The sequence below is a fragment of the Bacteroides sp. 3_1_13 genome (genome assembly GCF_001185845.1).
Classification (GTDB): domain Bacteria; phylum Bacteroidota; class Bacteroidia; order Bacteroidales; family Bacteroidaceae; genus Bacteroides; species Bacteroides xylanisolvens.
The window spans coordinates 38,508-96,178 of record NZ_KQ236958.1; the positions used below are offsets into that span (position 1 = coordinate 38,508).

A 57,671-nucleotide genomic window follows, 5' to 3' on the forward strand; every position below is an offset into this window, starting at 1 on the left:
AGCTAAAGATATTAATGCTGCTTCTGTCATATTACAAAAGTAATCACTTTAAAGAAAGCTACAAATAGTTACCCCCAAGAAATTGCGGGTGAGCCATTAATCTGTGTAATCTGTGGTGAAGAAAGAGCAATAAAAAAAGGCTGCCTTCCATAGAAAGCAGCCTATACTCTTTTTGTAACTTGTATTATTCAGCCGGGTGAATTGCTTCAGACGGACAAACGTCTGCACAAGTACCACAGTCAGTACATACATCTGGGTTGATAGAATAGATATCACCTTCAGAGATAGCTTCTACCGGACACTCGTCAATGCAAGTTCCGCAAGCAATACAATCGTCACTAATTACGTATGCCATTTTTCTAAGATTTAAATTATTAGTACTAATTTCTCCGGCAAAAATAAGGCTTTTATTGATTGGTTGTTATGCTTCTATGTTTAAATTGACTTAATTTGTACGTCTTCTAAATAAGCTACCTCCCTATAATCTGCTATATTTTTCGTATTTTTGCACTCAAATTACTAATATATAGCGATTATGCCTTTAAATTTACCCGATAAACTACCTGCGATAGAGCTTTTGAAGGAAGAGAATATTTTTGTGATCGACACTTCCCGCGCTACGCAACAGGATATTCGTCCGCTACGGATTGTGATTCTGAATCTGATGCCGTTGAAAATTACAACGGAAACAGACTTGGTGCGTTTACTCTCCAATACACCTCTTCAGGTGGAGATTTCATTTATGAAGATCAAGAGCCACACGTCAAAGAATACGCCGATAGAACACATGAAAACGTTCTATACGGATTTCGACCAGATGCGTCACGAGAAGTATGATGGTATGATTATCACCGGAGCTCCTGTAGAACAGATGGACTTCGAGGAGGTGACCTATTGGGATGAGATTACGGAAATCTTTGATTGGGCACGTACGCATGTCACTTCTACCTTATATATATGCTGGGCTGCGCAGGCCGGATTGTATCATCATTATGGGGTTCCTAAATATCCGTTGAAAGAGAAGATGTTCGGTATCTTTGAACATCGGGTATTGGAACCTTTCCACTCCATCTTCCGTGGTTTTGATGATTGTTTCTATGTGCCGCATAGCCGTCATACAGAAGTACGCAGGGAAGACATTCTGAAAGTTCCGGAACTGACGTTGCTTTCCGAATCGGAAGATGCCGGTGTCTATATGGCAATGGCACGGGGCGGTCGTGAATTCTTTGTCACGGGACACTCCGAATATTCTCCGCTGACACTGGACACGGAATACCGTCGCGATCTAGATAAAGGCTTGCCGATAGAGATGCCCCGCAATTATTATATAGACAATGATCCTGAAAAAGGCCCGTTGGTACGTTGGCGTGCTCATGCCAATTTGTTGTTCTCCAATTGGCTGAACTACTTCGTTTATCAGGAAACACCTTACAACATCAACGATATTCAATGATAAAGCAGCGTAAAATAGAACTTCTCGCTCCGGCGAAAAACCTGGAATGTGGCATTGAAGCTATCAATCATGGGGCAGATGCAGTATATATCGGTGCTCCGAAGTTCGGTGCCCGTGCGGCGGCTGTGAACTCATTGGAAGATATTGAAGCATTGGTGCAGCATGCCCATTTGTATCATGCACGTATTTATGTCACGGTCAATACGATTCTGAAAGAAGAAGAGTTGAAAGAGACGGAGGAGATGATTCATGCACTTTATCGGATTGGCGTAGACGCGCTGATTGTGCAGGACATGGGGATCACGAAGTTGAATCTTCCTCCGATACCGCTTCATGCCAGTACACAGATGGACAACCGTACACCGGAAAAAGTAAAATTCCTTTGGGAGGCGGGTTTCCGGCAAGTAGTCCTGGCGCGGGAACTATCGTTGCGTGAAATAAAAAAGATACACGAAAATTGTCCGGAAGTGCCTTTAGAGGTATTCGTACATGGGGCACTTTGTGTCAGCTATAGCGGGCAGTGCTATGTCAGCCAAGCCTGTTTCGGTCGTAGTGCCAACCGGGGAGAATGTGCGCAATTCTGCCGGTTACCTTTTAGTCTGGTAGACGCGGACGGGAAAGTGATTGTCAAAGACAAACATCTGCTTTCCCTGAAAGATATGAATCAAAGTGACGAGCTGGAGCAATTGCTGGATGCCGGAGCTTCCTCGTTCAAGATAGAAGGGCGACTGAAAGACGTTTCTTACGTGAAGAATGTAACGGCCGCTTATCGTCAGAAGCTGGATGCCATCTTTGCCCGTCGTCCGGAATATGTAAGGGCTTCTTCGGGTACGTGCAATTTCGAGTTTAAGCCGCAACTGGATAAGAGTTTCAGCCGTGGATTCACACATTATTTCCTGCATGGACGTGACAAAGAGATTTTCTCTTTCGACACTCCCAAGTCGTTGGGCGAGGAGATGGGGACTGTGAAGGAGATTCGCGGCAATTATCTGACGGTTGCGGGACTTAAATCCTTTAACAATGGAGACGGTGTTTGTTATATCGACGAACAGGGACGTTTACAGGGATTCCGCATCAACCGGGTGGACAGCAACAAACTATATCCACAGGAAATGCCTCGCATCAAGCCTCGTACCACATTATATCGTAATTTCGACCAAGAATTTGAACGAGTGCTTTCCCGTAAGTCTGCCGAAAGGAAAATCGCAGTACGAATGTTGCTTGCCGACCATCATTCCGGTTTCTCTTTGACATTGACTGACGAAGATGATAATAGAGTCACAATCACCCTTCCACGTGAAAAAGAGCCGGCCCGGACTCCGCAGACGGACAACCTGAAAACGCAACTGTCCAAATTGGGGAATACGCCTTTCGAAGCAAAAGAAATAGAAATCTCTTTTACCGACAACTGGTTTCTGCCGGCTTCGGTATTAGCCGATTTCCGCCGGCAGGCAATCGACCGGTTAATAACTGCCCGTCGAATCAATTACCGTCAGGAATTGTCGGTATGGAAGTCAACCAATCATGCTTTTCCACAAACGACGCTAACCTATCTGGGAAATGTCATGAATACTCGTGCAGCCTCTTTCTATCAGGAGCATGGGGTTCAACAGGTAGCAGCGGCTTACGAAAAAGAAGCGGTGGAAGATGCGGTACTGATGTTCTGCAAACATTGTTTGCGTTACAGTATGGGATGGTGTCCCATCCATCAACGGGTACGTTCACCTTATAAAGAACCCTATTACCTGGTGTCAAATGACGGCAAACGTTTTCGTCTGGAATTTGATTGTAAGAATTGTCAAATGAAAGTAAAAGCGGCTCAATGAGAATCATTATTCACAATTTTCACCACAGTTTTCACCACAGAGGACGCAGAGGACACAGAGGATATAGTGGAGGTGACATCTTCACTCATTCTTCTGATACAGACTGTTTGAGTGTTTTTGGGAAAAAGTGTAGAAAGTTTTTCTCTTTACCCTCTTTCCCCTTTTTACCCTCTTTATCCTTTTTATCCTCTGTGTCCTCTGTGGTGAAAATAGTGATGAAAACAGTGATGAACCTCCTACTATGTTTACTTTTGCTCTCATCTTGTTATTATAAAGCACCGGCTTTGGATTCGGAAGAACTGTCGAAGAAGACGAAAGACTCGTTGACTTACTTGTACGAACGGCATTATACATGGAATACAAACTTGGAAGTAGTCGATGATTCCATCTCTTTGGAATGTCTTCCGATAAAAGATACTTTTATTCAGTTGAATAAAGGGGATAGGGTAGTGGTGGCAGAGTTTGCGGTTCACCCTGCCGATAGTGTAGACAGTGTTTGGGTGAAGCTGGCTCACACACAGGATGAACAGGGCTGGATACGTGAAAAAGAACTCAAGAAGTCATTTGTGCCGACTGATAGTATTTCGCAGGCCATTCATCTTTTCAGTGATACGCATGCTTCTTATTTCATTATCATCTTCGCTTTATTCGTCGGTGTATATCTGTTTCGCGCTTTTCGTCGAAAGCAGTTGCAGATGGTCTATTTTAATGATATAGATAGTGTTTATCCGTTATTTCTCTGTTTGTTGATGGCTTTCAGTGCAACGATTTACGAATCGATGCAGGTCTTTGTGCCGGAAACGTGGGAGCATTTTTATTTCAATCCTACTTTGTCGCCGTTCAAAGTTCCTTTTATTCTCTCTGTCTTCTTGTTGAGTATTTGGCTGTTTTTGATAGTCGCTTTGGCGGTGCTGGATGATTTGTTCCGACAGTTGACTCCCGCTGCAGCTATCTTTTATCTGCTGGGGTTGATGTCTTGTTGTATTTTCTGCTATTTCTTCTTTATCCTGATGACACATATTTATATCGGTTATCTGTTCCTTGCCTTTTTTATGCTGGTTTTTGCGAAGAAAGTCCATCGGAACATTGGGTATAAGTATCGTTGTGGGCGTTGTGGGGAAAAGTTGAAGCAAAAAGGTGTATGCCCCCATTGTGGAGCTATCAATGAGTAATTTTATTATCTGTTTTATTCTTGAATAACTTTTCAAATGATGGAAATCAGATCTACCGAAATAAAAGATCTCCCTTTAGTGATGGAGATTTATGACTATGCCCGTGCCTTTATGCGTGCAACCGGAAATACTACTCAATGGATTGACGGTTATCCTTCTGAAGTATTGATTCGTCAGGAAATTGAAGATGGACATAGCTTTGTCTGCATAGATGAACAGGGAGAAATTTTGGGGACTTTTTGTTTTATCTTGGGAGACGACCCTACTTATCAACAGATTTATGAAGGAACATGGCTCAATAATGAACCTTATGGAGTGATTCATCGGCTGGCAACGAACGGAAAACAGAAGGGGGTATCGGAAACCTGCTTGAACTGGTGTTTCGAACGTTGGCCCAATCTCCGGGTAGATACTCATCGGGACAATAAAGTCATGCAGCATATATTGACGAAGTATGGTTTTCAACGCTGTGGCATCATTTATGTAAAGAACGGTACAGAGCGTATCGCTTATCAGATGACGCGTGTATCTGATGGAACAGAGAAACTTGCTTAATCGTGGTGGAGTGTAGTTGAAGTGTATTAGATGTGGGCAAGATAATCTTAGATATAAGCAAACCAATAGGAAACTGTAGGTAAAGTAATGCCAGAGTACCGGTATAGTTCCGTTAAGATGCCGGTATAGTTGTGTGAAGGTACCGCTATCTTTACCTTCCCACGGCCGTGGTGACTTCTTCCCACAGCCGTGACGAGATCTCTCCACGGCCGTGAAGAGAAGCTACCACAGCCATGGAAAGGTAAAGATAGCGTAGGGTTAAGAGAACAATGCCTATTGGATTAATTAAGTATAACGGCTTTATAATGCATACTTCATAGAGGCATACGTTCTTCTATCACGTATTCCATGCCATCAATCTATAAGAGACAGGCTGACAATAAAAGTCCGAATCTTTTATTGTCAGCCTGTTTTTGGGTTATTGTCAGCACTTATTGTCAGGTGTCAATGACTTGATAATCATTGTTCTATATGGATAAAATCTTTAGCTGACAATAAAATGACTAAATAATATCTCTATGAGTGAAAATGATTAGAACCGGCAGCGGAGATCTACCCCAAATTGCATTGGGCGTCCTTTCTGCATAAAACCTTTGTTCATTGTTTCGAAATAGAAGGCGGCATATTCTTTATTCAAGAAGTTGCGTGCCCAGAAACTAATCATTGCGTCACCGATTTCCAGATTCGTTCTCCAGTTGAGTGTGCCATAGAAAGATTGGCTGACATCGTTTTGTTCAGTCCAGTAGATACGTCCGGCAGCGTTATAATTAGCTTGGAATACAACCCGGTCGAAGATAGAGCGCGGACTGCAGGTGATGGCGTATTCTCCTCCGATATTTAAGGTATGTTTGGGGACAAAGGGAACATATTTGCCATTATAATCTGCGGTTACTTTAAAAGTGCCGTCTTTTTGCTCTTCGGTGATTACATAATCCGTAAAGGTGGCATACGTATATCCGTAACTGACATTCAGGCTAAGTTCTTTTGTCACACTGGCACGAAGGGCTGCTTCTGCACCATAGCTACGGCTTTTTCCTGCATTGATCGTGATACGTCCCAGACCACTTTCTGCAAATTGGGAGAGTTGTTGGTCGCGGGTATCCATATAGAATGCTGCGACGTCAGCCCAAAGTCTTCCTTCCCATAGAGTAAGGTGACTACCTACTTCGTAGTTCCACGAATATTCGGGTTTGTAAGTGGTGGACGCTTTTACATCAATCTCTTTTGTAGGTACCATTTGGTTCATCATATTAATGATGGTTTTTCCCCAGGTGGCATCTTGCCCTATTGTCGGACTTTCTTTGATGGCATTCATCATCGAATTTTTCAATTCTGTTTGTGATAAGTCAGAGAACATTTGGATGTTATATCCTCCCGAACGATATCCCCGGGTGACGGTGGCATAAACGTTATTTTGATTCTTCCATTCATATTGAATAGCAAATTTGGGTAGGAGCTGTACATAATCAGTAGAGAGCTTGCCAACGAAAGAGGCAGGGGCTTTCATATTCTGATCAGACAAGTTTATTTGGTTGGGTCCCATAGCTAAGTGAAAATCAAAACCAAAGTCGATAGGAGTGCTAAGAGAATTATACTTCATACTGATTTTCTCGTAATCGAGCCGGAGGCCGGCTGTAACGGACAGTCCTTCTATGAACAAGTTGTTGAAAGTAGACTGATGATAAAGTGCACCGCTAAGAGTCGGGGTATCGAAAGTTCCTCCTACGCTTAATGACGGGTTATGTACGGTCATTCCCATGGTGGGAGCTCCGGGTTTGGCAGATACTTCTTCAAAAGCTGCATTGGCGTTGTTTTCAATGACCGACTTCACTCCTTCTTCTTTAAACAGAACAGGACCTGTAGTATGCAGCCATTGATAGAATCCGAAAGCTCCCGTAGCCCACTGCCATCTTTTTCCGGGTTTGGCTTTCAACACAATCTCTTCGGAAATGGTGTTTGCACGTTGCTTTTGCTCAATATTGAAAATATCTCTTTCTGTGAAATCCTGATCGAGAAACATGCGGTCGTTCAGGTTCTGATAACCTGTCACGGCACTTAATATAAAGTTGTTGGCTTGATATTCGATGTTAACACCGGAGTTGAGCAATCCACGGCGGTAACTGCTGCGGTCGTTATATGAAATCTTACCGATATAATCTGCCCGGTCTTCTGTCATTTCCTTACCATTTTCTTTCGCTTTAGCTATCGCACTGGGGGTAATCCCGGTATAGTAATACGGATATCCGCCCTGATCGCTATATTCATAGCTAAGGGCCATATCTATTTTCAGGTTCGAAGTAGGCAGGTAAATACCACGGAAACGTCCGCCACCGGCATTGCTCTTGTCTACCTTTTCGTTGTTTCTTGCCGAATTTTCAAAGAAGCCACCTGTGTGTTCGTAGAAACCTCCGGTAGAAAAGGCGAAGCGGTCGGATGTCCGGTGATAGTGGGTGAGTGACACATTATAATTATTGTAGGTCGCTGCTCCCATGCGGATATCAGTACCTTGATAAGTGAAAGGCGATTTTGTGTGCACTTTGATAAGTCCTCCCATCGTATTACGCCCGTAGAGAGTGCCTTGTGGTCCGCGGAGAATATCAATACGTTCGATATCAGCATAGTTGAAGTCGAAAGCGGATTTGTCGATATAAGGGATGTTGTCTACATAAAGTCCTACGGACGGAGTGTTGATACGTGAGCCGATTCCACGGATATAAATGGAAGTGGTCAGTTTGGAACCATAATCGGGGATAAACAGATTAGGGACGATGCCTGTCAGGTTTTTCACAGAGTTCACCTGATTGGCACGCATATTATCTTGTGATAAAACAGTGGCTGCCACCGGTAATTCACGCAACTTACGATTCTCTTTCGGAGTGGCAATCACTACCACTTCTTCGATGTCTACTATTTTTAGTGAGTCTTTCGGGAAATCTTCTGCCCATGCTGTACCAGTCGTCAGGAGCGTAAGGGCAATCATAAAATTCTTTCTCTTCATCTGCTGTTCATTTATCTGCTGCAAAGTAACGGCAAATATAGACAATGGTCAATCCTCATTTATTAGGATTTGTTTCACCACAGTTTTCACCACAATTTTCACCACAGAGGACGCAGAGGACACAGAGGGTATAGTGAAGGTAACATCTTCACTCATTCTCTGATACAGACTGTTTGAGTGTTTTTGGGAAAAAGTGTGGAAAGTTTTTCTCTTTACCTTCTTTATCCTTTTTATCCTCTGCGTCCTCTGTGGTGAATCAGATTCGGTCTGCTTCTATATACCCGTTCATTACCGCATAAATAGTCAGTCCGGAGACGGACTTGATACCTAATTTCTCTGTGATATTTTTCCGGTGAGTGATAACGGTGGTCAGGCTGATATTCAGTTTATCTGCTATTTCTTTGTTGATTAATCCTTTGGTTATCAGTACGAGCACTTCTATTTCACGGGAAGATAGAATTTCCTGATGAGGCTGCGCCGGAGGCATGGATGGCATATCTTTCACCGGATAACCGTTGTGGTGGGCGTGTTGATGGAGTTTCAATATATTTTTCACCAATTCTTCCTCGGATTCATGGATGTTGAGTACAGGCACGCCGGACAGTTGGAATTGCGGACTGTCGCTTGCCAATACAATTGTTTTTCGTTTCCGGGGGAGAAAGAAAGCATTGTGCTCCACATAAATCTGTGCGGAAATGAAATAATGGGCATACATATCCGGCGTATCGTCCATCAGTTCACTGAATTGATGGAAGGTACGTATGGTTGCCATAGGAATCATTTCCTCCAGAATTCCTTTCAGGCCGAGACTGGTTAGTGTGTTTGCTTCTACAATGGCTATTTCGGGTTGATGATTCATTTTCATGTAGTTTTAGTTAACGATTGAAATAATTGGCTACCGCTTCCGCACACCGTTCTCCATCCACTCCGGCAGAAACAATCCCTCCGGCATAGCCTGCACCTTCTCCACAAGGGAATAATCCGCGAACGGTTGTATGTTGCAATGTCTCTTTATCGCGTACGATGCGGACAGGCGAAGAAGTACGTGTCTCTACGCCGATCATCACCGCTTCATTAGTGAGGAAGCCATGACTGTAACGTCCGAATTGCTGGAAACCGAGAGATAATCTTTTGCTGATAAACTCCGGCATCCAGAAATGAAGCGGAGAAGAAATCAATCCCGGGCTGTAAGAAGATTCGGGTAAGTCGTAACTCAATTTTTTGCGGGTGAAGTCCTGCATACGCTGTGCCGGTGCTGTCTGCCTTCTGCCTCCTTGCAACCAGCATTGACGTTCCTGTTCTTCCTGAAAGTAAAGGGGAAGAAGTTGAGAATTGAGAGTTGAGAGTTGAGAGTTGTTTAGAGATGGGTTAAGAGCCAGTAGCTGTTCATTTCGTTGCGCAGCTAACTCTCCATTCTCCACTCTCCACTCTCCACTTATTAAATCCTCTGGTTGCACTTCCACCACCATGCCCGAATTGCTCCATCGCGAGCCACGATTAGAAGGAGACATTCCGTTCACTACCACTTGCTCCGGTCCGCTGGCAGCAGGAACAATGAAACCGCCGGGGCACATACAGAAGCTATACACTCCTCTGCCTTCAACCTGTGTGACGAAGCTATATTCTGCGGCAGGCAGATACTTGCCTCGTCCCTCCTTGTTATGATATTGTATCTGATCGATCAACATTGCCGGATGCTCCAAACGGACACCGACTGCAATGCCTTTCGCTTCAATCGCCACATGATTCGCAGCCAGCCAACGATATACATCTCTCGCCGAATGTCCGGTTGCCAGTATCACAGGTCCGAGAAAAGTCTTTCCTGTATTTGTTTCGATACCTTTTACTTCGTCATTCTCGATAATCAGTGCCTCCATTCGCGTCTGGAAATGTACTTCTCCGCCACACTCGATGATGGTATTCCGCATATTTTCAATGACACGTGGCAACTTGTCTGTCCCGATATGCGGATGCGCGTCTACTAATATCGCCGTAGAAGCCCCATGCTGGCAGAACACGTTCAATATCTTATCTATATTCCCTCTCTTTTTGCTCCGGGTGTAGAGTTTCCCATCCGAATAAGCTCCTGCACCGCCTTCGCCAAAACTGTAATTTGATTCCGGGTCAACCGTGTGTTCCCTGCTGATTTGTGCTAAATCTTTTTTCCGCTCGCGTACGTCTTTTCCGCGTTCGATAACAACGGGACGTAACCCCAGTTCGATGAGGCGCAGGGCTGCAAATAGTCCGCCGGGACCTGCGCCCACGACAATCACTTGCGGCTTTCCCTCTACCTTATTATATATAGTATGCTCGTATTCATCATCTTTAGGCATCTCACGGATATAAGCTCGTACCTTCAGATTGACAAAGATAGTCCGCTGCCGTGCATCGATGCTCCGTTTCAAGATTCGGGTAGCAGTGATGTCACGCAGGTTCAAACCTTTTTCTTTAGAAAGATATTCTTTTAGTTTCTGTTCGTTTGCTGCGATTTCGGGAAGGATGCGGAGTTGGTATTCTTGTATCATTTAGTTATTGTTGATATTATTTTTGACTATAAAATTGATAAAGCGGATCATTTATTTATCAGTGACTATTTATCAGTGCCCTATCCGAATAGAGCCCTGAACGCCTCTTCCACCTTTCTCACCGGAACTAACTCGATCTTCAGTTTCTTAGTGTCAATCCCTTGCAAATTATATTTTGGCAACAAGAACCGTTTAAAACCCAATTTCTCGGCTTCACCAATACGTTGCTCAATTCGATTCACAGGACGTATCTCTCCCGACAGTCCGATTTCTCCCGCCATGCAAACTTCCGGCTCAATGGCTGCGTCCATATTGGACGAAAGGATGGCACTGATAACCGGCAAGTCGATAGCCGGGTCATTCACCTTCAGTCCTCCGGCAATATTCAGGAACACATCTTTCTGTGCCAGCTTAAATCCGACACGTTTTTCGAGAACAGCCAGCAGCATATTCATTCTTCTTAAATCGAAACCGGTTGCCGAACGTTGAGGATTTCCATAAACAGCAGAACTGACCAAAGCCTGTGTCTCGATCAAGAACGGGCGGATTCCTTCGATAGCGGAAGCAATAGCCACTCCACTCATTCCCTCATGATCCTGACTAAGCAAAAGCTCGGAAGGATTATTCACCTGGCGCAACCCATCCTGACGCATTTCATAAATCCCTAACTCTGCCGTACTGCCGAAACGATTCTTGATGCTGCGCAGAATACGATACATATAATGCTGATCGCCTTCAAATTGAAGGACGGTATCGACGATATGTTCCAATACTTTAGGTCCTGCAATACTTCCTTCTTTATTAATATGACCGATCAGCAACACAGGGGTATGCGTTTCTTTCGCGAAACGAAGAATAGATGCCGAACACTCTCTGACTTGCGCAATACTTCCGGGAGATGATTCGATACTCTCGGTGGAAATAGTCTGTATAGAGTCAATAATCACTAAATCGGGATTCGTATTCTTGATATGCACGTAAATTTGTTCGAGCGAAGTCTCACAAACGATCAGGCAATCACTGGAAGCGTCAGAGAGACGATCGGCACGGAGTTTAAGCTGTCGTGCACTTTCTTCACCGGACACATAAAGGATTTTCTTTTCCGGCATGTGCAGTACGGTCTGCATGACGAGCGTGGATTTACCGATTCCCGGCTCACCGCCTATCAGGACAAGAGAACCTTGTACAAGTCCGCCACCCAATACGCGATTCAATTCATCATCGTGCATATTGATGCGTGGCTCGTCGTCCGCTTCAATATCGCTAAGTGCCAGTGGTTTGGGTTTCTGTGTTTCAATGCCCGACACCGGGCGGCGGTTGGTAGGTTCTTTCCGTACGATTTCTTCAACATACGTATTCCATTCTCCACACGACGGACATTTACCCACCCATTTCGGTGAATCCTGTCCGCAATTACTGCATACATATACGGTTTTCTCTTTTGCCATTTTATCTCTTATTCTAACTAAATAAGTCTCGTCAACTTGCTTTTGGAGCAAAAGTAACTATAAATAGCCCAAAGCACAAAACAAATCTCATTGATTTTAATTCAATTATGTAAGGCGAATCACAATAATAACTATCTTTGTTGTGATAATACACAAAATACCGTTCAATATGAATAGTTTGTATATAAAGAATTATAAGAACCTGGAGAGTTTACAAATCGATAAATTGGGACGTGTGAATTTGATAGCAGGTGAAAATAACGTAGGTAAATCTTCGCTATTAGAGGCTGTTTCCATACTTCAATCTGGTGGAAGTCTTGAATGGCTGATGCAATTATTGGAATTCCGTGGTGAGTCAACTGACCGATATGTAGAAAACCACCAACGAAAGGAGTTGGATAGTTTTTTGTCCTTTGTTCCTAATTACGATAATGAGCATAAATTTGAGCTTCCTATTATGCTATCAGATATGGAATGTAAGGTGGAAATACGATTTGTGTATTTTACGGAGATGCAGGTAACAGAAGGTGGTTTTGATAGAACAGTTCGTACTGTTGTAGAGAATTACGACCCAAGTAGTTATTATGAAAATATAGGACTTGGTTTGGAGATTACTCCTTCTCTCGGTCAAAAGATTCTTTATACGTTTAATGGTTCGGTTCCTCGTTCCCAAATGGATTTGTTGAATAAAGTTCAATATGTAAGAATGGGGGATATAAATACGATAAATAATCCTTCTTTGTTTGATAAACTAGCTCTAACTCCATTACAGAAAGAGGTTGTGAAGGCTCTGCAAATAATAGAGCAAAGAATAGTGGATTTGAACTTCTTGAAAGATGATAGACGCAGAAATAGACTTTCACGTGAGAGAAATGAGGATGAGCGTGTACCGTATGTTGTGTTTGAGGGAGAATCAAAGCCACGTAGATTAAGTTCTATGGGAGATGGAATAAACCGTATTTTGACTATTATTCTTGCAATGTTGAATACTAAGGAGGGTGTTTTGCTTATTGATGAATTTGAAAATGGGTTACACTATTCAGTTCAGCAGAAATTATGGAAAGTCATTTTTAGTTTGTCAAGGATGCTCAATATACAGGTTTTCGTAACAACTCATAGCCGTGATGCAATTCGCGCTTTTGTAGCAGAAAATATAGAAAATGACGGGACATTTATTCGTTTAGAGCGGCGTAAAAATAAAGTTGTAGCCGTTACTTACGATAATAAGGAAGACTTGGAGTTGGTATTGGAGCAGGATATTGAAATTAGATAAAACGATAAAATGGCTGATAAGCGGAGAGAAGAAGATTATGCATTCAAATTATTAGTAGAGGGACCGGATGATTTGTTTGTGATAGCGCATTTAAGGGAATTGAATCAATTAGAGGATAATATTTTTATTAAACCATGCGGTTCAGTAGAAAAAGCAATCGAATTATTTCGTATTCTGATAGATAAACAAACTGCCAATAATCGAATATTAGGGCTTGTGATTGATGCGGATTTGAATATAGCCGGGCGTTGGCAACGAATCTCTCAGATATTAGTTGAAAGCGGAAAGTATACAGTGCCTGATGTTCTTCCAAATGAAGGGCTGATTCTTTTCCCAAATGATTCTGACGATGTGAAGATTGGAGTTTGGGTGATGCCTGATAATCAATTGAGTGGAATGTTGGAGGATTTCCTGGCTAAGTTGGCTGTCAATGACAAAGACTTGTTAGATGAAGTAGATGCCGCTTTGGAAGTAATAGAACATAAAAAAGTGAATAAGTATAAAGCAATTCATAAATCCAAGGCTCGCATTCATACATTTCTGGCTTGGCAAGAGGAGCCCGGAGTTTCTATGGGAAGTGCAATTGCAAAAAGCTATTTGAGAGCAGACTCTGAACAGGCCATTTTATTTGTGAACTGGCTTAAGAATTTGTTTAGTTAAAACCCTATTTGTTCAACGCGCAAAACAAATTCAGATAAAATCTGTTCAATGCGTAAAACAAACAGGGAATTTACAGAGTTATCTCTCCTGCCATCGAACGGTTCATCCGGTCGCGCACCTCGTCCGCTGTATATCCATGTCCGAGTAAGAACATTAATTTCGTCACAGCAGACTCCGTCGTACTGTCGTATCCGGAGACAACACCTGCCTGCAACAACTGGTAGCCCGTTTCATAACGTTCCATCTCTACCATTCCTGCGCTGCATTGCGTCACGTTGACAATCACAATTCCACGTTCGCTGGCCTGACAAAGCCGACGTATGAACCATTCCTTCCGGGGAGCATTTCCCGAACCGTATGTTTCGAGCACGACAGCCTTCAATCCGTCAATCCCCAGAATGGCGGCAATCACATTTTCCTGGATGCCCGGGAAGAGTTTCAGTACCACAACATTGGTATCTAGCAGATAATGAGGCTTCAATTCCCGCTCTTCACCATTTACGTGAATCTGCACATTATTATATTTGATATGGATTCCGGCTTCCGCCAATACCGGGTAATTGAAAGAACGGAACGCGTTGAAGTTTTCCGCATTCATCTTGGTCGTGCGGTTTCCCCGCATCAGATGATTTTCAAAGAAGATGCACACTTCCGGTACGAGCGCCCTCCCTTCCTTGTTTTGTGCGACGGCAATCTCGATGCTGGTCATCAGGTTTTCCTTTCCGTCCGTGCGGAGTACACCTATGGGAAGTTGTGAACCTGTGAGGATAACAGGTTTATCGAGCCCTTCGAGCATAAAACTTAATGCGGAAGCAGTGTAAGCCATTGTATCCGTTCCGTGCAGGATGACGAAGCCGTGGTAGCGGTCGTAATTTTCATGAATGATGCGTACCAACTTCCGCCACATATCCGGTTCCATGTCCGACGAATCCATTGGAGGATCAAACTGATAGGTGTCAATCGGGAAGTTGAACTTTTGCAGTTCGGGGATATACTTTTGCAGTTGCTCGAAGTTAAAGTTCTCCAGAGCACCTGTCGCGGCATTCTCGATCATGCCAATTGTTCCACCGGTGTATATTAGCAATACGGAAGTATTTAATGGATTCATAAGCTGATTTTGTGCGATTGTTTTCGCAAATATAATAATATATTTGATATATAAGTAGCAAAATGTCATAAAAGTAAAGGCGGATGACAGGACGAATAGAAGACGGAAGATTCTTTTTATCAGAAAAAAACCGAAAAAAGTGATAGATTGAACGTTTTTATTATTACTTTTGCGACACTTATCAAAAACAAGAGTAGAAACAAGGACTATGATGAAGTACTATCCACATACAGTCACATCCATGTGTACCATGACCCTTAGGGGTTAATGGATAGTTTTTGTGTATCTACGTGATTCACGCTTGTATAAGCAGGCAAAATTCAATTTCAATTTTATTCGTAAACAACCAATCGTTCTGTAAAAAGTAAACTGCAGGACATTGCATTTAAATAAGTATCTTCATGAAAGTAATGAAATTCGGCGGGACGTCCGTAGGTTCCGTGAACAGCATTTTAAGCGTAAAGAGAATTGTAGAGTCGGCAAGTGAGCCGGTAATTGTAGTTGTTTCCGCATTGGGAGGCATCACTGACAAATTGATAAATACATCAAAGATGGCGGCAGTAGGAGATTCAGCATACGAGGGCGAGTTCCGCGAAATCGTTTACCGTCATGTGGAGATGATTAAGGAGGTGATTCCTGCCGGAGAAAAGCAAGTGTCGTTGCAACGTCAGATTGGCGAACTGCTGAACGAGTTGAAGGACATCTTCCAGGGAATTTATCTGATTAGAGACCTTTCCGCGAAGACTTCGGATACAATCGTCAGCTATGGTGAACGCCTTTCATCCATCATCGTTACCGAACTGATTGACGGAGCAAAATGGTTCGATTCGCGCACTTTTATCAAGACTGAAAGAAAACATAGTAAACACACGTTGGATACTGACCTGACTAATAAGTTGGTGAAAGAGGCTTTCCAGTCTATCCCTAAAGTGTCACTGGTGCCGGGATTCATCTCTTCGGATAAAATGACAGGAGATGTGACGAACCTCGGACGTGGTGGATCGGACTATACGGCTGCCATTATTGCTGCGGCTCTGGATGCGGCAAGTCTGGAAATCTGGACGGATGTAGACGGGTTTATGACGGCTGACCCGCGTGTCATTTCAACTGCTTATACCATTACGGAATTGAGTTATGTAGAAGCGACCGAACTTTGTAACTTCGGTGCAAAGGTGGTTTATCCGCCGACTATCTATCCTGTATGTCACAAGAATATTCCTATTATAATAAAGAATACCTTCAATCCGGACGGAGTGGGAACGGTTATTAAACAAGAAGTTTCCAACCCGCAGAGCAAGGCTATCAAAGGTATTTCCTCCATCAACGACACCAGCCTGATTACTGTTCAGGGACTCGGTATGGTAGGTGTGATCGGTGTAAACTACCGCATCTTTAAAGCATTGGCTAAGAACGGAATCAGCGTATTCCTCGTGTCGCAGGCTTCATCGGAAAACAGTACTTCTATCGGTGTGCGTAATGCCGATGCCGACCTGGCTTGTGAAGTGCTGAACGAGGAATTTGCGAAAGAAATAGAGATGGGCGAGATTTCTCCGATTCTTGCGGAAAGAGATTTAGCTACTGTTGCTATCGTAGGCGAGAATATGAAACATACCCCGGGTATCGCCGGTAAACTTTTCGGTACGCTGGGACGCAACGGTATCAACGTAATTGCCTGTGCACAGGGAGCTTCGGAAACAAACATCTCTTTTGTGGTCGATTCCAAATCTCTGCGTAAATCCCTGAACGTTATTCACGACTCTTTCTTCCTCTCCGAATATCAGGTACTGAACCTCTTTATCTGCGGTGTCGGTACGGTAGGCGGCAGCCTCGTAGAACAGATTCGTTGCCAACAGCAGAAACTCATGATGGAAAACGGATTGAAACTCCATGTGGTAGGTATCATTGATGCTGCCAAAGCAATGTTCAGCCGTGAAGGTTTCGACCTTTCTAATTTCCGTCAGGAACTGTTGGAAAAGGGTAAAGACAGTAGTCTGCAAACCATCCGCGACGAGATTATCGGAATGAACATCTTTAATTCCGTCTTTGTAGACTGTACGGCCAGTGCCGATATCGCATCGCTTTACAAAGATTTCCTGCAACACAATATCTCTGTGGTAGCAGCCAACAAGATTGCCGCTTCTTCCGCTTACGAAAACTATCGCGAACTGAAAACGATTGCCCGCCAACGTGGTGTGAAATATCTGTTCGAAACAAACGTAGGTGCAGGTCTTCCGATTATTAACACGATCAACGACCTGATTCATAGCGGCGACAAGATTCTGAAGATTGAAGCAGTGCTTTCAGGCACACTGAACTACATTTTTAATAAGATCAGTGCCGATATTCCTTTCAGCCGTACCATCAAAATGGCACAGGAAGAACGCTACTCCGAACCGGACCCGCGTATCGATTTGAGTGGAAAAGACGTCATCCGTAAACTGGTGATTCTGGCACGTGAAGCCGGATACCGTCTGGAACAGGAAGATGTTGAAAAGAACCTCTTTGTCCCCAATGACTTCTTTGAAGGTTCTCTGGAAGATTTCTGGAAACGTGTTCCAAGTCTCGACGCAGACTTTGAAGCCCGTCGCCAAGTATTGGAGAAAGAAAATAAACACTGGCGTTTCGTTGCCAAACTGGAGAACGGAAAAGCCTCTGTCGGCTTACAGGAAGTAGGCGCCAACCACCCGTTCTACGGCTTGGAAGGCAGCAACAACATTATCCTGCTTACTACAGAACGCTATAAAGAATATCCGATGATGATTCAGGGATACGGTGCCGGCGCCGGAGTTACCGCTGCCGGAGTATTTGCCGACATCATGAGCATCGCAAACGTTTAATTAAATGAAGAACTAAAAATGAAGAATGAAGAATTACTATGCAGCGTAATGGTGCAGCCAATTCTTCATTCATCATTCTTCATTCTTAATTTTCAAAAGAAATGAAGCATATCATTATATTGGGAGACGGAATGGCCGACTGGCCAGTGAAGTCATTAGGGGACAAGACGCTCCTGCAATATGCGAAGACGCCATATATGGATCAGTTAGCCCGAATGGGGCGTAACGGCCGCCTGATTACCGTGGCGGAAGGTTTCCATCCGGGTAGTGAAGTAGCCAACATGTCAGTGTTGGGATATAATCTTCCGAAAGTGTACGAAGGTCGTGGACCGCTGGAAGCTGCCAGTATCGGCGTGGATTTGAAGCCGGGCGAGATGGCAATGCGTTGTAATCTGATTTGTGTGGAAGGAGAAATTCTGAAGAATCACTCCTCCGGACACATATCTACAGAAGAAGCGGACGTATTGATTCAATACCTGCAAGAGAAACTGGGCAATGACCGCGTACGGTTCCACACAGGAGTCCAGTACCGTCATCTGTTGGTTATCAAGGGAGGAAATAAAGAACTGGACTGTACTCCTCCGCACGATGTTCCTTTGAAACCTTTCCGCTCATTGATGGTGAAACCATTGGCCCCGGAAGCACAAGAAACGGCAGACCTGATTAACGACCTGATTCTAAAATCACAGGAACTGTTGAAGAATCATCCGTTGAACCTGAAACGCATAGCTGAAGGCAAAGACCCCGCCAATAGTATTTGGCCTTGGAGCCCCGGTTATCGTCCGCAGATGACTACTTTCTCCCAAACTTTCCCGCAAGTGAAAAAAGGTGCGGTGATTTCGGCAGTCGATCTGATAAACGGAATCGGTTATTATGCCGGATTGCGTCGTATTGCGGTAGAAGGAGCAACTGGTCTGTATAATACGAATTATGAAAATAAAGTGGCTGCTGCATTGGAAGCCTTGAAAACCGATGACTTTGTCTATCTTCATATCGAAGCCAGTGATGAGGCCGGACACGAAGGAGACATCGACTTGAAACTTCTCACTATCGAGAATCTGGATAAACGTGCCGTAGGACCTATCTACGAAGCAGTGAAAGATTGGGATGAACCGGTAGCAATAGCCGTATTGCCTGACCATCCTACTCCCTGCGAACTTCGTACGCACACTTCCGATCCTATCCCGTTCCTTATCTGGTATCCGGGAATTGAGCCGGACGAGGTGCAAACTTACGACGAAGTATCTGCCTGCAACGGTAGTTACGGTGTGTTGAAAGAAGACGAGTTTATTAAAGAATTTATGAAATAATGTTCACCACAGATTACACAGATTCGCACAGATTTAAAGTGAAAAGAGACTTTTGTATTATGTAATAATAGAGAAAATATCTGTGTAAATCTGTGTAATCTGTGGTGAGCACTAAAAATATCATCCCATGAAATATTATAGTACGAATAAACAAGCGCCGATGGCTTCTCTACAGGAAGCAGTTGTAAAAGGTCTTGCAGCCGATAAAGGGTTGTTTATGCCTATGTCTATCAAGCCTCTTCCACAAGAGTTTTACGATACGATTGATACGTTGTCTTTTCAGGAAATAGCTTATCGTGTAGCCGATGCTTTTTTCGGTGAGGATATTCCTGCCGACACCCTGAAACAGATTGTATATGATACCTTAAGTTTTGATGTACCTTTGGTGAAAGTAGCGGATAACATCTACTCGCTCGAACTTTTCCACGGACCGACACTGGCCTTCAAAGATGTAGGCGGTCGTTTCATGGCGCGTCTGCTGGGATACTTCATTAAGAAGGAAGGACAAAAGAATGTAAATGTACTGGTAGCCACTTCCGGTGATACGGGAAGTGCTGTGGCTAACGGTTTTCTGGGTGTGGACGGTATTCATGTATATGTGCTCTATCCGAAAGGAAAAGTCAGCGAAATACAGGAAAAACAATTCACTACACTGGGACAGAACATCACTGCGCTCGAAGTGGACGGAACGTTTGATGACTGCCAGGCATTGGTAAAAGCTGCTTTCATGGATAAGGAACTGAATGAACATCTATCATTGACTTCTGCCAATTCCATCAATGTAGCCCGTTTCCTGCCGCAAGCATTTTATTATTTCTATGCATACGCTCAACTGAAGCGTGCCGGAAAAGCAGATAACGCCGTCATCTGCGTACCTAGCGGAAACTTCGGAAATATCACCGCAGGATTATTCGGAAAGAAAATGGGATTGCCTGTGAAGCGTTTCATTGCTGCCAACAACCGCAACGATATTTTCTATCAATATCTGCAAACAGGTAAATACAATCCCCGTCCGTCTATTGCAACAATTGCTAACGCCATGGACGTGGGAGATCCTAGCAACTTTGCCCGTGTACTTGATTTGTATAATGGTTCGCACGCTGCTATCTCTGCCGAAATTTCAGGAACAACTTATACCGACGAACAGATCCGTGAAACGGTGAAAGAAACTTGGAAAGAACATCACTACCTGCTCGATCCTCATGGAGCTTGCGGATACCGTGCGTTGGTAGAAGGCTTGAAGGAAGGCGAAACGGGTGTATTCCTTGAAACGGCTCATCCGGCCAAGTTCCTTGAAACAGTAGAAAGCATTATCGGTGAATCAGTAGAGATACCTGCCAAGTTGCAGGAATTTATGAAAGGCGAGAAGAAGAGTTTGCAAATGACGAAAGAGTTTGCAGATTTCAAGAGCTATTTACTTTCATTGTAGTCAGTCATAATAGACTGTAAAACAGTGGCCTATGAAGCGTTGTCAGTCTGTTGAAATGAAAGAAAGATTCTCACCGCAATGAGAAAAAGTTCTCATTACTATGAGTATTTTTTCTCATCGCAGTGAGAATTTTTTCTCATAGTGATGAGAATGTTTGAGAATTAATATCGGTTTACATAGAAGCTAGAAACACTAAATACTCTCCTGTGCATTGAATGGTAAAACGATTGCTTGTAGCTTCATTAAGAGTTCCTTGCCACCAATTCGTAAAGTCGCTAAGCGGATAAACCAATCCTTCCCCTTTCAATCCTTTCGCTCCGAAATTGATAATGGATACTTGCTGCCCGGTGTGGGAAACGAAAGTCTGCGTGCCATTTGCGGGAATAAATACCCCGTAATCCGTAACAGTTCGTACTTCCATACCGCTTTTCATATAGTCCAGCAATAAACTGATATTTCCTAATGTGTGGTCTTCCCGTTTTCCGGTAGCACCGACGATGGCTATTCTCCGGTAGCCTTTTTCTTGCAGGAAGTGGACAGCCTTGGTTTGGTCGTTTGTTTCCTGATCGGCTATATGGTGAATAATGTCCGAAAAGCGTGTTTTGTTTTCCGGCGAAAGAGAGTCTCCGTCGCCAATAATAATATCGGGAGTATGTCCACGTAAGATATATTCGTTGGCTGCTCCATCGCAACAAATCACGAATTGAGCCTCTTCCAGTATTTTCAGGGGAAGTGTATGCGTAGGATATTCGCCGTTGGCAAGTATGACGGCTTCGGGAGTATAGTGTTCACTTATCATTGTACGCTCATTAATTTTTTCCATTTAAAGTAGCCAAAGATAGCTATAATGGAGTAAAGTCCGTATAAAGCAGAAGTAAAATAAAGGTCTTTGTAGATATAAAGTCCGCAGCAGACAATATCCACAAGAATCCAGGCAAACCATTGCTCGACGTATTTACGTGCCAGCATCCACATGCCGACAATGCTCAATGCCGTGGTAAAACTATCCAGCCAGGGCACGTTACTGTCCGTATATTCGATCAGTATCCATGCAATGCCGATAAATGCAACAATAAATACCAGAAAAAGAGGTAAGTAACATTTCCATGGAGTATGCACGATAGGAAGGTCTTTGGGTTTGTCACCGGTTGAAGCATCTGCCGACTGTTGACCTTTCTTCTTTCTGTGTCCCCACATCCAGAAGAACCAACCGTAGATGGCAGCTATCAGATAGTAGATATTGATACCGAAATCGGCATACAGTCCTGCTTTGTAATATACGAAGATATAGATGGCAGGCATCACAATACCTGCTATCCAAAGGTAGATACTTGCCCGGTACTCCAACCAAAGGTAGACTAGCCCGACAATCGTACCGAATATTTCCAGAAAATTCAATTCCATAGCCCTGTGGTATTAAAAGCGGAAAGAAACATGTCCCATAACGTTTGTTCCTGCCTGCGCTGCATATCCGGCATAGTTTCCCCGATTCTCCACCGTATCGGTGTAGTCGCTCGAGGCCCAACCGTTGTTTTCATATTTTTCATTAAACAGATTGTACACAGTGAACCCTACCGTGACTTCTTTCAACACCTTCTTGGGACGGAAGGAGTACGCCAGATTGAGGTTACTGACAAAATATTTATCAAGAGTCAATGCTTCTACTTCCGCATTTGTCATATACTGCTTGCTTACGAACTGCGATTGCAGAGCCGCTTCGAATCCCTTATAATTGAATGAGAAACGGTTATTAAATAGAAAGTCAGGTGAGAAAGCGATGTGAGTGTCTTTATGCTTGATCTGAACAGTCGGGAGGGAAGTAGAACTGCCGTTTTCATTATAATGGTAGCCCGGCAGGCTTTCTACAAAATCCTGGATGCGGTTTTTGCTCCATGTAGCGTTTATATCCCATTGAAACCATTTACACGGTTTGATTCCCAGCATTAGCTCGACTCCCATACGATAACTGTCCGGCACGTTTTCGGTCAGTGCTTCACCGATGTCATTTAAAGCTCCGGTCAGAACCAGTTGGTCGGTATAATCCATGTAGTAGAAGTTTGCACCTGCTGTCAGCCATTGGTTGGCGAAAGTATATCCCGCTTCATAGTCGAGTAATTTTTCTGCTTTGGGATACGAATCCGGATCGCCATCCGTATAATTGTTTCTGGTCGGTTCCTTTTGAGCAACCGAGAAAGAGGCATAAACGCGATGGTTGGACGTGATGTTCCAGTTTAATCCTACTTTCGGGTTAAAGAAATCGAACTTCTTGTCTACTGCCAGTGGACGCAGGGCATTTTTGCTCCAGTCATATTTATCATTGTTGCCGTCGATGGTATAGTCGATGTGTCGATACTGAAGATCGGCATACGCGCTTAACCCGCTGGTGAGATCGTAGTTTGCTTTCAGATAAATATTACCATCGGTCTTTTGGGATTTATTGCGGTAATATTCATGGTCGGGAGATAGAGTGCCCACATAATTCTTCACCCAGGGAACTCTTCCGAAGTTATTGCCCCGGTATTGATTCAAACCACCTCCTAGAGACGCATTCAGCCTGTTGACTGTATAATTGAGAGAAAAAACGCCGCCACCGAATTTGTTGTCCATCTTCTTCTGACGGACTAAATCACTTTTGGTTATTTCGGTTCCATCAATTGTGAATGGTTTCAGGCCATATTCTATAAGGGATCTGCCGTCTTTGTACTCTTCGTAATAGCCGTCGCCTTTGGTATAATGCAAGGCAACATTCAGATTCCAGGCTGTTGAGAAAGTATGATTGAAGAGAAGTTGATAATTCTTTTGCAGATAATTATCAGTTTGGTCGTCATAAAAATGCTTGTTGCCGTTGGCGTCGGTGTACATCTCGCCACAGGGGTTGTAGCGTCTGCCGAAGTCCTCCATTTCCTTTTTGGTTGCGTATCCCCAGGCGTGATATGTCTTTTCTTTCCCGGCAAATGCAATCAGCTTCACGGATGTGTTTTCTGCAAAATAACCTCCTTGCAGATAGTAAGAATTTAGGTCTACCGAAGCGCGGTCTATGTATCCGTCCGTACCGATGTTGGAAAGACGAGCGTCAAACGTCCAATGATTATTGAGCAAACCGGTTCCCACTTTCACCGTTTCTTTGTGCGTGTTGAATGAACCGTATGAACCGTTGAATTCGGCATACGGCTTCATGGATGCACCTTCAGTCTGCATATTAACGCTGGCTCCGAAGGCACCTGCCCCGTTGGTAGACGTACCTGCGCCTCGTTGCACTTGCATATCTTTTACGGAGGAAGAAAAGTCGGGCATATTTACCCAGAACAGATTATGGCTTTCAGCATCGTTCATCGGTATGCCGTTTACCGTGATGTTGATGCGTGTGCCGTCGGTTCCGCGCACGCGAAGGGTCGTGTAGCCGATACCTGCTCCTGCATCCGATGTAGTCAGCGTAGAAGGAGTCATGCTTAACAGATAAGGGATGTCCTGTCCGAAGTTAACCTTCTTCAATTCCGCTTTGCCTATATTGGTGAATGCTACGGGAGTTTTGGCGGTGGCACGCGTGGATACTACCTGCACTTCTTGCAGGTTTACTACTCTCATACTATCCTTTACACTCGTCTGTGCATGAACAGTGATGCCTACGCCCGATAAGGCGATGGCCATCCATACAATTTTTTTCATCTTGCTTACTAATTAGTTCTCTACGCCGGCATTACCCGGATCAGATTCTATGGGTATGTTCTCAGCCCGTCATGTTAAGGCACCCCTACCAGTGAATCGGTTACAAAAATACTGCTTTTGCAGGAGGAAAGCAAAAAAAACTTTTAGATTCACTAAAAACAATATAACTTTGTAAATTGTTGAAATAACAAAACTGTATTTATTCACTTAATATATATATTTAATTATGCTACTATTATTGCAAGCAACACAAGCTGCGGATTCCGTGCAAGTGGCCGCAGATGAATTAATGAAAGAAGCGATTGCCAATGCCGACGGATTGGACAAACTCTCGCTGATTACTCAACAACTGATAGACTTCGGTATCCGTGCCGGCGAACGTATATTGATTGCGGTCCTTGTCTTTGTCGTCGGACGTTTCCTTATTTCGCTGCTCAACAAGTTTATCAGACGTCTGATGGATAAACGAAAAGTGGATGTAAGTATCAAAACTTTCGTTAAAAGTCTGGTCAATATTCTGTTGACAATCCTGTTAATCATTTCTGTCGTTGGCGCTCTGGGAGTTGAAACCACTTCGTTCGCAGCTTTATTGGCTTCTGCCGGTGTGGCTGTCGGTATGGCTTTATCCGGCAATCTGCAGAACTTTGCTGGGGGACTGGTTATTCTTTTGTTCAAACCTTATAAGGTCGGTGACTGGATAGAAACACAGCAAGGTTCAGCCGGTACAGTAAAAGAAATTCAGATATTCCATACCATCCTTACTACTGCGGATAATAAACTGATTTATATACCCAATGGTTCATTGAGCAGTGGGGTAGTTACCAACTACAGTCATCAGGAAACCCGCCGTGTAGAATGGATTATTGGTATAGATTATGGAGAAGATTATGAGAAAGTACAGAAAATCGTTTATGAAATTCTTGCTGCTGATAAACGCATCCTGAAAGAACCGGCTCCCTTTGTAGCTCTTCATGCGCTGGACGCCAGCAGTGTGAATGTAGTGGCACGTGTATGGGTAAATAGCGGAGATTACTGGGGTGTTTATTTCGATATAAATAAAGCGATTTACGAAACCTTCAATGAAAAAGGTATCAACTTCCCTTTCCCACAACTTACAGTACATCAGGGAAATTAATTATTATACGCTGATTATTCCAAAAAAAACGAGGGAGTTTCACATTGAGTGGAGCTCTCTCGTTTTTTGGAAAACTTGTCTGGTGTGATTGAATAAATTTCTTTCTTTTATTTAATGCCGAAATCTTCGGCTAGTTCATATCTATCTTCTTTGATTCCCAGTACATGATTGATCTTTCTTCTTTTCTCAAGATCTTTAAAGTAGTTTTCCACAACCTGATAGAGATCGAAATTAGTGGTTGAGCCTGCGGCTAAATCGAGTGATTCCACCATCTTTTCTACGGCTTGATGGATTTTCTCTGCGTCTATCAGATGCAGTTCGTTGCTGTGTATTAAATATTTTTCCATGACTGCAATGTTTTTAATGTTATATAGGTATAACATCTCGTAGTCATGGAAAGTTCAATGATTGAATGTTAGATTTTGGCAAGTGCCTGATCCAAATCAGCAATCAGGTCATCAATATGTTCTGTTCCAATGGATAGGCGTACGGTGCCCGGATAAATTTCCTGTTCGGCTAGCTCCTGTGCATTGAGTTGCGAATGGGTAGTGCTCGCCGGGTGGATCACCAATGATTTCACGTCGGCCACATTGGCCAGCAGGGAGAAAATCTCCAGACTGTCGATGAACCGGTGTGCCTCTTCTTGTCCGCCTTTTACCTCGAAAGTAAAGATAGAACCGGCACCGTTCGGGAAATAACGTTGATACAGTGCATGGTCGGGATGGTTGGATAATGACGGGTGATTCACTTTCTTCACTTTTGGATGATTGTTTAAGAAATTCACTACCTTCAATGCATTTTCTACATGACGCTCTACACGTAAGGAAAGAGTTTCTAGGCCTTGCAGCAGGATAAAAGCGTTGAATGGGCTGATGGTAGCTCCTGTGTCGCGCAGCAAAATGGCCCGGATGCGGATTGCATAGGCAGCCGGACCGGCTGCATCGACGAAGCGTACGCCATGATAGCATGGATCGGGTTCGGTCAGTTGTGGGAATTTGCCGGAAGCTACCCAGTCGAATTTACCTGAATCTACAATAACTCCTCCCAATGAAGAACCGTGTCCGCCAATGAACTTTGTTGCGGAATGTACTACGATATCTGCTCCGTGTTCGATGGGGCGGATTAAATACGGAGTTCCGAATGTGTTATCAATAATCAAAGGTATTTTGTGGCGGTGGGCAATTTCTGCCACTGCTTCTATATCAATGATATTTGAATTTGGATTTCCCAAAGTTTCGATAAATATGGCTTTTGTATTTTCCTGAATAGCTTTTTCGAAGTTCGACAAATCGCTTGGATCAACGAATGTTGTTGTGATACCATAGCTGGGCAAGGTATGAGCCAGTAGGTTATAACTTCCTCCGTAAATGGTTTTGGCTGCTACAATATGATCGCCTGCACGAGTGATATTCTCGAAAGCATAAGTAATGGCAGCGGCACCCGAAGCGACTGCCAGTCCTGCTACCCCTCCTTCAAGGGCGGCTACGCGTTGTTCAAAGACTCCTTGAGTGGAGTTGGTCAGACGGCCGTAGATGTTTCCCGGGTCCTGCAGGCCGAAGCGTGCGGCTGCATGGGCGGAGTTGTGAAATACATAAGAGGTGGTCTGGTAAATAGGTACTGCGCGGGCATCTGTTGCCGGGTCTGCTTGTTCTTGTCCTACATGAACCTGTAAAGTCTCGAAGTGTAATTTCTTTGTTGCCATAATCGTATGTTTTTTAAGTTTATATTCTTCCTTTATTTTCTTGCAAAGTTATGAGATGTAGATATATCGAACAAGATATAGGTGAAATATAGAAAATAATGCTATTTTTGTGTCGTTATATGGAATAATGTAACTGCGTTATTCCTGAAAATCACCTTTTAGAAGAATATTTTTCTTATGGATACTTTTGATAAGCTGGATAAAGTAGATTTGCAAATACTCCGTACTTTGCAAGAGAATGCCCGATTGACAACGAAAGAGTTGGCTGCGCGGGTGAGTCTTTCTTCAACTCCTGTTTTTGAACGCCTGAAACGGTTGGAGAATGGAGGTTATATAAAGAAGTATATTGCCGTATTGGATGCGGAGAAACTGAATCAGGGATTTGTCGTGTTCTGCAGTGTGAAGCTTAGACGTCTGAACAGGGATATAGCGGCAGAGTTTACACGGATCATACAGGATATTCCTGAAGTAACCGAATGTTATAACATATCGGGAAGTTATGATTATCTGTTGAAGATTCACGCTCCCAATATGAAATATTATCAGGAGTTTATTCTGAATGTGTTGGGGACGATTGATAGTTTGGGATCACTGGAAAGTACATTTGTGATGGCAGAAGTGAAGCATCAATATGGAATACATATTTAGTGGGAACATTTTAGCGTTAATTCCCATCTTTCATACAGGGATATGAAAATAATCTTGTACATTTGTCAGATAATGTTCAACCTAATGAAGAAGTAATGATCCTGAATACGAAGATATATCCGCGCAGTAATGACTATCAGACTGTTTACCTGAACGCTGTTGTCAGGAATCCTGCCATTGTTGTAGGCGACTATACGATATACAATGATTTTGTTAATGATCCGACTCAATTTGAGAAGAATAACGTTTTGTATCATTATCCTGTTAATGGAGACCGGTTAGTGATAGGAAAATTCTGTTCCATTGCTTGTGGGGCTAAGTTTCTTTTCAACAGTGCGAACCACACCTTGAATTCTTTATCAAATTATCCATTTCCCATCTTCTTTGAAGAATGGCAGCTGGACAAGAAAGACGTCGCTTCGGCTTGGGATAATAAAGGAGATATAGTGATTGGAAGCGATGTATGGATTGGTTATGAAGCTGTTATCATGGCAGGTGTACATGTTGGGGACGGAGCAATCATTGCGTCACGGGCGGTTGTTACAAAAGATGTTCCTCCTTATACGATAGTGGGAGGAATGCCCGCAAAGGAAATCCGGATGCGTTTTGATAAAGACACGGTTGATAGATTGCAGGAGTTGCAATGGTGGAACTGGAATATTGAGAAGATTACCCGATATTTGCCTCATATAATGAGTGGCAAAATCGACGAACTGATGAAATAAATCTAATTATAGGTGTTTGATCGAAATCAGACAAGTGGAGACTTCGGTTAATCTATTGAAATATTATATGAAGAAAGTTCATTTTATTTTATGGTTCATTCAGGCTGTCTTGTTTTCAACAGTGGTAGAAGCAGCTCCGATTGACCATAAGGAAGCTATTCGGATTGCTGACAAATTCATGTTCTCTAACCGGGAAAATATTCTTGATAAATGCGAACGTGCAATTTCGGAACTGAATCAATTATGTGTGGTCAATTACGTTTTTCAAAACCGGGCGGTAGGCTTTGTGATAGTAGGTTTGGATGATAGCTTGCCTTCTCCTATATTGGCGTTTTCTCCGTTCGGGAGAGTCAATTTGCAGAATGGTACTATGAAGAAACTGTTGGACAGTTACAGTCATGAGATTATAGAATGGCAGGAAGACAGAACGCGGTTTGCTGCGGGAGATACTATTATTTATTATCAGCGAAAGAACTCTGTTTGCCAGCCTTTGCTGCAAGGTATTTCGTGGGGGCAGGGGAGTCCCTATAATGACAGAATGCCGTTGGATGGCAATGGGAAGAAATATTTGGCAGGGTGTACCGCTGTCTCCGTAGGGCAAATTATGAAATACTATGAATACCCTTTGCGTGGAACGGGTAAAAGCTCTTATATCCAAACCGATGAAAGAGGGAAGAGTTATTCTCTCACTGCTGATTACGATTCATTACATATTGATTGGAATTCTATAAAGAATAAATACGATTTGCAAGAATCTACCGATGCTTCAGAGAGTGTCAGCCGGTTATTGTATTATTGTGCAGTTGCGGCAGCAGCCAAATTCTCGCCGGAGACAACCACCGGTTATGTGAAACCGATCACTATGGCACTTCATAAGAATTTTGGTTATCATCCTTCCATCCGGTATATACGAAAGAATGAATTGTCGGGAGTGGAACTACAACAACTCTTTTACCGGGAACTGGAGGCCAAACGTCCGGTGTTATGTTGCGGGTTGTCGCATTTTTTTGTTTGTGATGGGTTTGCCGACGATTATTTTCATATCAATTGGGGATGGAGAGGCGCTATGGATGGTTATTTCAAATTGTCTGTTTTCGGAGCTAAAGCAGATAAACTTCAAATATTCGATGATGTGATTGTAAACATACGTCCTTGCGGACTTCTGCAGGAGAAACATAAAACGGTCAATCTACAGCAACCGGGTGATTTGTGCCAATATATATCCGATGAAGAAGCCCGGACGCTGACCTCACTGACTGTTACCGGAAAATTGAATGGGAAAGACTTTTACCTGCTTCGGAAGATGGCAGGAGCTATTCGTTCTGTTTGGGAAGATGGTGGGGAACTCTGTAAACTGGATTTGTCGAAAACAGAAATTGTGGCAGATTCTGTGAATCCTTATTATAAGGAAAATCTCACTAAAATGAAGTTTGTAAAGAAGGTCAGCCGGCGAAATCCTTCCGGTATGCAGTCATGGACTTTTAAGTTCGAAACAATGGATGATAAAGAATGGGAATTGTTATGCCAGCTTAAAGGAGACAGGGATTATCGGAATCATTCATGGAAGTTTGTAAAGGATGGAAACGATTATTATATTCAATATTATCTTTCCGCTCATACCATAAGCACCCATCTTTTCAGGAATTGCATCCATCTGAAAGAATTAATTCTTCCCGATCAAACATTGGAGATTCAACCAGCAGCTTTTGCTGACTGTAAATCTCTGCGGCAGATGTCAATTCCTTCACAGACGAAAGTGCTTTACCCGAACGCATGGCAAGGATGTCTCTCTATTCAATCCGTATCAGTATCTCCTTCAAACTCCGAGTTTATGGCGAAAGAGGGGGTACTCTATTCTAAAGATTCGACTATGTTGGTTTATTATCCGGCTAATAAATCAGATTCCCTTTATATCATGCCCGGTAGTGTCAGTTATTTGCGGTCTTATGCTTTTAATGAAGCTCTCTTCTTGCGTGATGTCCGGTTGTCCGGTCAGCTAAAGAAAATTCCCCGATATGCTTTTTCCCAGTGTCCGTTGCTTCGATCGGTCAAGCTTCCTGAAAGTATTGTGGAAATAATCTCCAGGACTTTTGCAGGCTGCAATAGACTATCGACTGTTTTTCTTCCATCTAAATTACAAAAAGTAGAAGATGACGCATTTTTCCGGTGTGATAGCCTGACTGCTATTTATAGTTTGAATGTGACGCCTCCTCAAATAACTAGCCGGACATTCGGCCAATTGATAGAAAAAGGTAGTATTACGCTTTGGATACCAAAAGGATCTGTGCAATCTTATAAGCAGACACCTTGGGCTGTTTTTAAGAATGTGGCTGAATTTTAGAAAAAGAAGTTTAGAATGGCAAATAAATACGAAGAACGGCTGGGAACAGAACGCATGTTGCCACTAATCTTTAAAATGGCACTTCCGGCAGTGGCAGCGCAATTCGTTAATTTGCTTTATAGCATGGTCGACCGTATTTATATTGGTCATATCCCTGGGATTGGTACGGATGCATTGGCGGGGGTAGGAGTAACGACTTCTCTTGTTATACTGATTTCTTCTTTTTCAGCGATAGTGGGAGGTGGCGGTGCACCCTTAGCGGCTATCGCACTCGGACAGGGTGAGCGTTCACGTGCCGGAAAAATTCTGGGTAATGGTTTTATCTTGCTGATCCTATTCACCTTGTTTACTTCTCTCATCGCATATACCTTTATGGAGCCGATTCTACTCTTTACAGGAGCTTCGGAAAATACATTAGAGTATGCAGTCGATTATCTCTCTATCTATTTATTGGGAACTATCTTCGTAGAAATATCCACAGGGCTGAATTCTTTTATCAATGCACAGGGACGGCCTGCTATCGCCATGTATTCGGTATTAATAGGAGCACTGTTGAATATCGTCCTCGATCCGATTTTCATCTTTTGGCTTGATATGGGAGTAAAAGGCGCAGCCCTGGCTACAGTACTTTCACAGGCGTGTAGTGCCGTGTGGGTTTTAACTTTCCTTTTCTCCCGACACGCCTCTCTCCCTTTGGAAAAACGTTACATGACGTTGAACCGGAAAATCATACTTTCTATATTTGCTTTGGGTGTATCACCGTTTATTATGGCAAGCACCGAAAGCCTTGTTGGCTTTGTTCTGAACAGCAGTCTGAAAGATTTTGGAGATATTTATGTCAGTGCATTGACCATCCTGCAAAGTGCGATGCAATTTGCGAGTGTCCCATTAACCGGATTTGCGCAAGGTTTTGTTCCTATTGTGAGTTATAATTATGGGCATGGCGATAAACAACGTGTCAGAGACTGTTTCCGTGTCGCATTGATAACCATGTTCTCATTTAACTTACTGTTGATGCTGTTTATGATTCTATTCCCCTCAACAGTAGCTTCCGCCTTTACAAGTGATGAAAGACTGATAGAAACAGTCCGCTGGACAATGCCTGTTTTCTTGGGCGGTATGACTATCTTCGGATTACAGCGAGCCTGCCAAAATATGTTTGTAGCTTTGGGACAAGCAAAAATATCTATTTTCATTGCCTTGCTGCGCAAAGTGATTCTACTGATTCCATTGGCTTTGATATTGCCGCACTATATGGGAGTAACCGGTGTATATGCGGCTGAAGCAATATCTGATGCGACGGCGGCAATTTGTTGTACTTTGTTATTCTTCTGGCAGTTTCCCAAGATATTGGGAAAAATACAGGGGAATATTTTGCATACAGATTAGAACAGCCAATGTACAAAGCATTGGCTATTTCACAGATATGCCTAACATTACAGCTATATCCTGACTGTCCTTCTATACAGAATGAGGAATTTCCTCTTTTACCAGTAAAGCCTCGTTTTGCATGGATAATCTTTTTTCATTGCTAAGTAGAACTTTGGTTTGCTCACTGATTACTATTTAAAGTCAATGATTTGATTGATAATTAGTATAAAATGCGGAGAATAATCGATATATTTACCGCAAAATATACGGAGAATATGAAATCAATCTATATCTGCGTATAATAATTAAATTTTTTGCAATAGGTGATGACATCGGATAGATATTTAGTGTATATAAAAGAGGAAAAAAGGATGTTGCTGGAGACTGGATAGAAAAATGTTTGTTCATATTATGAGAGGGGAGATATACAAATGGAATTAATCATTGAGGAATGACAATGGAAAAGATGGATAGTGAATTTATTAAGGGGCGCATTGCCCCTTGTGGACTGCATTGCGGAAAGTGCTTTGCTTTTGCCGATGGAGATATTTCTTACCACAGTAATGAACTCAAGAAGTCGTTAGGCAATTTTGAGGTGTATGCGCAACGTTTCGTAGAGATGCTTAATGAGCCTGTTTTTGCAAAGTATGCGGATTTTAAAGAGTTTTTGGATCATTTATCCGTGGCAACTTGTCAAGGGTGCAGGAAAGAAAAATGCAAGTTGTTTAAAACCTGTAATGTTCGTGCATGCAGCGAGGAGAAGCAAGTGGATTATTGCTTCCAGTGTAGCTGCTTTCCTTGTGAGAATACAGGCTTTGATGAGCATTTATACAAGAGATTTGTAGCCATCAACAAACGGATGCAAGAGGTTGGAGTGGAAAAATATTATGAGGAAGTAAAAGACCTGCCTCGTTATTAGCTCATTACTAGCTTTCTCTCTGTTTCATTCCAGCTCCTGTGCATAAATGTTGATGGCACGTAATGCCTTTGAGATTTCAGTCGGGGTGATGCCCTGACATTCTATTCTTAATACTTTTTCCCAGTCCTCCATATCTACATTTCATTTAACAAGGTTCCGTATAGGATTATTCGACGAATACCCTGATTACTCATGACGAAATAAGCAATCGGGGAGATTAACTTCATATACTTATCCTTTGAAAAGTCAGTCATCTGTACCTGTCAATATATAAAAAAGTGTATCTGTTCTCGTCTTTCTTTTTTGATTTACTTTGCAGTGTTGTTTTAATCTCCTAATATACTTAAAGGTTATGAAGTTGAATTTTGCTAAAAGAATGTCTTATATAAAGGCTTCGGAAATAAGAGAAATATTAAAAGTTACCGAACAGGAAGATGTGATTTCGTTTGCAGGTGGTCTGCCTGCTCCGGAACTTTTTCCGATAGATGAAATCAATGAGATCAATCAGATCGTATTGAAAGAGGCAGGTACGAAAGCGCTCCAATATACTACAACAGAAGGTTATGCCCCTTTGCGCGAATGGATTGCCAACCGGATGAACGAACGTTTGGGCACGGCTTTCGATAAAGATAATATTCTGATTACCCATGGCTCACAACAGGGATTGGACTTATCCGGAAAAGTTTTCCTGGACGAGGGAGATATCGTACTTTGCGAAAGCCCGACATATCTTTTTTCATGTTTATTCTGTATCCGGCAAAGATACAAAAATGATGTCTGTATCTGTTGTGTTTAATCTGTTTTGTGGGGTACTTCAGCGCATAAGAAGTAATTTGCCGCTATGCTGTTTTTAGTTGTTTTCCTTGAATGGAATATCTTTTTCGTTACCTAATGAGTTTTCGTTTGACTTAAGTCAAGCGAAAGAATAACTTAAGTCAAGCGTTAGTTTGACTTAAGTTAAACGAAAACTGGAATGTATCTTCGATAGTTATTGATAGGAAGAAAGAAATAACTAGATGAAGAAAACATTCATAATAGTGGCATTTCTATTCTCGTCACTTGTTCTTCTTCGGGTACGTTAGGATTGCTGTAATAATATTCGATGGATGTTCCCGAAGGTTTGTAACCGTTGTTTTTTATCCATTCCATCATCTCGTTGTACAGGGCAGCCAGTTCCTTGTAAGTTCCTCTATGTAGGCAGGAAACTATTTTTTTTTCTGGTATCGTTATAGACCGTATATCCCCTTCACCTTGTAACTCTCTGGTTGACTTTAGACCAATAATCATTCTGATATTTTGTTCCGTCAGACTTTCAAAGTTGGGATATTCAACGTAGGGGATGTCGGTAGTGACTTCACCCTGTTCCTTAAATAAAGAGTCTATTTTTACAAAATTCTTCCCGATAGCTTCCGACATTCCGTTCATATCTGTTTGTACTTCAACAGCCAAAGCGGATTGTTCCGGTTGCTTCAATAGCATGATTTCTGAAATTTTTCCCATAATACATTGTTTTTAGAGGGTTGATAATTAATTATTTCTTGATGACCGGAATATAGATGTCGGTAATTAGTTCTGTTCTAAGGGTGGAGGCAGGGCGGTTCATATACATTTCAAAGCTAAAGGTGCTTTGAGGACGATATTTACTTTCCGGGAACCACTCTTCATAAATAGTCCGGTAGAATTTATGCAATAAAGAGTAGTCACCGATATGCCTGAATATAGCATAACGACCACCGGGAACTTCTATCACTCCCGGCTGGAAATCATTTTCTTTGTTATCGATTATGACCCCGAGATAGAAGCGACATTTATCTATTGGGGTGATGGCCGGGTCGTCCATACTAAGGCTGACAAACTTATCATTCGACTTTTCTTCATTGCGCTGTCTAGCATAGTTGGTGAGCCTGTCCCATATTAATTTGTATCGGAGTTCATCCTTATACTTTTCACCCACCTCGATACAAAATACTTTCATCGGCAGAATCGACCGGATTTCAGGAGTGATAACCGCATGCTGTTCGTCATACATCGGCTTATACTTCTCCCTATATTGAGAGGTTGACACTCCAAAATGTTTTTTGAAGGCTTTTGCCAGACTGAATTTAGTCTGATAGTTTGTTTGCTCCGAAATCTGATTTAATGTAAAGTCGGTGGATACTAACAGATGTGCTATATGTTCGAGGCGCAAACGTTGTATGTAGCTTCCAATATTTTCTCCGGCAACGGTTTGAAACACTCTTCTGAAGTGATATTTGGAAAGTCCGCTTATCGTACTAAGTATATCTGCATCTAAACTATCGAATAAATGATTGTTGATGTAAACGACTATATCCTGAATCTTTTGGTGATGGATATTACTGGTTTCCAACTTCTGTTTCCATCGGTTCAGTTTGGGGAGCCGTTCGTTGAGTATTCGTCTAAGTTCCTTCGGCGAATAAGCGGTATCTGCATATTCATTGTACTTATCGGTGTATTTTATCCAGATATTAATCATTTCCGACATCGGAATGTCGACGATATATTTTCCGTCTTTCAGGCAGTAGTAGCAATATTCATCACTTCGGGAACCGTCGGAGTTAGTACCCAGATATTTCTCTATATCAAAGCGGAGAGGCATCCCGCAACTTTGACAATACCTTTTATTTATATCTGATTCAATCATCGGTTGGGTTTTCGTTTGATGGATAGCAGTCGCTCCATATCATTAAATAAGCAAGTGTCTTTCAATTCGAACATAAGCCACTTCCCATCGTGGAAAGTAGTCGTCTCATCGTATATCTTTTGAGTCTCATTGGAGAATACTTCTCGCAGAGATTCAAATTTGGCACGCTCATCTTTACCTAAAATGACCAAGAAGCCAATCGTTTGTTCTTTGGCGTATAGGGCACACAGCGTTTTTCCGCCTTTGCGATATTTATATTCGTATATCCATTTTTTTCCTCCATGGTTCCATAGTTGTTCCATATTGTACTTTTGCTCGATAAGCTGGCAAAGTGAAGTCCATATATCATAAAGTTCCTTACCTATCAAGGCTTCCAGTGTTTCGGGAGTGGGAATCTGCAAAGTTTCTTTCATGGTATTCTGTATTTACTTTTGATTATCCATATCACAAAGGTAGGCTGATTTTCTAATAGATCGTTGTCCAATATAGGCATTTTGTGTGTAGCTGGTGAACAATCTGCCCGGAAATTAATTTATTTTGTAAAAGCGAAATATTGGCAGTATAACCTTTATCTTTGCATTAATTTAAAAACAAAGCCCCAATTAAAGAAAATGAAAACAATATTATTAGCAGTAGGTACGCTCTGCCTCATGGCAGGTTGCTCGTCAAAAGTGGCAAGTTCAAAAGGAATCGTTAGTGATGCAACCATGAATATGGTAACGATTGTTACTGATAAGAATGATACCCTTTCGTTCAGTACGATGGATGCAAATAAAGATGAAGTCAACGGTTTGCTTCTGAATGATACGCTGGAAGTGTTCTATACCGGAAAATATACACCGGGAATGCCGGCTTCTAAATTAGTTCAGTATCCGCAATCTCCGATTGTGGGAGGTGATCGGGATGAACATGGCTGTATCGGTTCTGCCGGATATGTATGGTGTGAAGTGCAAAAAGACTGTATCCGCTTGTTTGATAAAGGAATCCGCACGGAATCGGTGGACGATAGCAATGCTTCTGCCTTTATTGTGTTTAGTCCTGACTCTACGCAACTGGAACTTTTCTTTTCCAATAATCAGCCCAATGAAATATTGGACAGACGTGGCCTGCCTTCAGGAAGTTATGCATGGAACGTGGAAGATGACGATACGAAAAATGTACGGCTAATAGATGGCTTGTGGACAATCAGCCAAAGAAATAAGTTAATTTATAGCCAAAAGGCCGGAAACTGATTTTAAAAGCTCCGGCTTTCTGACGCTCTGTTTGTAGAGTAATGTTCTAGGTAATTAAATTAATAAGTGGATATCAAAGATGCTGAATATATAAACTTCCATCATAATCTTTGTATTTAGCATCTTTGTATATATCAACCAGTTTGTTACTGTAATCAAGAATGATATCTTTGGAAGTTTGTGATACATTTGTAGCCAGAATACCGCTTCCCAGAATGCCGGGATTACACAATATACTATCTTTTTTTATTGAATTCATGGTAAGCTCTACACCTATGTAATCCTTGATACCTGCCTTTTCTAGACTGGATACAATATAGTTGTCCAAAGATTCTTTATCATCTTCGGTCATGAATCCATACCATAATAAACACTTCATTCCTAATTGAGTAGCCTGTATCAGGATATCGAGATAGGTTACTCCTGAATCTCCTTTCTTGTCTATTTCGTAAGGATCGATATGGATGAAAGAGGATGCGGGAAGTGAAGGCAACAGTTCTATTGTGCCTTTCAGGGAGTCGGTATGATGTATTTCTACGGATGTACTTAATTCGATTTGTTTGGCATAAATGTCTACATTCTCCAGCGCACTCTTTTCTAAATCGAAGAATACGAACCTTTTTGCTTGCTTTCCTAATACATTCATTGCCAGGGCAGGAGAACCCAGATAATTTCCTTTTGCCATTTCTGTACTTTCCAGTTGGTAATAAATGGAATCTTTTAGAGATTTGTCATCATCTGCTTTCTCCAGGAAATGATAGATACCATATTGCTGCTCCGGGGTTTGTGTCATGGAGTAGATGGCACATGCGGAATTGGTTTCTACATATACTTGTGGGGCTTCATTTCTAAGAACTTCACAGAGTATCAGATGTTTCAGTACATCGGGTTGTTTTGCGAAATGAGTGTAAGTTGCCATGTGGGTACATCTTAATATTTATAGAACATAAAAGAACTGCAACCGCTATCCTTTTTAGGCATTCATTAATTCATGGATTTCATGAATATGCAGGTGTAAATGACTTAGATAACCTTCTATCATGTCTTGTAGCGTAACCTTTGTTCCTTCAAAATCACACCAGTAGCTATCCAGTTTTGTCTGGTCTACAGATTTTATAACCTGAATGATATGCAGGTTAAAAAACTTCCATAGTTGAATCAGGTTATTCCAATCTTCATTTTGGTAATCTTGTAATGCTATCCACAGATCATTATCCTGACGGTAATCGGGAAAGAAAAGCAAATCTTTACTGTATTGCAATCTGACCATGCGTTGGTGATTGTTTGATGCCGAATCAATCAAATGTCCGAGAATCTGTTTGATGGTACGATTTTGTTTATTACGTTTCAACGTGATCGTATCATTTTGTAGCCCGGTTAGTATTTTCTCTTCAGTTTCTATCACATGATAGATTCCTTCTGTTATTTTGGAAAAATCGACGTTTGACATACCATTCTTTTCCTTTAGGTGTTTATAGCAAAATTGCTAATGGTACAAATATAGATAAATGTGTCGATATTTATAAATTAAACGGAACTTTTCAATTCTAATTTTATCCCTCTTTCTTAAACCACCTGTAAAACCATTTACCGACCTTTTCGTAATGTCGGGTTTCGGTATCAGTATATAGCTTAGAGAAGAAAGACGTATCCAATGGCTCTCCCGACTGATTGGGATACAGCACGATAAAGCTATTGTTGGAGAAATATTTCACGAGCTGTCTCGGTAACTTCTCAAAAGAACTGTCATACGAAAGAGTTCCTGGTCGTGCACTGATAATAACCAATAAATGATCGTAACTTACCTGTCCTGTCAATACCAGCAGGTCATTCCAGTCTTCTAAGAGAGAGAAATCGGTAAGCGTCTGTTTATGCCTTTTCTTTATCCACGCTTGTAGGCGGATGGTAGTCTTTTCATTGGCAAAGAAGTGTACGCGGCATCCAAGAGTGCTCCCCATGCGACAAAAGTGCTCCATCCAATGAGGAAAACCGGATTCATATTCGGCTTTAGGAGGGACGGCAACGACAATCCGTTTGATTGTATGGACCGGTATCAGAAATTTAGAGATAATTATTTCACAGTTTAATCCGTTCAATAAGTGTTCGGCAAGTATTCCAAAGTATGAATCTGTGATGTTTTTCTTGCGGTGCAGGCCGGTGATAATACTCGTAATCTCATTCTCCTTGACTGAATGGATAATACCGGAAGCTATATTCAAATCATACCGGGTGACCTTTTTGAGTGGTACATTTGCTTCCGTTGCTATCATTTCGGCTTTTTCCAGATAATGTTTGCTTCGAATTCGTAGATTATCAGAGTTATTATCGTCGTTGATGACATTTAATGCCAGGAGATTATCTTTCAATTTGGGGTCACGTATGACTAGAGAAAGATTCACCATGTCCTCGATAGTGTCCGGGTTGGCTATAGATATTAAAATCTTCTCTGTTTCTTTCGACGATTCATTTTCAGGTTGTGAATCATCCATCGCCATTTTTCTGGCTGCCCGTTCGGTAATCAGTGAACTCACTACGCAAGTAACCAGGATAAGCAAGACTGTTCCGTTTAGTACATCATCATTCAATAACCGTTCGCCGGTGGGCAGAATAATGTTGTATCCAACTAACACAGCCGCCAATGTGGCTGCCGCCTGTGCATTACTCAAACCATACATCAGATTTCGTTCAAGAACAGACATCTTATATATCTTTTGAGTGAGCCAGCAAGCAATCCATTTGCCTGTCAGCGCCATGGTTATCATCACGGCGGCAACTTTTAAGGCATCCCCCTCTCCGAAAATAACACGTAAGTTGATTAACATTCCCACTCCGATAAGGAAATAAGGAATAAAAAGTGCATTACCAACGAACTCTAAATGATCCATCAATGGAGAGACGTGGGGGATGAGCCGGTTAAGTACCAATCCTGCGAGGAAAGCTCCCAAGATACCTTCCATACCAACAAGCTCCATCAACCCTGCTCCTAGAAAGACCATCGCAAGTACGAAAATAAATTGCATCACGTTGTCATTGTACCGGTGAAAGAACCAACGACCGATGCGCGGAAAGAAATAAATGATCAGTGCCCCTAGAAAGATTACTTTTACCACCAGCCAAATCCAAAACAATCCTCCGGTTTCTCCTTTGAACAGTCCGCCTATAACAGCCAGTACCAGCAGCGTGAGTGTATCTGTTACGGCCGTTCCTCCTACGGCAATACTTACGCTACGATGGCGTGATATGCCGAAGCGGGTGACGATGGGGTAGGCCACGAGCGTATGGGAGGCATACATGCTGGCTAATAATATAGAGGTGATTACACCATATTTCAGATAAGATACATTGGCCACGAATCCAATCCCGATGGGAACGATAAAAGCCAGTAAACCGAGCACTAATGCTTTGTTTCGCGTCTCTTTGAAATCTCCCATATTCATTTCCAGACCAGCCAGGAACATGATGTAATAGAGTCCGACTTTCCCGAATAACTGAAAGCTGCTGTCTCGTGCCAGGATATTAAATCCATGTTCGCCAATAGCCAGTCCTGCCAGGATCATACCGATAATATGAGGGATGCGCAGTTTATTCAATAATATCGGAGCAAACAATATAATTAGGAGTACAAGGAGAAATATCCATGTAGGGTCGGTGATAGGGAATGTTAAATCAAGGCCAATCCAATCCATAATTTGACGAGTTCGTGATATTTGTTCCGCAAAATAACCTAAAAAAATGCTTCTAAAAAAGCATTAGTTAATAAAATTAGTCATTTATTTTTTCTCCAGATTCATGATTGCCGGAATGAAGAATGCAAGTGTTCCTGGGACATACGTTTTTAAATATACGATGATTTTATCCGTGTGTGCGTTTTGGGGTGTATAGTGATTTTATCCGGCTCTACTTTTAGCAATAATAGTAGTGCCGGATATGTCTATTTTTCGAATCCTAAATCATGTTCTTGTATTCCTCTTGTTTTTTCTTGGGTAACTTCTTTATAACTTCTTCTACCGAGTGGCTAATCAACTCCTTTATGAGTTTATCGGGAACATCTCCTTCCAAGTAAACGGTTATCCAATGTTTCTTATCCGAAAAAGGTCCCCAAAAAATGTCTTCGTATTGTTCTATGAGCTCTTCTGATTTATCAGGATTACATTTCATATCCGCCCAGAATCTTCCGTTTTTAGGACGTAATGTAGCAAAAGTGAACATTTTATCCATAACCTTGAAAACCAAAGTATGTTCATCAAACGGCATACATTCTGTTGCTCCTTTGACTGACAGGCAATATTCTCTATAATCTTCGATATTCATGACTTCTCTCTTTTGATTCATTCAAAACACAAATATATCACTTTCTGTTCGCTTTTGAAAAATATGTTTCTATCTCAAAGTACCCGTTTCAATTTCGCCCTTATCCGGCTTAAACTTACCGGAGTTATTCCCAGATAAGAAGCAAGACATTCCAATGGTGTTCTCTGTAATAGCTCCGGATTATTTTGTATCAGCTTCATATACCGTTCGGACGCGGTGGTGAATAAGAGAGAAATAAGTCTTTCCTCTGTTTGCAGGAACTCTGATTCGGCAAACTTGCGCCCCCAGTTGGCAATATGGATATCTTCCTTGAATAATTCGTGTAAGTCTTTGCGCTTTAATAGATACAACACCGAGTTTTCCATCAGTTCCATTGACTCATACCCCTGTTGATTATTTACATAGCTTTTCAATGAGACAATGGTTGACCCTTCTTTCCCAATCCAGAACGTTACCTCTTTTCCGTCTACGGGAATATAAGCTCTGGCAATCCCTTTCTCGATGAAAAAGATATTCGTTTCAGTCTTGCCAGCCTCCAATATATGATAACCTTTGGGATATGTGACTTTTGACAGATGTTTGACCACCTTATCCGCTGAAGCCTCCGGCATCCGATATATCCTGTTTATAATCTCGTGTATATCCATATCGCATTGAATCATTATTCTGCAAAAATACAAAAAGTTATATTAGGAAAAGAAGAATTGATGATACTCTTACACCGGCGTTTCTTATCAAATGTAAAGTGAAAGCTCCGGGCATCTTGTTAATTTTGCAATCTAATGTGCGACAAGAGGTCTCACAAGTAATTGTTCAGCATCATGTCTGAACCTATTGTTCCGTCAATAGTAGCCTAAAGAGGCGTGCGTGACTGGTAACGGTCGGGTGCGGAGCCCTCTTGAGAACGACGTTCCAACCTAAACATCATAGGCGAAGAATGGCAAGGCTGACCGATAGGAGTAACGCAGGTGAATCGCTGCACCATCGTTACAAAGAATTGGCTTACGGATGTTTAGGAGCCATGCCAAAAGGCAAGCAGTCAGGATAGTACGTTGTTATGTCGTACTACACGGATGTTGCACTGCCGGTGGATGGGCGGACTCTAAGTCGGTCGTCAGTTACTTGTGCGAAACTTGGTAAGCCCGTATTTCTCCCATCAGCCAATAGCAAATGGGTAAGCCAATCGTAAGAGCGGCCGAACGGGATGCGGGTAAAGGATTGTGGAGAAAGCGAATATCATGATGTAATGTTGTGGATAAGGGTTTCAACGTCACCCTACGCGAAAGCGGGCAGACTTCCACAGGGTAATTCTTTGTGAAACGAATTGTAGAACTTCAAGTATGGAGAAACAGCAAAGGAGCGAGGCGCAAGCCAAGTGTGCATCTTCAGCCGAACGCAAAACAGTGTGGAAAGGAATAGATTTCGCACGATGCGAGCGTAGGGTAAGGAAGCTACAAGTCCGAATAGCAAAGGCTCAGAAAGAAGGAAGATACAACAAGGTGACAGCCTTGCAACATCTTCTTGTCACCTCCTTTGAAGCCAAGGGATTGGCGGTAAGGAAAGTGACGTCCAATAAAGGAAAACGTACGGCAGGAGCGGACCATGTACTATGGGACACCGATGCCAAGAAAATAAACGCAGTGAGTTCTTTGAAACGGAGAGGGTACAAAGCCCTTCCACTGAAAAGGGTTAACATACCAAAGAAGAACGGAAAGATGAGACCGCTCGGGATTCCGACCATGAAGGACAGAGCCATGCAAGCTCTTTATCTGATGGCTCTAGAACCCATTGCGGAGACAACCGCTGATGCCAACTCTTATGGATTTAGAAAGTTCAGAAGTGCGGCAGATGCTATGGATGCCCTGCACAGATGGTTAAGCAAAGATTGCTCTCCCCAATGGATATTGGAGGGAGACATTAAAGGATGCTTCGACCACATCAGTCACCAATGGCTTCTCGATAACGTACGAATCGACAAGCACATCTTAGAGAAATGGCTGAAAAGTGGTGTCGTATTCAATAAGTTGCTACAACCCACCGTGGAGGGTACTCCGCAGGGTGGCATCATCTCACCGACACTTGCCAACATGACACTCGACGGCATGGAAAGAATGTTGAAAGAGAAGTATAAGGTGAGCTACATCGATGGAAAACTTTATCATCCGAAAGTGAATTGCGTGCGTTATGCTGATGATTTCATCATCACGGCAGACAAACGAGAAATACTGGAAGAGACAAAATGTATGTTGATTGAGTTTCTTGGGAAACGTGGTCTCACGCTATCCGAAGAAAAGACACTGATAACACACATCAGCGAGGGTTTTGACTTTTTAGGGTTCAATGTTCGGAAGTACAACGGCACATTGTTAATCAAACCATCCCCTAAGAGTCAGAAACGGTTCACAGAGAAACTGCACGAAGTCGTGTTCAAAAAGAACAAGGCTGTAGCACAGCAGAAGCTGATAGAAGACCTCAACCCTGTATTGAGGGGATGGGGAAACTACTACAGTAGTGTGGTATCGAAAACTACGTTTAGCAAGATAGACCATATATTAACCAACCAGTTAAAGCGGTGGTCCTATCGAAGGCATACGAACAAGTCGAGAGAATGGATAAAGAACAAATACTTTATCAAGGTCGGCAATCGGGACTGGATTTTCGGCTTCAAGTACAAAGATTGTGAAAAAGGTGCTATCTTTACACTTATGAAGCTGGCTGACATACCGATTAGACGACATGTAAAGGTGAAATGTGAAGCCAATCCATACGACCCGACTTGGGATGCCTACTTCTTGAAGCGGATGCAGAAACGCAACCGCTCACGTACGTCCCGAAAGGGAACTTTATCGGAAACAGTTGCCTGTAAAGGCGCGGATGAGCCGATTTAATTTTATGAGAATTAAATTTTGAATTATCGGAGCTGTATGCGGGGAAACTCGCACGTACAGTTCTTAATGGGGAATGCGGCGGTAACGCCGCAAACCTACATAACATTAAAATAGAAGGATATGAATTGGATTATATTGATTATTGCCGGACTGTTTGAGGTTGGTTTTACCTTTTGCCTAGGCAAGATTAAAGGAGCGACAGGCACCGATTTTTATTTGTGGGGAGCGGGATTTGTAATCTCTGTAACCTTAAGCATGTTCCTGCTGGCAAAGGCTGCGCAAACATTGCCTATCGGCACTGCATATCCTGTTTGGACGGGGATAGGAGCGGTGGGAACCGTATTGAACGGTATCCTGTTCTTTCATGAACCGGCAACTTTGGGTCGTTTGTTTTTTATGACGACTCTGATTATTTCAATCGTAGGGTTGAAACTGATATAATCAGACGAATAGGATTTAGTTTTAATAGATAGAAAAGTGTAATAAGGACTTTTTCAGTGTAAGTCATATATTGTTGAAAAGATTCCATCCGGTATAATATTGGGGAAGTTTGGAACTGACGAGGTCGATTATGTAATATCTGCTTTCGTAATTCTGCGATTATTAGGCATTTATAAGAAGTCGTTTTGATGGGAAAAAGTTTGGTTTCTAAAATAAATGTATATATTTGCAGAATGTGGGACGCATCTCGTCCGGATTCGAAACTAAACTAAAATTCTATTTACTGTTATCTGTTAAACATGAAATCCACTGATTCTGAACCTCAAGAGGGCGGTATGGAACTGGAACAGTACCGTACCAGCCTCGAACAGATGGTTGAAGAGAAATCTAAAGACTTGATCGCTATTCAGGAAAATCTCGAAGCAACCAACCGGCGGCAGGCATTATTTATCAAGGTACTGCAAATTCTGCAATTGGAACCGGATATACCTACTGCTATGAATATGGCACTGGCCGAAATTGGCCGTTATACTGGTGTCAACCGTTTGGCGACATGGGAAAACCACCTCGACGGAGTTACGTATGGCTGCACCAACGAATGGTGCAACGACGGTATAGAACCCGCTATCGATTACCTGCGGAGTATGACCATTGAAGCGGGAAAACCCTGGTTCGACATGCTGGAAGAAAACCATATCATTTGCACGTCCGATATTTATTCGCTCGATCCCTTTATTACTCAAATGCTCGAAGTGCAAGGCGTAAAAGCCATCGCAGTTTTTCCCCTGTCACAATTGGGAGTACATTTCGGCTTTCTTTCGTTCAACTTTTGTTGGAACAAACAATGGGATGAAAAAGATGTGGAACTGATGAGCCAGATATCGCAAATCGTATCTACTGCTACCAAACGCTGGCAAGTTGAAACATCGTTGCAACAGTCACAGCGAACCATGCAAAAGGTATTGGATAATATCAATGCCAATATTTTTGTGAGTGATTACGATACGTTGAAAGTGATTTTTGCCAATAAGCCTTTCAGGGAAGAAGCAGGAGAAGTTCCGGAAAATGCGGAATGTTGGAGAATGTTGAATGCAGGTCTGGAAAATGGGTGTAAACACTGCCCGAAGCCGAAGTTGCTCGATGCCAACCGTAAGTTTACAGGCGTTCATTTTTGGGAAGACTACAATCCGGTCACCGAACGTTGGTATACCATCCAGAGCATGGCAATAAAATGGCTCGACGGACGTTGGGCAATCATGGAACTGGCTACCGATATCACCACCCGCAAACAGGTGGAACTGGAACTGATTCAGGCCAAAGAAAAAGCGGAAGAATCGGATAGGCTCAAATCAGCATTCCTTGCCAATATGAGCCACGAGATACGTACTCCTTTGAATGCCATCGTCGGTTTTTCCAGTCTGCTTGCCGAAACCGATGAGGCGGAGCTGCGTCATGTATATATGTCTTTAGTGCAGGAGAACAATGAGCTGTTGCTCAACCTTATTTCCGACATTCTGGACATCTCCAAAATCGAAGCCGGTATGATAGATCTTGTTATGGGACGGGTGGATGTACCACAACTTTGCCGGGAAGTGATTGCTACCTTCTCACACAAAAAACGTGACACTGCGGTCGAACTGCGGTTTGATGAAAATTCACCGCAGATTGTGATTGATGCTGATAAAAACCGAATCATGCAAGTACTCTCTAATTTTCTGACTAATGCCTTGAAGTTTACGACTAAAGGCTCAATCACACTTTCCTATTCATTGGAAGATGAGAGTCAGGTGCGTTTTTGTGTAACGGATACGGGCAAAGGGATTCCCGATGAACAAAAACATGAAATATTTAATCGTTTTGTAAAATTAGACTCATTTGTACAAGGTGCCGGATTGGGATTATCCATCTGTCAAAGCCTGGTCAATAGGATGGGCGGAAAGATTGGAGTCGAATCCCGTGAGGGGGAAGGGTCGTGCTTCTGGTTCACTCATCCGTATGTTCCCGGTGCTTAACCAAAAAAAAGAGATTGCATATTGAAGCAAACTACGTATATTGTTCCGCAAAGTACGGGACGAACAAAAAACAATAGTTTTCTTGAGAGAGGTGTCTGCAAACTAAAATAACCCATATTTTGTTGTCTTTATACAGTATTGAGTTTTTAGCGAATAAATATATAAATAATGATGAAGATGACAAAGAACTTATTGCTAGGGATTGCTGCCGTATGTGGCAGCACTTTTCAGGCTGTAGCTTGTACGGGAATCTCGCTGACATCCCGTGACGGCAGTTATGTGCAAGCCCGTACGATTGAATGGGCGCGCGGTGTGTTGCAAAGCGAGTATGTGATTATTCCACGTGGTCAACAGCTCACGTCATTCACTCCTACAGGTGTCAATGGACTAACGTTTACGGCAAAATATGGAGTGGTTGGTCTGGCTGTTGTACAAAAAGAATTTATTGCCGAAGGAATCAATGAGGCCGGACTTTCGGCCGGACTATTTTTCTTTCCCCATTATGGGGGATATAAAACGTATGATGCTGCACAGAACCAGCGGACACTGGCAGACCTTCAAGTGACGGAGTGGCTGTTGTCGCAGTTTTCCACTATCGACGAGGTGAAGGCAGCCCTTTCTTCTGTACGTGTTGTAGGATTGGAAAAGACAGCGGTAGTACATTGGCGTATCGGTGAACCGTCGGGACGTCAGGTTGTATTGGAAATTGTAGGTGGTGTGCCGCATTTTTATGAGAATGAAGTAGGAGTATTGACGAATGCCCCCGGTTTTGAATGGCAACTTACAAATTTGAACAATTACGTCAATCTTCATCCGGGTGATGCTTCCGTGCAAAAAATGAGCGGTATTACGTTGCAGCCGACTGGTGGCAACTCCGGTTTTCTCGGCATTCCGGGTGATGCCACGCCTCCTTCGCGGTTTGTGCGTGCGGCCTTTTACCGGGGGACAGCTCCGCAACGTGCCACAGGCTTTGATACCGTGCAGCAATGTTTCCACTTGCTTAATAATTTTGATATTCCTATTGGTATAGAACATTCACAGGGTGATATTCCGGATATTCCCAGTGCTACGCAATGGACCTCAGCTATCGACCTCACGAACCGGAAGGTTTATTATAAAACAGCTTATAACAATTCGATACGTTGCATTGACTTAAAAGCTATTGATTTCTCAAAGGTAAAATATCAATCACAACCGTTGGATAAGATACAGGAGCAGCCGGTTGAAATGGTTAAGATTCCCCGGTAAAATATGGAACGGTATGGAGGTGCTCTTGTATAATAGTTGCTCGCATTAAGAATGCTCTCAAATAAATGTTGGTGACGTTTTACCCTCACACCCTCACCCTTTATGTTCAATCCATTTATTCATCGGGGTTACAGGTGTGAGGGTAAAGGTGAGAGTAGGTGAGGGTAACTTTTAACTCTCACTCTGTCTCGTCCTGATTTGAGTTGACCAATCTTATTCCGTTTTCACACTAACTTCTTTATTCTTACCATAATATCCACTTCCCGGCACATAAATCGGCTGCATGGCTCCACCCATATTTTTCAATTTACCCTCGTCGCGCAGACGTCGGATATGTCGCATGGCTGTACTTCTTGCCATTCCGCAAAGATATTGGAAGTCATGTCTTCGCATAAATGGATGAGTACGGAAGTACTGAGTCAGTTGCAGGTCAATTTCTTCGTTTGTCAGTTGGGTGAAATCCAGTCCTCCTTTGAGGCTTTTCACTTTAAGCACACCGAACTCGTTTTTCAATGTCTGGTCGGCACGAAACTGAATGGCCTTTAGCTTCACTTTGGTCACTTTCCGTTTTGTGTCTACCGTTACAGGTTCCGTGGTCGTCAGGCAGGGATGGAAATAACCGATGCCGTCCAGATGAACTTGGCGTCCTTCCGCCAATTCCTGTCCCATGATGTGCGAAAGCGCATCAAGTACGGCTGTGACATCTGTTTCTGTCAGTGAACAACGTTCTTGAATACGTCGGCGCAGTACGTCGGTCCCTGTGGAACCGTTGTATTTGATGCGCGGATGCAGGGTGTTTCCGTTTTCTCCCTGCTGTTTGTTTGAAGGCTTCGGGTCTTCATACCAATCGAATAATATTGCCATAGCTCTATATTTGTTTTAAATGAACTGTTCTTGTTATGTATTCTCTTAGATAGTAATACATTAATGCTTAATGTTTCTTTTGTTAAGCTCTAATGCTTTGCAAGGGCTCACCCATGTGAACAAGGCTGTTTACGTCTGTAGACGTTTTTATTTACAATTGATAGCCTGTTTGTTCACACGGGTGAGCCCTTGACAACTACTAAGCAAAGATACATAAATAATAAGGCAAATGCAAATAATATGCAGGTATTTATCGGATAAAATGCTTGTTTACCGGAAGATAAAAGCGTATCTTTACAGGAATTAAATAGGTAGATGTAATTGTAGAAAAAATAGACAAAAATAGGATGAAAATTACTTTAATCAGACAAGACAACGGGAGCGGAAAAGAGACTCTTAGCGTTTGTGAGGCAGGCACATTATTCGACAAAATGAAAACGGAAACAAAGGCGGGGCATATCACGGCTTTGCGGGGAATCATACCATTGCTGGAAGGTACGTATGCCCGATACGAACATATTGATAAATTGCCATACATCTATTCTGCTGTGGAATATACCCGTACCAAAGAGGGCGAACGGAAGATGAAGCGGTATAACGGATTGGTACAGTTGGAAGTGAGTAGGCTGGCGAGCGGCTCGGAAGTGGAATTTGTGAAGCGACAAGCGGCGCTTTTGCCACAGACTTTTGCTACTTTTGGTGGTTCGAGCGGGCGTAGTGTGAAGATATGGGTGCGCTTCGCTTTGCCGGATGACGGAGGATTGCCGACCAAGGAAGCGGAGGCGGAATTATTTCATGTTCATGCTTATTGGCTGGCTGTGAAATGTTATCAGCCGATGTTGCCTTTCGATATTGACTTGAAAGAACCGGTTTTGGCACAGAGATGCCGTATGACGCTGGACGAATCTCCTTATTATAATCCGGATGCGGTGCCGTTCTGCTTGGAACAACCGCTTATGATGCCGGGAGAAGAGACTTTCCGTCAGCGGAAACTGGGAGAGAAAAATCCGTTATTACGGTTGCAGCCGGGATATGAGTCGGCGCAAACATTCACGAAGATTTATGAAGCGGCCTTGAACAGGGCACTTCAGGAAATGGAGGATTGGAAACGTGGGGACGACTTGCAGCCTTTATTGGTTCGCCTTGCCGAGCATTGTTTCAAAGCGGGGCTTCCCGAAGAGGAAGCGATACGACAGACGATGATTCATTATTATCGCGAGGAAGAAGAGCAGGTGATCCGTTCGATACTGCATAATCTTTATCAGGAGTGTAAGGGATTCGGCAAGAAAAGCAGTATCAATAAAGAGCAGGAGACGGCTTTTCTGTTGGAAGAGTTTATGAAACGTCGGTATGAATTCCGTTACAATACGGTGCAGGACGATTTGGAATATCGGCAACGCGATTCTGTTCACTTTTGCTTTAAGCCGGTGGATAAACGGGTGCGCAACAGTATTGCGATCAATGCTTTGAAGGAAGGCATCAGTGCGTGGGACCGTGATGTGGATCGTTTTCTGAATTCGGAATGTGTTCCTTTGTATAATCCTGTGGAGGAATATCTTTATGAGACAGGTCGCTGGGACGGGAAGGATCGTATCCGTGCATTGGCTGGTCTGGTGCCTTGTGATAATCCGCATTGGCAGGAATTATTTTACCGCTGGTTTCTTAGTATGGTGGCGCATTGGAGGGGAGTCGATCGGCAGCATGGTAATAATACTTCGCCTTTGCTGGTTGGTTCGCAGGGGTATCGTAAGTCTACATTCTGTCGCATTATTCTGCCGCCGGAGTTGCGTTTCGGCTATACGGACAGTATTGATTTTAAAAGTAAACAGGAGGCGGAACGCTATTTGGGACGTTTTTTTCTGATCAATATTGATGAGTTCGATCAGATTAATGTCAGTCAGCAGGGGTTCTTGAAGCATTTGTTGCAGAAGCCTGTGGCGAATCTGCGCAAACCATACGGTAATACGATTCGGGAAATGAGGCGTTATGCTTCTTTTATCGGTACCAGCAATCAGAAAGATTTGCTTACCGATCCTAGCGGTAGCCGCCGTTTTATTTGCATTGAGGTGACGGCTCCTATCAATACGAATGTTACGATTAATTACAAGCAGCTTTATGCTCAAGCGATGGAGGCTATTTATAAAGGTGAACGTTATTGGCTGAATGATGAGGACGAAAACATATTAAAACAGACTAACCGTGAGTTTGAACAGGCGAGTCCGCTGGAACAGTTGTTTCATTGCTATCTTAATCCCGTAGAAGAGGACATGGAAGGCGAATGGCTGACTGCTATGCAGATTTTGAGTTATTTACAGACGAAAACACGGGATAAACTGGCTATTAATAAGGTAGGACAGTTTGGGCGTGCACTTCAAAAACTGAATATTCCTTGTCGTAAGTCTCGTAAAGGGACGCTTTATCATTTGATGAAAGTAGAGTAATTGATAAAGGTGGTGTGAAAGGGGGCTTTGTCAACCCAATCAGGACGAGACAGGGTGAGGGTAAAAAGTTACCCTCACCTACCCTCACTCTTACCCTCATCACTGAAAGGACGATGAATAGGGGAATGCAGGGAAAGTGTGAGGGTGTGAGAGTAAATCATGTATAAAAAATAATTGGAGATTGAATTGAGGGATAGGTTTTCCCACTTTCTGCTTTATATCACTTTGTACGAGTATGAAGGCCAATGCTGTTTGATATAATCCACCTTGCTATTTTCTGTAACAATATAATCAATTTCAGCTAAAGAGGCGACGTGATAGTTTCTTGCCGTGTCCAGTTTGGCGGCAGTGGCTAGGACCACTCGTTTGGCTCCTTGTTTTAGCATACTGCGTTTGATGATTGCTTCTTCACGGTCTGAAGTGGTCAGTCCTTTTTGTGGATGAATATCGCTTACCCCTATAATCACCCAATCCGGAAAGATGGATTGTATCATCTGGAAGACAGATATGCCGACGGTGACTTGTGAAGATGGAAAGACTTTCCCGCCTAAAAGAATTAAATCTACTTTAGGGTAATTGGACAGTTCGTTTGCGATCGGCAGGCAATTGGTGTATATCGTAAAGTTTTTGTCTTTGGGAATCTGCCGGGCTACCTCAAGATTGGAGGTTCCTCCATCTATTAATATCACGTCGCCCTCTTTAAATAACGGAACCAGCTTGGCAGCCATTTCCTGTTTTATCAGCGTAGCTGTATTGAGTCTTTCGGCAAACTTGATGGATATACCTGATTTAGCGATAGCTCCTCCGTGTACTTTCGTCAATAATCCCAGGTTTTCTAATTCTACGAGATCTCTTCTTAAGGTGTCGTCCGAAACTCCCAGTTCCTCACTTAGGTCGGTGACGTATATCCGGTTGTCTTTATTGATCCGGTCGATAATGTATTGGTGTCTTTCTTCTTTCAGCATAATTCCGCATGGATAGAGTTGTATATTTGCGCAAATATACCTATATTCAAGCAGAAAAACCAGTATTTTATGATGATTTCAACTTGTGAGGTGCGGTTTTATGCGTATTTGGGTTAGTTATAAGTTTATGGTATCAAATGGATGTAGAATACCGCATTGGGTATGGACATCATATTTACTGGTTTTCTTTGAGAATAAAAGTTAAAAGGATGATTGCTAACTTCAAAAATTTAGTAAGATGAAAACAGAGTATCAGAAATGTATGGCCGGTGAGCCTTTCGACGGAAAAGACAAAGAATTGGCGGAGATGACACTGAAGACTAAACGTTTGCTTAGAGAGTTAAATGCTACGGACTTTGCCGATGTAGCCAGGAAAGAGGAAATTTTGCGGGAGATGTTCGGGCATTTGGGACAGCATGTTCATGTGGATATTGACTTCCGTTGTGAATATGGAAAAAATATATTTATAGGCGATAAAGTCATTATCAATATGAATTGCACCTTTGTCGATAACAATCGGATAGAAATAGGAAATAATGTGCTGATTGCCTCTAATGTTCAGATATATACAGCGACACATTCGACTAAAGTACACGAAAGAACTGCGCAGAATTGGGAAGAAGGAAAAGCGATTTGTAACACTTTTGCTCTTCCTGTGAGAATTGAAGACAATGTATGGATTGGCGGTGGTGCAATCCTGCTGGCAGGAGTTACGATTGGTGAAAATAGTGTGATTGGCGCTGGTAGTGTTGTCACTCGGTCTATTCCTAAGAATTGTGTGGCGGTCGGCAGTCCTTGCCGGGTGATAAAGTATATTGAGAACGATTGATTGTATGGAGGAGTGGGAGGGGAGATTGTCTTTTCTATGTAAAAATAGCAATTTTCGGGTCGTTTATCAGTGATACGTGTAGTAATTTTGCGGCATTGGAAATAAGAGTGCGAGTGTAAAAACGAAAATATTATTAGCTGTTATTTCAACTGTAAATATAATAAACGTATCTTTGGAAGTATGGAAGATAAAACGAATGTGATTAAGATACAGCGTTATCATTCTCCTTGTGGTGATTTGATGCTTGGCTCGTTTGAGGATAAGCTTTGTCTTTGTGACTGGGCGGCTGAAAGTCATAGGGATATCGTAGACAGGAGATTGCGGAAAGTGCTGAAAGCTGGTTATGAGGAAAGTACATCAGATGTGATACAGGAGGCGATGAGCCAGTTAGATGAATATTTCAATGGCGAGCGGACTGTGTTTGAGGTGCCTTTGCTTTTTGTTGGTACGGAGTTTCAGAAGAGTGTATGGTATAAGTTGTTGGAGATTCCATACGGTTCGACTGTATCATACGGTGAGCTGGCAAAACAACTCGATTTGCCGAAAGCTGTCCGTGCTGTTGCTGCCGCTAACGGGGCGAACGCTATTTCTATTTTTGCTCCGTGCCATCGTGTCATCGGCAGTAACCGCACGCTTGTTGGGTATGGTGGCGGACTTCCTGCTAAAAAGCGGTTGCTGGATTTGGAATTAAATGGCAAACCTCTGTTATGAATGAGCAAAAAACGCTTGACTATGCACGCATTGCGCAGGCAATCGGGTATATAAGGGAGAATTTTAAAAGGCAACCGGGATTGGATGAGATTGCCGGGGAAGTGGCGTTGAGTACGGCGCATTTCCAACGTATGTTTACGGAGTGGGCGGGAGTTAGCCCTAAGAAGTTCTTGCAATATACTAGTATTGAATATGCCAAGAGAATCTTGAATGAAACTCATGCGTCTTTATTCGATGCGGCACAGGAAACAGGGCTTTCCGGTACGGGCAGATTGTATGACTTGTTTGTAAATATAGAAGGGATGACGCCGGGCGAATATAAAAACGGAGGTGAAAGTCTTTCTATCAATTATAGTTTTGCCAAAAGTCCTTTCGGTGAAATCTTCATTGCGTCTACCGATAAAGGTATTTGTTGTATGGAGTTTGCAGACGATCATGACGCGGCTTTTAATTCTTTACGGAAGAAGTTTCCTAATGCAAAGTTTACCTCGATTGTGGATGAAGTGCAGCAAAATGCTTTATTCATCTTCACGCAGGACTGGAGTAAACTCAAAGAAATAAAATTGCATCTGAAAGGTACTGACTTTCAACTAAAGGTATGGGAAACCCTACTCAAAATTCCTGTCGGTGGCTTGACTACTTACGGAGATATAGCCGCAGGAATCAATAATCCGAGAGCTTGCCGGGCTGTTGGAACGGCTGTCGGTGAGAATCCCGTAGCTTTCCTTATTCCGTGTCATCGGGTCATTCGTGCTTCCGGTGAGTTGGGAAATTACCATTGGGGAGAGATTCGCAAGACTGCAATGATTGGTTGGGAGGCTGCAAAAGTGGATGTTTGAATAAATAAAAAAGTATGGATATTAAGAATGATAAGATCACAATAAAACCCTTACATGATAAAGATGTAGGCACTTTCAGTAAATGGTTGGCTAAAGAATATATTTATAAATGGTTCTGTCCGGACGGAAAAGAACATAAAATGGCTTGGTTGAATGAGATAAATAATAGAAATACCTAATATCATTATATGAAATATTTCATTGCTTATTATAATAATGTACAGGTGCCAAGATTGATTCCATAGCACCTGTACATATTGAAAATTCTACTTAATATCCCGGATTTTGATACTCGCTGCCATTGGTGATTGTTGCAGTAAATGTAGTTGAAATGGGACGTAATGCATAATTCGGGTGAAAGAATTGTGCTAAGTCCGGATGAGTATTCTCCAGATACTCCGAGTTCTTAAACATTCCTGTCCGTTTCAAGTCGTAGAAGCGGCAATATTCTCCGCAAAGTTCACGGCCTCTTTCGTCTAAGATATCCCGCACCGTAACACTTCCTGTAAGCGGATTTGCTCCGGCACGTTCACGAACTTTGTTGATATAACCGGCTGCATTCGCACCACCATTCAGGTAAATATCAGCTTCTGCCGCAATCAAATAAACTTCTGCCATGCGCATGATAAACGTTGCATTCAGATTACCGTTTCTCTGTTTGGAAGCATTGGCTACATAATAATTACTGCTGTTATGCTTATTCAGTGACGGATAATAGTAGCGGAACTGGTTCTCGTTTGTGCCGTCATCCTTGTAATTGCCTGTGACGTTTGTATAAGCATAATTCATGTTCACGTTATTATTGTCATTACTATATACATGGTGATAATCAATCAGCAAGTAATCAGAAATATGTTCTTTTTGCTTTTCTGTAGCATAATCGATGTCCTGTGGCATGATAAACTTAATGGCTAAGTCACCTTTATTCAGAGCTTTGCCAATGACGGTTTCTTCTTTATCATACATGTGTACGGCACTTTCATCCCACGTGTAATTCTTGTTCGCGTTCCATTCAGTAGTGAACGATTCATGAAATCTGGGGTCCAATGTTCCGTCTTTCTGTACATACAAACTCAACAAATGCTGAGTGGGCATAAAGATACCGGTAATTGAGCCTTCCCAGGTAAGGCGTGTTTCCTGATTATCTTCACGAGCACCGAACTTATTGATATTGCATAAGAAATACTCATCGTTGCGATTTAGCTTGTAATTTCCGTTGCTTGATCCGTGACCGTCTGCTCCTGCATACCAGCGATGTTTCCAAAGAGCTTCTTTGTTTTCCCAGTTATTGCTCTCTTTAAACACTTCGCTATACGATGGATACATATACGTATTGTATTTCCCACCGCCGGTTTCGCAATCGGTAATCAATTTCTTGGCTGTATCCAGAGCTTCCTGCAAATATTCGGTGCTTCCATATTCGTACGTCTGCAAGCAGGCTTTAGCCAGAAAACCGAGAGCGGCTTTCTTTGTCGGGGTGGTAGTAGTTGCATGCGTACCTGTTGGCAACCATTCGGATGCAAATCTTAAATCGGGCAGGATTACTTCCTGATAGATAGTCATCGGATCGGTGCGGGTGGGGGAGTAAGTCAGTGTTTCTGCTGTTATCGGTTCTGTGAGCATCGTCACTGCTCCGAATTGTTCCACTGCATTGAAATAATAGACAGCTCTAAGAAAACGGGCTTCCGCAATCTTGGCATTCCGTTCCTCTTCCGTGGTGTAAGGAGGTTTGTCTCCTAATGCGATAGCTTCGTTACAGGCTCCCACACCGTCGTACGTCCCGTTCCACCAATTATTGGTGTAAGTCGTATTGGGTGATGTTCCTGCGAAAAACCAGAACCACTGTGTGTAACTTGTTGATTCGTTGGCTTTATACGTCCAAAGATCGGTGTCGCCTTCAGTCAGTGACATCCAGTCTGCAGAACCGTAGTAAAACCTTTCCATGGCAAAATAACACTGGTTAATCAGGGTTTCATATCCATCGATGGAAGTAGCCAAAGCCTCTTTGGTAAATGCGCCCGGGTTGTATTCCTCCAAGGTGCAGGAATGTAGAGATAAGGCCGAGAACAGCACACTGCAAAATATGAATTTTATATATATCCTTTTCATGATTATAATCTTTTGTTAGAATGTCAAATTAACGCCAAAAACAAATTGCCGGTAGGTAGGAAATGCATCCGAACCGTTGGTTTCGGGATCAGTATCTTTCAACTGCTTATCTTTTACAAAGATGAACGGATTGTAGGCTGTGGCATAAATACGGCATTTCTCCATTAAAACTTTGCGGGAAATATTGACGGGTAGTGTATATCCCAGCGTGATATTTTTAATCTTAATGAAGGAGCCGTCGCGCACTCTTAATGAAGGATATACGTTTTTTTGTTCGTCTCCCGTTCCGGGACGGGGGAAATAGGCTCCTTGATTATCCTCTGTCCAGTAGTCTACGCCTGCCAGTTGATTCTTGGTTACGCTCTGTTCGGCGGTATAATAACCGAGCAGGTCACTGTTGATTGTCTGTCCGTAACGCGCCATGGCAAAGACGGATAAATCAAAATTTTTGTAGGTGAAGGAATTGCTGAATCCGATGATCCAGTCCGGATTGGAATGTCCTAGAATTTGCCGGTCTTCCGTACTGTATTTATGCACACCTCCATCGCCTTTCTGGTCTAAGGTTTCTATCTTGATGAATCCGGGTTTTACGCCGTAGGCATCCAATGTTTCCTGTGGAGTATCGGTTCCCCAAATTCCGGTATATTTATATCCGTAAATAGCTTTAATCGGTTCACCGACAAACAGGTTTTCGGCGATCAGATCACCGTCAGGCAGATCGTCTATTTGTTCCTTGTTCCAAGTGACGGATAAAGTGGTGTTCCAGGTGAAATCTTTATGCCGTATGTTGTGCGAAGTGATCGTTGCTTCCACACCTTGGTTACTGGTCTGGGCGATGTTCTGCCAGATAGCCAGAGGCGATCCCCATCCGGTCAGACCGCTGGTGATGGGCAATGTACGTTTGAATAATAATCCTTTGGTGGTTGTCTTGAACCATTCTACCGATCCGTCAATGCGACCGTTCAGGATACCGAAATCCAACCCCACATTCCAGTTGTATGACTTCTCCCAGCCGAGA

48 protein-coding genes, 1 pseudogene and 1 riboswitch (1 of these 50 only partly in view) are annotated in these 57,671 nt (G+C 42.7%); of the genes and pseudogenes, 26 read left to right on the top strand and 23 right to left on the bottom strand.

The genetic code is table 11. The features are described 5' to 3' along the window. Positions 1-184 precede the first annotated feature (184 nt). Positions 185-355 carry a DUF362 domain-containing protein gene (locus tag HMPREF9009_RS23520; protein WP_002559159.1) on the bottom strand — a complete coding sequence of 57 codons (171 nt, stop codon included), beginning with the start codon at positions 353-355 and terminating at the stop codon, positions 185-187. Positions 356-535: 180 nt separating this feature from the next. On the opposite strand from HMPREF9009_RS23520, the gene metA reads away from it, so the two are divergent. Genes metA through HMPREF9009_RS23540 form a run of 4 tightly spaced genes read left to right on the top strand, consistent with a single transcriptional unit; the run spans position 536 to position 5,006 of the window. After that, entirely contained in the window at positions 536-1,453 is a 918-nt protein-coding gene (metA, locus tag HMPREF9009_RS23525) for a homoserine O-acetyltransferase MetA (protein WP_004314573.1), read from the top strand. Further along, complete coding sequence (locus tag HMPREF9009_RS23530) at positions 1,450-3,279, top strand: peptidase U32 family protein (RefSeq protein ID WP_049703548.1); 1,830 nt, start codon at positions 1,450-1,452, stop codon at positions 3,277-3,279. Before metA ends, HMPREF9009_RS23530 begins: the two co-directional genes overlap by 4 nt. Beyond that, positions 3,276-4,451 carry a zinc ribbon domain-containing protein gene (locus tag HMPREF9009_RS23535; protein ID WP_192918831.1) on the top strand — a complete coding sequence of 392 codons (1,176 nt, stop codon included), beginning with the start codon at positions 3,276-3,278 and terminating at the stop codon, positions 4,449-4,451. Before HMPREF9009_RS23530 ends, HMPREF9009_RS23535 begins: the two co-directional genes overlap by 4 nt. A gap of 36 nt (positions 4,452-4,487) precedes the next feature. Continuing rightward, on the top strand, positions 4,488-5,006 hold the full coding sequence (locus tag HMPREF9009_RS23540; RefSeq protein ID WP_004314570.1) for a GNAT family N-acetyltransferase: 519 nt from the start codon (positions 4,488-4,490) through the stop codon (positions 5,004-5,006). Between the two features lie 532 nt (positions 5,007-5,538). Here the strand turns inward: HMPREF9009_RS23540 and HMPREF9009_RS23545 are convergent. The 4 genes from HMPREF9009_RS23545 to radA all read right to left on the bottom strand — a co-directional run bounded on the left by HMPREF9009_RS23545 (position 5,539) and on the right by radA (position 11,977). After that, the gene (locus HMPREF9009_RS23545; protein ID WP_049703610.1) at positions 5,539-8,004 is read right to left on the bottom strand and encodes a TonB-dependent receptor; all 2,466 of its coding nucleotides are present in this window, start codon (positions 8,002-8,004) and stop codon (positions 5,539-5,541) included. Positions 8,005-8,260: 256 nt separating this feature from the next. After that, positions 8,261-8,863 carry a response regulator transcription factor gene (locus tag HMPREF9009_RS23550; protein WP_008640722.1) on the bottom strand — a complete coding sequence of 201 codons (603 nt, stop codon included), beginning with the start codon at positions 8,861-8,863 and terminating at the stop codon, positions 8,261-8,263. A gap of 16 nt (positions 8,864-8,879) precedes the next feature. Next, positions 8,880-10,529, bottom strand: a complete 1,650-nt coding sequence (locus HMPREF9009_RS23555) for an NAD(P)/FAD-dependent oxidoreductase (RefSeq protein WP_049703549.1) — start codon at positions 10,527-10,529, stop codon at positions 8,880-8,882. 80 nt (positions 10,530-10,609) lie between these two features. Then, the gene (gene radA, locus HMPREF9009_RS23560; RefSeq protein WP_049703550.1) at positions 10,610-11,977 is read right to left on the bottom strand and encodes a DNA repair protein RadA; all 1,368 of its coding nucleotides are present in this window, start codon (positions 11,975-11,977) and stop codon (positions 10,610-10,612) included. Between the two features lie 169 nt (positions 11,978-12,146). On the opposite strand from radA, the gene HMPREF9009_RS23565 reads away from it, so the two are divergent. Both HMPREF9009_RS23565 and HMPREF9009_RS23570 read left to right on the top strand, forming a co-directional pair. After that, entirely contained in the window at positions 12,147-13,250 is a 1,104-nt protein-coding gene (locus HMPREF9009_RS23565; RefSeq protein ID WP_049703551.1) for an AAA family ATPase, read from the top strand. Positions 13,251-13,259: 9 nt separating this feature from the next. Further along, positions 13,260-13,910, top strand: a complete 651-nt coding sequence (locus HMPREF9009_RS23570) for a DUF3226 domain-containing protein (RefSeq protein WP_049703552.1) — start codon at positions 13,260-13,262, stop codon at positions 13,908-13,910. Positions 13,911-13,980: 70 nt separating this feature from the next. Here the strand turns inward: HMPREF9009_RS23570 and HMPREF9009_RS23575 are convergent, their stop codons facing one another. Continuing rightward, complete coding sequence (locus tag HMPREF9009_RS23575) at positions 13,981-15,018, bottom strand: asparaginase (RefSeq protein ID WP_008025258.1); 1,038 nt, start codon at positions 15,016-15,018, stop codon at positions 13,981-13,983. Between the two features lie 401 nt (positions 15,019-15,419). Between HMPREF9009_RS23575 and thrA the strand changes: the two genes are divergently transcribed. The 3 genes from thrA (at position 15,420) to thrC (ending at position 20,594) form a co-directional block, all read left to right on the top strand. Continuing rightward, on the top strand, positions 15,420-17,855 hold the full coding sequence (gene thrA, locus HMPREF9009_RS23580) for a bifunctional aspartate kinase/homoserine dehydrogenase I (protein ID WP_049703553.1): 2,436 nt from the start codon (positions 15,420-15,422) through the stop codon (positions 17,853-17,855). A 101-nt stretch (positions 17,856-17,956) separates the two neighbouring features. After that, positions 17,957-19,165: a cofactor-independent phosphoglycerate mutase gene (locus tag HMPREF9009_RS23585; protein WP_049703554.1), complete on the top strand. Its 1,209-nt coding sequence runs from the start codon at positions 17,957-17,959 to the stop codon at positions 19,163-19,165. A gap of 127 nt (positions 19,166-19,292) precedes the next feature. After that, a complete protein-coding gene (thrC, locus tag HMPREF9009_RS23590) occupies positions 19,293-20,594 on the top strand; it encodes a threonine synthase (protein WP_049703555.1) in 1,302 nt (433 codons plus the stop codon). Between the two features lie 172 nt (positions 20,595-20,766). On the opposite strand, the gene HMPREF9009_RS23595 is transcribed toward thrC, so the two are convergent. The 3 genes from HMPREF9009_RS23595 to HMPREF9009_RS23605 are packed head-to-tail and all read right to left on the bottom strand — an operon-like array spanning position 20,767 to position 24,260. Next, a complete protein-coding gene (locus tag HMPREF9009_RS23595; RefSeq protein ID WP_049703556.1) occupies positions 20,767-21,393 on the bottom strand; it encodes a thiamine diphosphokinase in 627 nt (208 codons plus the stop codon). Continuing rightward, a complete protein-coding gene (gene pnuC / locus HMPREF9009_RS23600) occupies positions 21,390-21,998 on the bottom strand; it encodes a nicotinamide riboside transporter PnuC (protein ID WP_008640736.1) in 609 nt (202 codons plus the stop codon). The genes HMPREF9009_RS23595 and pnuC overlap by 4 nt, the downstream gene beginning before the upstream one ends. Positions 21,999-22,010: 12 nt before the next feature. Next, positions 22,011-24,260: a TonB-dependent receptor gene (locus tag HMPREF9009_RS23605; protein ID WP_049703557.1), complete on the bottom strand. Its 2,250-nt coding sequence runs from the start codon at positions 24,258-24,260 to the stop codon at positions 22,011-22,013. After that, a riboswitch (TPP riboswitch) is annotated at positions 24,261-24,357 on the bottom strand. 129 nt (positions 24,358-24,486) lie between these two features. Between HMPREF9009_RS23605 and HMPREF9009_RS23610 the strand changes: the two genes are divergently transcribed. After that, on the top strand, positions 24,487-25,395 hold the full coding sequence (locus HMPREF9009_RS23610) for a mechanosensitive ion channel family protein (protein WP_049703558.1): 909 nt from the start codon (positions 24,487-24,489) through the stop codon (positions 25,393-25,395). A gap of 107 nt (positions 25,396-25,502) precedes the next feature. On the opposite strand, the gene HMPREF9009_RS23615 is transcribed toward HMPREF9009_RS23610, so the two are convergent. Both HMPREF9009_RS23615 and HMPREF9009_RS23620 read right to left on the bottom strand, forming a co-directional pair. Then, entirely contained in the window at positions 25,503-25,742 is a 240-nt protein-coding gene (locus tag HMPREF9009_RS23615; RefSeq protein WP_004306417.1) for a hypothetical protein, read from the bottom strand. A gap of 68 nt (positions 25,743-25,810) precedes the next feature. Further along, a complete protein-coding gene (locus HMPREF9009_RS23620; protein WP_049703559.1) occupies positions 25,811-27,097 on the bottom strand; it encodes an O-acetylhomoserine aminocarboxypropyltransferase/cysteine synthase family protein in 1,287 nt (428 codons plus the stop codon). Positions 27,098-27,274: 177 nt separating this feature from the next. On the opposite strand from HMPREF9009_RS23620, the gene HMPREF9009_RS23625 reads away from it, so the two are divergent. From HMPREF9009_RS23625 to HMPREF9009_RS23650, 6 genes and pseudogenes are all read left to right on the top strand, one after another. Further along, positions 27,275-27,745: an Lrp/AsnC family transcriptional regulator gene (locus HMPREF9009_RS23625; RefSeq protein ID WP_004315247.1), complete on the top strand. Its 471-nt coding sequence runs from the start codon at positions 27,275-27,277 to the stop codon at positions 27,743-27,745. A gap of 101 nt (positions 27,746-27,846) precedes the next feature. Then, complete coding sequence (locus tag HMPREF9009_RS23630) at positions 27,847-28,470, top strand: CatB-related O-acetyltransferase (RefSeq protein WP_049703611.1); 624 nt, start codon at positions 27,847-27,849, stop codon at positions 28,468-28,470. A 67-nt stretch (positions 28,471-28,537) separates the two neighbouring features. Continuing rightward, complete coding sequence (locus HMPREF9009_RS23635) at positions 28,538-30,811, top strand: C10 family peptidase (protein ID WP_143241901.1); 2,274 nt, start codon at positions 28,538-28,540, stop codon at positions 30,809-30,811. 15 nt (positions 30,812-30,826) lie between these two features. After that, on the top strand, positions 30,827-32,200 hold the full coding sequence (locus HMPREF9009_RS23640) for an MATE family efflux transporter (protein WP_049703561.1): 1,374 nt from the start codon (positions 30,827-30,829) through the stop codon (positions 32,198-32,200). Positions 32,201-32,633: 433 nt separating this feature from the next. Further along, complete coding sequence (locus HMPREF9009_RS23645; RefSeq protein WP_225450615.1) at positions 32,634-33,101, top strand: DUF3795 domain-containing protein; 468 nt, start codon at positions 32,634-32,636, stop codon at positions 33,099-33,101. A gap of 352 nt (positions 33,102-33,453) precedes the next feature. After that, positions 33,454-33,834, top strand: a pseudogene (locus HMPREF9009_RS23650) (aminotransferase class I/II-fold pyridoxal phosphate-dependent enzyme); the annotation flags it as partial. Positions 33,835-34,130: 296 nt separating this feature from the next. On the opposite strand, the gene HMPREF9009_RS23655 reads toward HMPREF9009_RS23650, so the two are convergent. The 3 genes from HMPREF9009_RS23655 to HMPREF9009_RS23665 are packed head-to-tail and all read right to left on the bottom strand — an operon-like array spanning position 34,131 to position 36,176. Further along, positions 34,131-34,601, bottom strand: coding sequence for a GyrI-like domain-containing protein (locus HMPREF9009_RS23655; RefSeq protein ID WP_004323548.1), 471 nt, complete (start codon positions 34,599-34,601; stop codon positions 34,131-34,133). A 31-nt stretch (positions 34,602-34,632) separates the two neighbouring features. Beyond that, the gene (locus HMPREF9009_RS23660) at positions 34,633-35,763 is read right to left on the bottom strand and encodes a GyrI-like domain-containing protein (RefSeq protein WP_004306425.1); all 1,131 of its coding nucleotides are present in this window, start codon (positions 35,761-35,763) and stop codon (positions 34,633-34,635) included. Continuing rightward, positions 35,760-36,176 (bottom strand): DUF3788 domain-containing protein, encoded by a 417-nt coding sequence (locus HMPREF9009_RS23665; RefSeq protein WP_004299149.1) that lies wholly within the window; start codon positions 36,174-36,176, stop codon positions 35,760-35,762. The genes HMPREF9009_RS23660 and HMPREF9009_RS23665 overlap by 4 nt, the downstream gene beginning before the upstream one ends. Before the next feature lie 198 nt (positions 36,177-36,374). Here HMPREF9009_RS23665 and HMPREF9009_RS23670 point away from each other — a divergent pair, with 198 nt between their 5' ends. Beyond that, the gene (locus HMPREF9009_RS23670; RefSeq protein ID WP_049703564.1) at positions 36,375-36,995 is read left to right on the top strand and encodes a hypothetical protein; all 621 of its coding nucleotides are present in this window, start codon (positions 36,375-36,377) and stop codon (positions 36,993-36,995) included. A 73-nt stretch (positions 36,996-37,068) separates the two neighbouring features. Here the strand turns inward: HMPREF9009_RS23670 and rlmJ are convergent, their stop codons facing one another. The 5 genes from rlmJ to HMPREF9009_RS23695 all read right to left on the bottom strand — a co-directional run bounded on the left by rlmJ (position 37,069) and on the right by HMPREF9009_RS23695 (position 41,953). Then, positions 37,069-37,914, bottom strand: coding sequence for a 23S rRNA (adenine(2030)-N(6))-methyltransferase RlmJ (gene rlmJ / locus HMPREF9009_RS23675; RefSeq protein ID WP_049703565.1), 846 nt, complete (start codon positions 37,912-37,914; stop codon positions 37,069-37,071). Positions 37,915-37,968: 54 nt separating this feature from the next. Further along, complete coding sequence (locus HMPREF9009_RS23680) at positions 37,969-38,445, bottom strand: DinB family protein (protein ID WP_004299152.1); 477 nt, start codon at positions 38,443-38,445, stop codon at positions 37,969-37,971. Between the two features lie 103 nt (positions 38,446-38,548). Further along, entirely contained in the window at positions 38,549-40,681 is a 2,133-nt protein-coding gene (locus tag HMPREF9009_RS23685) for a cation:proton antiporter (RefSeq protein WP_049703566.1), read from the bottom strand. Between the two features lie 259 nt (positions 40,682-40,940). Beyond that, positions 40,941-41,306 (bottom strand): MmcQ/YjbR family DNA-binding protein, encoded by a 366-nt coding sequence (locus HMPREF9009_RS23690; protein ID WP_004306433.1) that lies wholly within the window; start codon positions 41,304-41,306, stop codon positions 40,941-40,943. Between the two features lie 74 nt (positions 41,307-41,380). Further along, on the bottom strand, positions 41,381-41,953 hold the full coding sequence (locus HMPREF9009_RS23695) for a Crp/Fnr family transcriptional regulator (RefSeq protein WP_004323541.1): 573 nt from the start codon (positions 41,951-41,953) through the stop codon (positions 41,381-41,383). Positions 41,954-42,646: 693 nt separating this feature from the next. On the opposite strand from HMPREF9009_RS23695, the gene ltrA reads away from it, so the two are divergent. The 4 genes from ltrA (at position 42,647) to HMPREF9009_RS23715 (ending at position 47,895) form a co-directional block, all read left to right on the top strand. Continuing rightward, positions 42,647-44,194, top strand: coding sequence for a group II intron reverse transcriptase/maturase (ltrA, locus tag HMPREF9009_RS23700; RefSeq protein ID WP_083444251.1), 1,548 nt, complete (start codon positions 42,647-42,649; stop codon positions 44,192-44,194). Positions 44,195-44,314: 120 nt separating this feature from the next. Continuing rightward, the gene (locus HMPREF9009_RS23705) at positions 44,315-44,635 is read left to right on the top strand and encodes a DMT family transporter (RefSeq protein ID WP_049703567.1); all 321 of its coding nucleotides are present in this window, start codon (positions 44,315-44,317) and stop codon (positions 44,633-44,635) included. 299 nt (positions 44,636-44,934) lie between these two features. After that, positions 44,935-46,647, top strand: a complete 1,713-nt coding sequence (locus tag HMPREF9009_RS23710) for a GAF domain-containing protein (RefSeq protein ID WP_049703568.1) — start codon at positions 44,935-44,937, stop codon at positions 46,645-46,647. Between the two features lie 168 nt (positions 46,648-46,815). Next, positions 46,816-47,895 (top strand): linear amide C-N hydrolase, encoded by a 1,080-nt coding sequence (locus HMPREF9009_RS23715; RefSeq protein WP_049703569.1) that lies wholly within the window; start codon positions 46,816-46,818, stop codon positions 47,893-47,895. Positions 47,896-48,108: 213 nt separating this feature from the next. Here the strand turns inward: HMPREF9009_RS23715 and HMPREF9009_RS23720 are convergent, their stop codons facing one another. Beyond that, positions 48,109-48,759: an HU family DNA-binding protein gene (locus tag HMPREF9009_RS23720; protein WP_004309082.1), complete on the bottom strand. Its 651-nt coding sequence runs from the start codon at positions 48,757-48,759 to the stop codon at positions 48,109-48,111. A gap of 347 nt (positions 48,760-49,106) precedes the next feature. Here HMPREF9009_RS23720 and HMPREF9009_RS23725 point away from each other — a divergent pair, with 347 nt between their 5' ends. Further along, the gene (locus tag HMPREF9009_RS23725; protein WP_049703570.1) at positions 49,107-51,200 is read left to right on the top strand and encodes a BT4734/BF3469 family protein; all 2,094 of its coding nucleotides are present in this window, start codon (positions 49,107-49,109) and stop codon (positions 51,198-51,200) included. A 215-nt stretch (positions 51,201-51,415) separates the two neighbouring features. On the opposite strand, the gene HMPREF9009_RS23730 is transcribed toward HMPREF9009_RS23725, so the two are convergent. Further along, positions 51,416-52,165, bottom strand: coding sequence for a DeoR/GlpR family DNA-binding transcription regulator (locus HMPREF9009_RS23730; protein ID WP_049703571.1), 750 nt, complete (start codon positions 52,163-52,165; stop codon positions 51,416-51,418). Between the two features lie 238 nt (positions 52,166-52,403). On the opposite strand from HMPREF9009_RS23730, the gene HMPREF9009_RS23735 reads away from it, so the two are divergent. The 4 genes from HMPREF9009_RS23735 to HMPREF9009_RS26060 all read left to right on the top strand — a co-directional run bounded on the left by HMPREF9009_RS23735 (position 52,404) and on the right by HMPREF9009_RS26060 (position 54,723). Next, positions 52,404-52,994: a sugar O-acetyltransferase gene (locus tag HMPREF9009_RS23735; RefSeq protein ID WP_049703572.1), complete on the top strand. Its 591-nt coding sequence runs from the start codon at positions 52,404-52,406 to the stop codon at positions 52,992-52,994. A 180-nt stretch (positions 52,995-53,174) separates the two neighbouring features. After that, complete coding sequence (locus tag HMPREF9009_RS23740; protein WP_049703573.1) at positions 53,175-53,705, top strand: methylated-DNA--[protein]-cysteine S-methyltransferase; 531 nt, start codon at positions 53,175-53,177, stop codon at positions 53,703-53,705. Next, on the top strand, positions 53,702-54,544 hold the full coding sequence (locus HMPREF9009_RS23745; protein ID WP_049703574.1) for a methylated-DNA--[protein]-cysteine S-methyltransferase: 843 nt from the start codon (positions 53,702-53,704) through the stop codon (positions 54,542-54,544). The genes HMPREF9009_RS23740 and HMPREF9009_RS23745 overlap by 4 nt, the downstream gene beginning before the upstream one ends. A 14-nt stretch (positions 54,545-54,558) precedes the next feature. Further along, entirely contained in the window at positions 54,559-54,723 is a 165-nt protein-coding gene (locus tag HMPREF9009_RS26060; RefSeq protein WP_004299166.1) for a hypothetical protein, read from the top strand. Positions 54,724-54,814: 91 nt separating this feature from the next. On the opposite strand, the gene HMPREF9009_RS23750 is transcribed toward HMPREF9009_RS26060, so the two are convergent. Both HMPREF9009_RS23750 and HMPREF9009_RS23755 read right to left on the bottom strand, forming a co-directional pair. Next, complete coding sequence (locus HMPREF9009_RS23750; RefSeq protein WP_049703575.1) at positions 54,815-56,653, bottom strand: RagB/SusD family nutrient uptake outer membrane protein; 1,839 nt, start codon at positions 56,651-56,653, stop codon at positions 54,815-54,817. A gap of 15 nt (positions 56,654-56,668) precedes the next feature. Then, positions 56,669-57,671, bottom strand: the 3' portion of a protein-coding gene (locus tag HMPREF9009_RS23755) for a SusC/RagA family TonB-linked outer membrane protein (protein ID WP_049703576.1). 2,084 nt of this gene lie beyond the right edge of the window; 1,003 of the gene's 3,087 nt are visible here — the last part of the coding sequence; its start codon lies off the right edge, out of view; it ends in the stop codon at positions 56,669-56,671.

Coding starts and splice junctions, on each gene's coding strand:
- HMPREF9009_RS23520 (WP_002559159.1), bottom strand. CDS start 355: ATGGCATACGTAATTAGTGACGATTGTATTGCTTGCGGAACTTGCATT.
- metA (WP_004314573.1), top strand. CDS start 536: ATGCCTTTAAATTTACCCGATAAACTACCTGCGATAGAGCTTTTGAAG.
- HMPREF9009_RS23530 (WP_049703548.1), top strand. CDS start 1,450: ATGATAAAGCAGCGTAAAATAGAACTTCTCGCTCCGGCGAAAAACCTG.
- HMPREF9009_RS23535 (WP_192918831.1), top strand. CDS start 3,276: ATGAGAATCATTATTCACAATTTTCACCACAGTTTTCACCACAGAGGA.
- HMPREF9009_RS23540 (WP_004314570.1), top strand. CDS start 4,488: ATGATGGAAATCAGATCTACCGAAATAAAAGATCTCCCTTTAGTGATG.
- HMPREF9009_RS23545 (WP_049703610.1), bottom strand. CDS start 8,004: ATGAAGAGAAAGAATTTTATGATTGCCCTTACGCTCCTGACGACTGGT.
- HMPREF9009_RS23550 (WP_008640722.1), bottom strand. CDS start 8,863: ATGAATCATCAACCCGAAATAGCCATTGTAGAAGCAAACACACTAACC.
- HMPREF9009_RS23555 (WP_049703549.1), bottom strand. CDS start 10,529: ATGATACAAGAATACCAACTCCGCATCCTTCCCGAAATCGCAGCAAAC.
- radA (WP_049703550.1), bottom strand. CDS start 11,977: ATGGCAAAAGAGAAAACCGTATATGTATGCAGTAATTGCGGACAGGAT.
- HMPREF9009_RS23565 (WP_049703551.1), top strand. CDS start 12,147: ATGAATAGTTTGTATATAAAGAATTATAAGAACCTGGAGAGTTTACAA.
- HMPREF9009_RS23570 (WP_049703552.1), top strand. CDS start 13,260: ATGGCTGATAAGCGGAGAGAAGAAGATTATGCATTCAAATTATTAGTA.
- HMPREF9009_RS23575 (WP_008025258.1), bottom strand. CDS start 15,018: ATGAATCCATTAAATACTTCCGTATTGCTAATATACACCGGTGGAACA.
- thrA (WP_049703553.1), top strand. CDS start 15,420: ATGAAAGTAATGAAATTCGGCGGGACGTCCGTAGGTTCCGTGAACAGC.
- HMPREF9009_RS23585 (WP_049703554.1), top strand. CDS start 17,957: ATGAAGCATATCATTATATTGGGAGACGGAATGGCCGACTGGCCAGTG.
- thrC (WP_049703555.1), top strand. CDS start 19,293: ATGAAATATTATAGTACGAATAAACAAGCGCCGATGGCTTCTCTACAG.
- HMPREF9009_RS23595 (WP_049703556.1), bottom strand. CDS start 21,393: ATGATAAGTGAACACTATACTCCCGAAGCCGTCATACTTGCCAACGGC.
- pnuC (WP_008640736.1), bottom strand. CDS start 21,998: ATGGAATTGAATTTTCTGGAAATATTCGGTACGATTGTCGGGCTAGTC.
- HMPREF9009_RS23605 (WP_049703557.1), bottom strand. CDS start 24,260: ATGAAAAAAATTGTATGGATGGCCATCGCCTTATCGGGCGTAGGCATC.
- HMPREF9009_RS23610 (WP_049703558.1), top strand. CDS start 24,487: ATGCTACTATTATTGCAAGCAACACAAGCTGCGGATTCCGTGCAAGTG.
- HMPREF9009_RS23615 (WP_004306417.1), bottom strand. CDS start 25,742: ATGGAAAAATATTTAATACACAGCAACGAACTGCATCTGATAGACGCA.
- HMPREF9009_RS23620 (WP_049703559.1), bottom strand. CDS start 27,097: ATGGCAACAAAGAAATTACACTTCGAGACTTTACAGGTTCATGTAGGA.
- HMPREF9009_RS23625 (WP_004315247.1), top strand. CDS start 27,275: ATGGATACTTTTGATAAGCTGGATAAAGTAGATTTGCAAATACTCCGT.
- HMPREF9009_RS23635 (WP_143241901.1), top strand. CDS start 28,538: ATGAAGAAAGTTCATTTTATTTTATGGTTCATTCAGGCTGTCTTGTTT.
- HMPREF9009_RS23640 (WP_049703561.1), top strand. CDS start 30,827: ATGGCAAATAAATACGAAGAACGGCTGGGAACAGAACGCATGTTGCCA.
- HMPREF9009_RS23645 (WP_225450615.1), top strand. CDS start 32,634: ATGACAATGGAAAAGATGGATAGTGAATTTATTAAGGGGCGCATTGCC.
- HMPREF9009_RS23655 (WP_004323548.1), bottom strand. CDS start 34,601: ATGGGAAAAATTTCAGAAATCATGCTATTGAAGCAACCGGAACAATCC.
- HMPREF9009_RS23660 (WP_004306425.1), bottom strand. CDS start 35,763: ATGATTGAATCAGATATAAATAAAAGGTATTGTCAAAGTTGCGGGATG.
- HMPREF9009_RS23665 (WP_004299149.1), bottom strand. CDS start 36,176: ATGAAAGAAACTTTGCAGATTCCCACTCCCGAAACACTGGAAGCCTTG.
- HMPREF9009_RS23670 (WP_049703564.1), top strand. CDS start 36,375: ATGAAAACAATATTATTAGCAGTAGGTACGCTCTGCCTCATGGCAGGT.
- rlmJ (WP_049703565.1), bottom strand. CDS start 37,914: ATGGCAACTTACACTCATTTCGCAAAACAACCCGATGTACTGAAACAT.
- HMPREF9009_RS23680 (WP_004299152.1), bottom strand. CDS start 38,445: ATGTCAAACGTCGATTTTTCCAAAATAACAGAAGGAATCTATCATGTG.
- HMPREF9009_RS23685 (WP_049703566.1), bottom strand. CDS start 40,681: ATGGATTGGATTGGCCTTGATTTAACATTCCCTATCACCGACCCTACA.
- HMPREF9009_RS23690 (WP_004306433.1), bottom strand. CDS start 41,306: ATGAATATCGAAGATTATAGAGAATATTGCCTGTCAGTCAAAGGAGCA.
- HMPREF9009_RS23695 (WP_004323541.1), bottom strand. CDS start 41,953: ATGGATATACACGAGATTATAAACAGGATATATCGGATGCCGGAGGCT.
- ltrA (WP_083444251.1), top strand. CDS start 42,647: ATGGAGAAACAGCAAAGGAGCGAGGCGCAAGCCAAGTGTGCATCTTCA.
- HMPREF9009_RS23705 (WP_049703567.1), top strand. CDS start 44,315: ATGAATTGGATTATATTGATTATTGCCGGACTGTTTGAGGTTGGTTTT.
- HMPREF9009_RS23710 (WP_049703568.1), top strand. CDS start 44,935: ATGAAATCCACTGATTCTGAACCTCAAGAGGGCGGTATGGAACTGGAA.
- HMPREF9009_RS23715 (WP_049703569.1), top strand. CDS start 46,816: ATGATGAAGATGACAAAGAACTTATTGCTAGGGATTGCTGCCGTATGT.
- HMPREF9009_RS23720 (WP_004309082.1), bottom strand. CDS start 48,759: ATGGCAATATTATTCGATTGGTATGAAGACCCGAAGCCTTCAAACAAA.
- HMPREF9009_RS23725 (WP_049703570.1), top strand. CDS start 49,107: ATGAAAATTACTTTAATCAGACAAGACAACGGGAGCGGAAAAGAGACT.
- HMPREF9009_RS23730 (WP_049703571.1), bottom strand. CDS start 52,165: ATGCTGAAAGAAGAAAGACACCAATACATTATCGACCGGATCAATAAA.
- HMPREF9009_RS23735 (WP_049703572.1), top strand. CDS start 52,404: ATGAAAACAGAGTATCAGAAATGTATGGCCGGTGAGCCTTTCGACGGA.
- HMPREF9009_RS23740 (WP_049703573.1), top strand. CDS start 53,175: ATGGAAGATAAAACGAATGTGATTAAGATACAGCGTTATCATTCTCCT.
- HMPREF9009_RS23745 (WP_049703574.1), top strand. CDS start 53,702: ATGAATGAGCAAAAAACGCTTGACTATGCACGCATTGCGCAGGCAATC.
- HMPREF9009_RS26060 (WP_004299166.1), top strand. CDS start 54,559: ATGGATATTAAGAATGATAAGATCACAATAAAACCCTTACATGATAAA.
- HMPREF9009_RS23750 (WP_049703575.1), bottom strand. CDS start 56,653: ATGAAAAGGATATATATAAAATTCATATTTTGCAGTGTGCTGTTCTCG.